Raw genomic sequence first — 57,671 nt, 5'->3', positions numbered from 1 at the left:
AAACAGTGTAATGGCAGCAGAGCCTAAAACGGTGTATAACCAACTGCTGGAAAAACCGTGGCCAAACAGACGCAGCAACAAGGTCAACGCGATGAAGGACAAACTATAAAGAGACAGGATCGCGATGGGCAGATACGCCTTGCCTGCCGCCCAAATTGAACTTCGGTTTGCCTTCGCCAGCGCAGGCAAAAGCACAACGCAAAATATTTCCACAAAGAAGATAAAGAATATCTGTTTCAGTAACCCAAGGTGGGCGGCGTATAGCCCAAGATCGGATTCAGTCAAGAACCCTTTCAACAGTAAAATATCACCCTCAAAGAGTACCGCTACCAATATCTGTCCTAGCATCATGCTGCCACCATACTTTAGCGACAGACCATAAAAACTTCGATTGAACTCAGGCCGACGCAAACCGGCGCGTAAAAGCGCCATCAGGGAAAAAGTGAACGTTCCAAAACTGAAAACCACGGCTACCCAAAAAACGTTCGGCTGCGATTGAAGCAACACAACAATCATCGTAATAACCATAAAAATGGTGCTTACCAAGCGTGCAACACCAATACTCAGAAAACGGCTCTGACCTCTTAAAAAAGACTCAGAAATCGCCTGAAAGTTATTGCCAACAGCCAATAAAATAGCAATAGACCAGACAGCCTCATCAATCCCAAGCCAACTTTCTATCCACTCAGAACAGGCAAACAGAGCGGAGCCGATCAGCAAGACAAACAGCATATTACCCGCAAACACCGTCCACATACGTTCATTGCGTTGATCAGGTTCTGCCGTAGAAAGGTATTTGTACATCACCGAATGCTGCCCCATGGCCATCGGTAAAAACAGCAATGCGCTCAAACTCATAATGAAAGCCAGGTTGCCGTAGAAGGCTGGTCCCAGTTCACGCGCAATCACAACCGTAACAGAAAACCGCAAGGCGTATGACGTTAGGTTAAAGCCCAGCACAATCGATAACTGCGACAATAGCTTCCGTAACATCAACAGAATACTGCCTCTCTTATCAGGCATTTCTTCAGAGGTAGACACCGTATTCATACGTCTGAATTATCCCAATACTCTTTTCAGATAAGTAAGACCTTTTTCAATCAAGTTCGTCGACAAAACGTCGTCTATCGCCTGTACAAACTGATCAATTTGCGCTTTCGAAATGGTCAACGACGGGGACACCATAATCAGATTGTGATTGTGCAAAGGCGTATAAACGAGAATGTTGTGTTTCTCATATAACTCGGTAATAACACCACCCGTAGTGACCTTTGAAATAACTTCATCGGGAATCGGTAAAGGGAATTTTTTGGCGATACTGGACGCTAAATTCTTTAATTCAATATTCACCAGTAGGCCCGCACCACGAACATCCGCTAAGATACCCGCGTGTTTTGTTTTTAACGCCAGGAGTTCGGCAAGCAGATAAGCGCCTAATTGTTCAGACTTTTCAACCAAACGTTCGTCGCGAATAATATTGATAGATTCGATAGCTGTCACAATTTCTTCACCGAAACCATTATAGGTTGTCGAGTGCAGGGTCGCGTGTTTCAACTTACCATAGGCCTTCTGAAACAAACGATCTTGGCTGACAAAGCCACCAAAGGATGCTTTACCTGCGCCAAAGGCTTTTGAAAACGATACTATGTCTGGCACGACATTTTGGTGTTCAAACGCAAACATCTTTCCGGTGCGACCAAAACCACAGAAAACTTCATCCAAGATCAGTACTATATCGTGCTTACGGCACACCGCCTGTATTTTATCGAAATAGCCTTCAGGTGGTTTCACCAAACCTTCACTTCGAATTGCTTCAACAATAAAGGTACCGACACGGGTTTTTCCGAATGTTTTTTTGTGGCTCTGTACAACCTGCTCGAAAGCATCGGCATTGCCGTAGGGCACTTCGATACAATCGCTCATTTGCTTAAAATGCTTATTCCCTTCACGCTCACTGCCTGAAACAGACAGGGTCGCGTGAGACTTTCCGTGAAATGAAATGTCGGTATAGACAACAATGGGGCGATCCATTCCGACATACTTTTGGGCCAGCTTTAAGGCGCCTTCGTTTGCTTCGGCTCCGCTATTGCAAAAAAACACCTTATTCAAGCCCGCTGGCATCAGTTTAGACAGGTTGTGTGCCAAGCCAGCTTGATACGGTGATGGAATAAACTTCCATATTTCAAGTTGTTGCTGCTCTGCCCATTGTTTTCTCGCGGCCAGAATCCTGGGATGGTTGTGACCAACGTTCAGCACTGCCAGACCCGCCGTCATATCCAATACTTGCGAGCCGTCACTCATGTCAATAATCAGACCCTGTGCTTTGACAGGCTTCCTGTCGGCAAGCCCCAACAAATGGTACATTCTGCCGAGTTGGGGATTGATATACTCTTTAAACAGGGACAGTCCTTCAGCCATGGACATTTCATGCAATTCGTCGAGGCTATAGAATGTCGATACTTCGGGTTTTCTGAGCACATGATTCATGATGTAGCCTCCAATTAAAAAAATATTTTCGCCAGTTTCAGCGCGCCTTGGTTCCATCGCGCATTATTTCGGCTTCCGCCTTCCTGGCTTAATTGATGCTGGTTTTGTACATACCAAAGGTAACTGCGAACTAACGTTTCTGTATTTGAATATTTCGCTTTAAAGCCAAGCGCTTTTTTCGCTTTATCCGTCGATACGTAATAGTCCAGATGTACCTTTCGATAGAGTCGCTTGTACAACGGAGTAAGATTGAGTCGGCTTAAAAAATCCAGAATTAGCATGGCCGGCCGAGCTGGAATGCAACGAATTTTCTTTCCGAAACCAGCTTCCGTTAATACAGCCTGGTAACTTTCTTTCATAGAACCAAACTCTTCCGCGCCAATGTTAAACGTATCATTGACGGTGTCATCGGGCTTAATCAGACACAGATAAATGGCCAGGCAAAGGTCTTCCACATCGAGAAACTGATAACGGTTGTGTCCACTACCCAAGATTGGGAAATGTCTACCCTCTTGTGCCCAATCAAAAAGCATCGCAAAAGTTCCCAGTCGATTGGGGCCCAGGAAAGTTCTTGGGCGCAGTATTGGTACAATGAGGCCATGTTCACGATATTCCTGACACAAACGCTCGGCTTGTGCCTTCGCCTGATTGTAAGGATCGTGGAATGGCTGAATTTCATCGTCCTCCGTCATCGGCATCTTGTCCGGTATACCGTACACAGCGGTGGAAGAAACATAGACGACACGTTCTACACCTTGTGCCAAACTTTGTTGTAAAACTTTCCGGGTTCCTTCCACAACAATGCTGAATATTTTTTCGCGTGAGTAGGCGGGCGACGCTGACGCGGTATGAACAACAATGTCTACACCCTGAAGAGCTCGCCGAAGATCGTCAGAATCCGTTATGTCTCCTCGATAGAAACTTACCTCTGTGGCTATCGCCTCGTTTGCCGGAAACAGATCTAAGCCAAACAATTCAAACTCACTTTTACCTGCCAAGTAATGCACCAGATTTTCACCCAGAACGCCACAACACCCCGTAATCAATACGCGCTTCATTTTTTGCTTCCTCAATTTGCGAATATCAACAGCCCAGTCACAATCAAACTCCAGACACCGACATTCACGATGATGACCTTGTCCTTACTGACGGTATCGGTCGGGTCGCCACCAGAGTCCTGCGTATACACAAGGTGCATATAGCGAAACATTCCGTAGATCACAAAGGGCAAGGTGAATATGTAAGGATCACGCAATACCACGAAGAGTGAATAGGAAATAATGGTGAGTGTGGCTGAGATGATGATGAGATAGTCCAACAACTTTTCGTTATATTTTTCTAACACCGGACGCAATGTCGTATTGGTGGAATCGGAATAGAGAAGCTCGTGCCTGCGTTTACCCAACGCAAGGAAAAGCGCAATAAAGAAAGTAACGAGTATTAACCAGCTGGCGGACTCCCATGAGGTTGAAACAGATCCTGCTATTACGCGCAATACAAATCCGATGGCGACGATGAAAACATCCAACAACACTTCGTGTTTTAAAATAGAGGAGTAAGCGACATTCATCAGAAAGTACGCCAGTACGATTAACCTGGCCGTAGGAGGCACGAATACACTCACGCCAATCCCCAACACTGTGAGAAACGCAGCAATAGTCCACGCCTGTTTTTTTGTGACCTTACCGCTGGCAATAGGTCGCATTCGCTTTACAGGGTGATTGCGATCTTTCTCGACATCAAAAATGTCGTTAACAACATAGATAGATGACGCACAGATACAAAAAAGAAACGCGGTTAACAAGGTACTCTGCCACGCAGGCCCCAGAAACAACTGTTCCGAAAACAATAAGGGTAGAAATACAAAACCGTTTTTAATCCAATGCTTGAGACGCATCAGTTTAACAGCTTGGATGAACCACGAAATATTCAAGTTCAGCATGTCCATTCCCTATAAAAGTTCTTCTCCTCAACAAGGAGAAGACTATAAATTCAACGAAAAAGAATGGTATGGGATTGAATCAGCGAATGTACCTACCAGATCTGGGAGGTATTGCTGCTTTTAATATTAATTGTGTATTCACTCACAGTTTAAAGAAAACAAGTTTCGATTTTGCATCAATATGAAACAAAGTTTTTCCCTTCGCTATTTTTTAGTGCATAGAAAATTTTAAAGGCTCGTTAATACAACTGCAAAATTCAACCTTAATGAAATTCAACCCAACCTACCCTTCCATGTCACAAAATTATCACATTGTTTTTTTGTTTCCGCGTAGAGGAACGGTACCTGCTCTACTTTTTTAAAGCCGGAAAGGTCACAGTTTAAAAATTTAAAAGTCACTTAATTGCTATTTTTTGAAGCCTGTCTAAAAAACGCTATACGGCTCGGCAACGGAGTCTGATTAAATAGACCTCGTTAAAATTTGAATAACATCTAAAAAAATGGAGAGACACTGTGACGACCGTATTAACGCTAATGGGTCAGTTACAATCGGCAAACTCGGAAGCCGAAGTAAAAAATTGTCTGTTGCAACTGGCGGAACATATAAAATTCGAGTTTTTTTTACTGGGTGTATTGTGGCCAATATCGGCAACTAATACAGACTACTTCGAACTGGACAATTACCCCGAAGCGTGGAAAAGACACTACAAAACAAACGGTTACCTAGGTCGCGACCCCGTCTTTCAGTACGCTGTATCTAATTACTTGCCTGTCGGTTGGCACCAATTACTGACGTGTAAAACTCAAAAGCCAACGAATCGAGATGTTCTAATTGACGCCAAACGATTTGGGTTAAACTCGGGTTTCACCGTTCCGATTCACGGCGCTTTTGGTCAGGTGGGCGTTATGAATTTCGCCACAGCGACTTTGGAAAATGCTGACATACAGGTCATGACACCAGCCGTTGAAAAGGTGCAACTTTTAATTCCGACGTTGCAACAAACCATAAAACGCATCCGCATCAATCAGCTTTCCAAAGCGGCTTCACTGCTGACTAAACGAGAAATAGAGTGTCTGTTATGGGCAACTGAGGGCAAAAGTGCTTGGGAAATCTCCAAGATCATTGGCTGTTCAGAACACACTGCAATATTTCATTTGAAAAACGCATCAGGGAAACTGGGTGCCTCTAATCGCTATCAGGCAATTTCAAAAGCGATCTTGTCTGGCGTCGTCAGGCCTGCATTCGGTTAACTGAATTCGCAATTAAACATAAGACACTTCTAGGCGTATCTCGCAGTCAATGGTTATTCCATTGACCAGAGACAGAACTACGCTAGAGAGCTTGAATGTCGCGCCCGAAGGGAGCTCATGAAAAAAACTGCTACGGCGTTGCTCTTCTTGAAAAGATCTCGATATTCTCGACTAAGAGCGCCATGTACCAGCGCTTCCCATTCGCTCTGGAACCATATGAAGTTCCGACTCTAGTAATCCCAGCTCCAATTTAACTCCACACCGTTGCGATCGAACTCACCACCGGCACCCTGTGTGTAGAGTTCCAGATTGGTATTGGGTGTCACTTTAAACTGCAGACTACCACGAAACTCCTGCTCACTGCCCACATCCTGTTCCACTTCCAAATACAGATAGTCGTTGATGTACTTACCGGCACTGACATTGAGCTGCAAATTTCCTTCCTCGTTAGTTTCGGTATCGACCACCAACGAATCCAATGCAAAGCTTTCCCGCGTGGCACCAATCGGGTCGAAACCGGTATCGCCGGTGCGCAGCTTATTGACCACACTAGCCAATTGAAACGCTTGCAGCACGTCCAGATCGGACACAATTTTTCCGAACAACAGCTGCGCCAATAATTCATCCTGATCGAGATTCGTGTCCGAACTCAATTGAAGGCTCAGAGCGTCCTGATTCCCGGTAATCCGTAATTGAATCGGCACCATTTGCAGTTGGTTGTTTAAACTCATCCGGGCCACATGCTCTCCCTGAATATCGAGCACCAATTGGTTGTTCTGTATCTGCACCGAGCCACTTTGCAGAGCAAACACCCGGCCCAGGCCGGTATAGGAGCCCCTGACCAGATTAAAGCGCCCGGAGAGTCCGGGGGCATAGAGGTTATCGGTTAACGCCAACTCTCCGGTCAGTTCGGCACTGATACCTTGGCCATAAAGGTTAGCGCGGTTATTCACCAATAAAGTTACGTCCCAATTACCATCTGGCCAATAAAACGGTTTGGCAATCAATTGGTTAATATCGTTCACGTCACTACTGACGATATTGAGCTGGGGAGCACCGTCCCACAAGAAAGTATCTGACTGCATATTCAAGGGTGCGATGCTCAAGTCGCCACGCAATAACAGGTTGTGATAAGGACCGGTTACGTCAAGTCGCCCTGTAACTGCGGCGTCCATTTTGGCCTGGTTCAACAGGTGAGCCGAGGTAAAGTCGATCGCCATATCTATCGTATGCGCTAAAATCCGGTCAGCATCGCCCAGGAACTGCACCCCACCGTTCAAGGCCACCTGTCCCTGACGCCCATCCTGACCCTGCCCCTGAATGGTCCATTGAGTTTGCGCACCGGCAATGCTCATCTGAATATCTTTAAGCAGGGATCCATATGCGGCATGCTCAAATCGTCCGTTGGTCCAGCTCAGCTCGCCATTCCAGGCAGGCTCACGCAGTGAACCGGATAATTCAAACTGCCCGGAAACATCGCCTGCAATACTGATATCAGGTTGATCGGTGAAGAAGGGGTCCAAAACCGACATAGGCGAATTCAACGCCACGCTGATCGACAGGGGTTGCCCACGCCATTGCGAGGGCCATAAATTCAGTGCCAGCATCGGGCTGCTGATGTTGGTTTTCAAACGCACCTGTTCATCCGACAGCATCGTTCCGTTAATCCGATACTGCCCTTGTTCGGTACGTAAATTGCCCAGCAATGACACCGGCCAGTTGGCAGCGCGCCAATCCAGAGATCCGGTTAAATTCGGCTGAAGCAAATTCCCCTGAGCGGTCAGCTGAAATGCCGCCTGACCTAGACCAACTTCCGGATTCGCGATCCAGTAGCTGGTGTCAGATAAAAAACCTTCCAGCAACAACTCACCTTGCAAACCGGCACCGCTGCCAGCCACCGTTAAGGACAGACCACGCGGTATTTCAAACAGAGTTTTATCTATCTGCCAATACGAGCGACTGCCCGCAACATCAAGATGGGCATTAAACCGGTGAGGCGACTCCAGCGCGATTTGCCCGGTGGTATCCAATTCAACCTGAAATTCAGGATCACTCAAACTGCCCTGTATGGAAGCCTGTGCGTTCACCAGTCCCTCTAACGTTTCCGGCACCGAGGGGACAAAGCGGCGCAATTGCTCATAGCTCAGCCACTGCATGGCCAGATCACCGGAGATCGACTGCGCATCGCTCTGCAGTTGCGCTGTGAACTCACTGACGCCCCATTGCGCGTCCACAGTATGCTGCAGATTCTGCCGCAAGCGTCCGTTTCCAACCCAATGCACCCGATAATCGTCCTCATAAAGCTCGCCAGTGCTGGTCAGATCACCGTCAATCAGCCAATCCAGCGTTCGATTATCGACTTGCACGTTGCCAACCAATGATCCCTGCCAGCCATTCAACCAGGCAAAAGCCGGTGCTTCCTGCACCGCCAATTGCACCCAGGGAACCAGGTGGCTGGCATTTGGTGTGTCGGTCTCTATCGCCAAGGCAAACTGATTTAGCGACCAGTCATACAAACCTTCAAGCGTCCAGGCACCATTCGCCCATTGACCGTTGGCCGAGCGAATATCCACGTAACGGGTATCGAGATAGCCGAGATCTGCCTCGGCGTCAAAAGCCTGCTGATCCAGTGTACCAGTCAGCCAGACCTGGCCGGATAAATTCGGTTCTGTGATCTTGCCACGCAGAGACATCTGCGCTCCGGCACTGACATCGAAACTATCAGGCAATGCTCGTTGTTTTCCAGTGAACTCGCGAGACAACAGCGGCAATTGACGCATGTGCAAATCGGACAGGCGGACCTGCCCATCCAAGCCCAGGACATATGGCTGCAAAGAACCTTGGTATTGCCACTGCGCACCCAACCACTTAGCATCCAAACGGTCTACAGTCCATTGTTCGCTCGAATCCGGTGTTATCACAACCCCCAACGATAAGGGTTCTGCGAACCAAGTCCCTGTCAGCTGACTGTCGGTTTTAATAGCGGGGCGATTCCAGCGACCGGTGATGTCGGTTCGGCCTGTCCAAAGTCCGTCCATCGACGCCAGAATATCCGGCCAAAACGATAACCATGGCGGCAAGGTAGATAAGGGCCAATCCTGATGTTCAACGCGCAGATTCAACGATTGTTCCGCCCAGGTCACGTCGCCGTTCACCCTGGCCTGACTGCTGCCCAGCTGTAAATTGGTGTCGTTCAAACGGATATGTCGGCTGTCTAATTCGGCGATATTGAGCTGCCCGTTCAACGGCCATTGTTGCCACAACCCCTGTATGGCCAGCTCACCTGAGCTCGACCATTCGGTTCCGGTACCTTCCAAATGCAGGTTGCCATAACCCGAACCTTCAAAAGCAACCGGGAAGCTCACCCCTAAACGTCCGAGAATATCGGTACGCCATTCTGAAATGGCCAGATCAGCCTGCCATTGCTGAGGGTTCAGCCGTAAACTCCCCTCCGCTTGCAAAATCGGGCTGTAAACCACCATATCGGAAATCGACAGCGACCCCTCATACCATTCGACGTCGGCTTTAACACGCACATCATCGGTACGCCACACCCCAGCCCCTAGGGTTTGTAAGCGGATACGCGGTTCAGACACCAAGCCCTGTACCTGCCCGCTCAACGTTGCTTTTCCCTGAAAATCGCGGAGCACGCCAGGAATACGTGCGCGGAAAAACGGATCGGTGTGCACTTCACCGCTCACGGCGAAATCCAGTTCGTCCGTTATCCAATCAACCTGCCCGATCAATTCAAAACGGTTATTGGCTAATGTCAGCAACCCTTCGGTTACGCGCAACGAAGCACGGTCTGCCACACTGACCATATCTAGCCCAAAGGCGTTGTCTTGCCAGACCCCGGCGGCCGAGACATTACCGTCCAGCCGCGGTTTACGCCAGCCACCGAACCATTGCGCCTGCAGACTGGCCCGCCCCTGAAGTTCAGCGAAGCCCAGCAGTTCGGCAAAGGGGTCCAGCACCCAATCATCAATAGTTATGGACAATTGTGATGACTGCGCCTGAATCCAGCCATCCAGACTCGCCGGTTGGTCATTCATGGTGAGTCTTAGTGGTGAAAAATTCAGTGCAACTGCGTCAATGTCATAAATAAACTGACCCTTTGCCTGAAGCATATGGTTTTGCCAAGGCATTGCCCATTGATCCACATCGACAGAGAGATAGCCCGGCCGACTGTAATCGATACGTACATCCCAATTGGCCTCTGCCGGTTGTGGTAGTTGCCACCGCAACCAAGCGGCCCAGTCGGTATCTGGCTCCGTGAAGAGACTGCCCTGCAACCGCAATTGGTCAATGGCCTCGGCTGATAACTGCAGCGCATAACGGTTTTGCGTTGCCTGTTCGGTCAAGCCAACCAGCAAGCGGGCAGGTAACGCACCCCAATTGATGTCTAATTGTGCATCCAACTCACTGCGAAAAGTAGGGTAACGAGGACGCTCGATGTTAACCCGGTCAACGCGCAATCGCTCTACCCGCAACGACGGAATACGTGGCCATAACGCGTACAGCATGGCTACTGCATTACCCGAGCCCGCTTCTGGTTCACCCAAGTCGACGGTAATGGCATCGGCAGTCACCGACGATAGCCACCAGCGATTCTGCAAGGCATAGGTCCATTCCCAACGAACATCCAGCCCCTGCACTTCGACAGAATCAACGCCGGTCGGCGGGCTAAGCGCCAGTCGTCCGATTTGCCATCGCCCTAACGAGGGGGACCGTATGCCCGACACCTCAATCGTCTGCCCAGACCAAACACGCAGTAAGGCCACTCCTTGCTGCAGCAGGTTAATACGACCACCTTCGGTACCCAGTAATATGGACAACGCGATCACCACGACTATCAACAACATCAGGGCGATGCGGAGAACGGAACGCCAGGTTCGTTTGGCAACGCTGCGAATATGGACTGCCATTAAAAGGCCTGCCCTAAACTAACGTAAATAAGAAACTTGCCATCGTCAGGTCTTTTGTCCAGAGGCACTGCGACATCCAAACGGATCGGTGCAAATCGCGTATAGTAGCGTACCCCCAGCCCTATTCCGCTGTACCAGCCGGGCTGCTGTACATCGGATAATTCAGAACCGACTTTGCCAATATCCCAGAAACCCACAACCCCCCAACTGTCGTTCAAGCGTGCACGCAACTCATTTACGGCTAACCAACGTTGAGTACCGCCGATAGGGTCACCGTTTTCATCGACCTGCAACGACTTAATCGATTGGTAAGCGTACCCCCGGAGTGATGTACTGCCACCGGCGCTGTACAATTCCAGATTGGGGATGTCGGTAGAGGAAGAGCCAAGCGTATCGCCATACCAGATAGCGCCCCAACGCAAGCGGGTTGCAAGGGTAATATCATTGTCCGACGTCCAAAAGTTTTGGAAACCGACGGTGGTTTTAATAAAGGGCGTAAAGTTGTCATTAATGTCGAACACGGGTTCTACTTGGAAACGCGCGCGTATGCCGCTGTCCGGATTGAAGGGGTTAAGCACGGTATCGTAACGATACTGTAGTGGCACTCGAATTTGCTGATAGGTATCCCAGCCATCTTCCCCTTGCTCATCGATCTGACTGTAGCCAACACCATACTCAAAGTAATCCTTTTGCGATGCTTTTCGTTCCAAGCTGGCCGTACTGGTGTATTGATAGGATTCCGAATCCAGATTGAACCGCGTCGCGCTGTTGGTCCAACTCAACCTGTTCCGGCGGTCAAAGAAACTGGGCACAACGATTTTGGCTGATGCCGATTGCTGCACCGATTGCACGGAGGCCTGTAGCGACAAACTCTGCGCCCGGCCGAACAAGTCGCGGTGCAACCAGCCGACACTGGCACCGAAACCCAACTCGCTCTCCCAACCGGTACTGGCGGAGATGGTCCGTTTCTGGCGTTTTTCCACAGCAAAGGTTACCGCCACCTGCCCGGTATCATCTCGTTGCACTTCGGGCCGGACCTGTCGAAACAGGCCTGTATCGAACAGGCTGATGACTGCGTTATCGATCATCGAGCGTTTGTAACAATTGCCTTTGCTGATCCCGGTAACGCGGCGCAGAAAATCTTCGTTGATTCCATCGATTCCGGTGAAGCTCACTGACGCAAAACTCGCGGGTTCTAAAACCTGGGTCAGCAACACCACGGTCGCCGTTTCATTGGCTTCATCTAACTTCACTTCATGATTGACTGAGGCACGGTAGTAACAGGCGCGGTCTTCGATGTATTTTTTCAATCGATTTTGCTGAGCCAGAACCAATACAGCGCTGAGTGGATCGCCAACTTTGATACTTTGCCATTCCTCATCAAACGGCTGGAAATTACCCCGGATGCTGATGTCCGCTATTCGATAGCGGCTGCCCAAGCGGATCTGGTATTTGGGTTTATTCTTTTCGTCATCGTAAGCACTTTCAACAACTGCCTTATAGTAACCCCGACTTTTCAACAGTTGCGTGAGCCGATCGGTTTCAGCCCGCAGTTGACGGTCCCGACTGGGTTGAATACCTGTTTGATTTACAGCGGCACGGTAATCCTTGATAGCCCGCACCAGTTCGCCCTGCAATTCGTATTTATAGGGTTTCACCGCAATATCCCAACGACTGGCATTGCGCAATTCATCGGCCTGCCCAAAACCGGCGACCAACAATAACAACCACGCTGATAAAAAAACTCGTTTCATAAAAAAAGACGTTGTCACAAATGACCTGTACTGTACCTGAACACGCGGATAGTCATGCTACACGGCCCTTTGATTTTGTATATGTTTTTCAAGCGAATGACCCTGATTCTTATGCACCTTTAGCAACCATCTATGCCAATTGTTCATTTCACGTGCGAACGCTGCGTCGGTATGATTCCGAAAAATTAACAGTAAAAAGTCAGGAAAATTATGAAGCGTGATAAAAAACGGGTTGAAGGCGAACAATGGAGCGAAGACCAACTGCGAATGTACCTCGATTTTAACACATACGATGGTACAGACAGGGACTTTCATTGCCTTTACCGCGCCTATACGCGGATGAACGAAGCCACCTTTGCGCAATTTGTCGCCCTGCTTCAGGCAGAAGGCCGCAACATTCACGCGACCAACTTAGAGGGTAAAACCTTAGCGGATATTCTGCGTCAACATGAGCAAGCCGAAGACTATTTGGCGGTGTTGACCGCTTGAGCCATACCCTAGGGCAGCTCTGATTAATTCAAATCACCTCAGTCCTATCAGATCGAAGGATGAGTGAGGCGTGTGTTGCAGGGAATGGCGAGTCCTTTTCAAAATACACAACAAAGCTCAGTCATCGATCTGAAGGACCCGGAGGGCGGGGCTGAAATGGCAAATTTCGTTGTTAAGTCCTTTGCCAAGATAATGAATATTGCCTGCAGAACTTGCCTCGAATTTTGCGCATTTCTTCACCCGCTGAGGTAGATAGCAATTATTCAGAGGTGCCCTAGTGTCCTGAGTCAGAAGTTCGCAAGAATTCAGCGTGCCATTCAAGCTTTATAGCTAGGCGTGTCTCGCAGTCAATGGTTATTCCATTGACAAGGGACAGAACGACGATAGAGAGCTTGAATGTCGCGCCCGAAGGGAGCTCATGGAAAACACTATTACGGCGTTGCTCTTCTTGAAAAGATCTCGATATTCTCTACAAAGAGCGACTTGTACTAGCGCTTCCCATGAGCTCTGAAACGATACGAACTTCTGACTCAGGACACTTGTGTTAAAAAAACACGAAAAAGCGGACCGAAGGTCCACTTAGGCCTGTTTCAACTGGGCGGTTGTGTGAAGACTGCGCTCCACCATTCCGGCGACAATATTACTGAAATCCGTCTGGCTCCGCTGCGCTCCCAAAGCCGCACACATTTTTGATCCATCCATCACTACCGGTCGTTGCCACAGATAACGCATTTTAAACACCTCACGCAGCATCGGATTAAAGGGTGCAATCAGTCGGAATACCCACCAGGGAAACGCGCTGGTTTTTACCGTCCATCCATTTGCCGCAAAGGCCTCCTGCCAATCACTCGTGCGCAAAGCAAACCCGGGGTCGTGCCAGACATCAAAGTCAGACTGCGCGTTTTCCACCAGTTTTACCGCATTGGCGCATAAATCAGGCAAGTAAGTCCAATAGTGTACATGCTGATCATCGTGCGGCATGGACAATTTGTACTGACCGTTTTTACCCTTCAGCATATAGTCGAGCCAGCTCATTTGCATTTGCTCACCGAGAAAATCACCGGCCCGAACCAGAGTAACCTTTGCTCCTTGTTGGCTGGCACGGAGCAGTCGCGCCTCCATCTGAATACGAATCTCCCCTTTATCGGTGGGTGCTTGCATGCGGTGCCTCTCGGAAATGGGTTGGTCGGTGGGCGTGAAATTGTAAACATTGCCCGGGAACAAAATGCGTGCACCCTGCTCTTGCGCAACCTGAACGACGGGTTCGAGCATCTGCAGGGCTTCTTCGTGCCAACGATGGTACTGCGGATTCGCGGCGTAAACGATCACGTCGGCGCCTTTCGCGGCCCGCGCAACACTGGCCTTATCCCGTGCGCTGCCGATATGAATCTGATCCGCGGTCAACCATGCCGGTGCCTTGCTGGCATTACGCAGCAGGGCGTTTACCTGCCAACCCTGCGCACGCAACGCGTGTGCCATCTGAAGCCCAAAGTTGCCGCCAATACCGATAACCAATGCTGTTTTCATGTCTGTGCCCTCTTGTCTTGTTTCGTCAGTGAGTTCATTCTACGATTCAATAACAAATAAAGAAGACACATAAAATGCAAATGGATATTCATATATGAATAACTTCGATTGGCAATGGTGGCAGTACTTTCTGACTATCGCGGAGCAGGGCAGCCTCAGCAAAGCGGCGAACTCACTCGAGGTCTCACAACCGACTTTGAGCCGACAATTACTGGCCATGGAAAACGAATTGGGCCAGACGCTGTTTGACCGAAGCACGCAAGGGTTGCGTTTGACCGCCTTTGGTAGCGAGTTGCTGGAGGAATGCGAACGAATGCAACAATCGGCAGAGCGTTTGCAGCGCTTAGCCGAAGGCCAGGCACAAACCTTGTCGGGCCGTGTCCGGCTCAGCGTTAACGAGGTTATTGCCCTTTACTACCTGCCCTCTATCCTGCCGGAATTTATGGACCGCTATCCGCAACTCTCGGTTGAACTTGAGGTAAGCAACAAAGCCTCCAGCCTGGATAAGCGGGATGCCGATGTCGCCATTCGCATGTTCCCACCCACACAATTAGACCTGATTACCCGGCATCTGTTCGACATTCCGTTGGGGTTCTACGCTAGCCAAGACTACCTTGACCGGCACGGAGTCCCGCAAAGCACGGAAGATATGTTCAGCCACCGGCTGCTCGGCTACGACCGCGATAAGCAGTTTGAAAATGGAGGGCAAGCTCTGGGATGGAATATCCGCAACGAGGAATTCATGTTCCGCACCGATTTTATGCCCATGCATTTGGCCACGGCAGTGTCGGGTGGCGGCATTGTCGGCACTCATAAGGCCTTGTGTGAACGCCACGGTCTAATACCAATAGACGTTGGCATTACCTTACCGGCATTACCTATCTTTTTGGTCTGTCACCGTGATGTTCAACACAACAAACGCATCCGCGTGATGATGGATTTTCTGGCGGAACGACTGGAGCATTCGTTAATCGCCCTATAGGATCCAACAGATCCTTGCTTTGCATTCGTCAACGAATACCATGCTGACGAAGCGTCGATCTCACATAAAAAACGACTGCATCAGCCTCCATCTCAGTCAGCTGTCTCTGAGCAGGCATTGGACCAAATGACCAATGGTGCTGCGGGACACCTTCCTGAATGGCTTTCTTAAACTGCCGGTCGCTGTGGTGACGCGGAACGTACAGATTCCAAATGAGTGGCGGTCCTGAGTCTGTACCCTCGAGCTGCGTTCCATGGCACGCAGCGCAGTACGTCAAAAAGACACTGCGCCCCAGTGTGAGCAGCTCATTATCTCGAGTGTTATCGCGTTGCGAGGCAACGGTTTCGCAACCAGATAACACCAAGCTAGTGATCACCCAACCCAGCCACCTCATTGCTCAATCCTCAACAGCCAGATAGGTCACCATACCGGACACCTGATGTTCAATCATGTGACAGTGCAGCAACCATCGCCCAACCGATTCGGCCACAAAGCGTATGGTTTTGGTTTCTCCTGGTGCAACTAATATCGTGTCCTGCCAAATTAAATCATCAGTAAAATCATTCAGCGCCAAAAAATGATGACCGTGCAAATGCATGGCGTGAGCCCAACGGGTGTCATTTACCAGCTCAATCTCAACGCCATCGCCGGGTTTCAGGGTCTCCAATGGCTGCTCCGGCATATTAGCGACTCCGTTAAATGTCCAGGCCTGACGGTTTTGAATAAGTTCGTCAACAGACATTTTTTTACCCTGATAGACAGCCGCTTGGAGGCGCCCCATGGCACCGCCCTCCATATTCAAGCGTACTTTTTTTGTGACCTTAAAATCTCTCTGCGGTAATGGGTTGGAAGGCAGAGGAGACACCTCTGGCAAAGTCGGAATGTTCTCGCGACCTGTTATCTTCCAGTTGGCGGCCAGATAGGGTTGCTTACCGCTGCGTTCAAAAATGGGGAGAAGACCTTGCATATCTGCGGGGATATCCACGACCAGATCATATCGTTCAGCGGGCGCCAGAGTTAAAACCCCTTTGAGCGACACCGGGTTCCGTAATGGTTGCCCATCTTTAGCGATCAACATAACGTTGACATCGGGAAACTCAAAATTAAGGATACGGCTGTTGGCAGTATTTAAAACTCGCAATCGTATTCGCTGGCCAGCAATAACCTCAAACTCCGGCAGGTTCTGCCGATTCACGGTTAGGAAATTGCCCATTCGGCCTGCGTGGGCCCATGCGTGAACGTCCTCAAATGAAGCCGTATCAATCTGTCTATCCCGGCCCAACAACCAATCATCTGCGACAAACAAGAGGTCTTGATCAACGGGGTAAGGTTTGGCTTCGGCAACCACCACAGGCGTATACAACCCAAGGGCGAGTTGTCTGTAAGTGTTGTGATGCGCGTGAGCCCAATAGGTCCCTGCATCGTTGGGCGTCAACCTGTATACAAAAGACTCGCCGGGTTCGACAGGCTCTTGCGTCAACCCGGTTACGCCATCCATCGCGTTGTCGACGCGCATACCATGCCAATGAACGCTGGTGCTTTCTTCGAGTTTATTATGCAAGGTAATGGCAACGGGTTGATATTGCTGCAAACGGATGACGTTTTGCGAATAGCCCCAGATTTTTGTTTTGTCACCATCTGGCAACCAAAGCTGCTGCTGCGGTTCTGCATTCAGAACTAACTTATCTACCTGCACTGCTGCCCACGACTGGGTCAGCGGGTGTCCAAAAAAAGCAGCAGCTCCTGTGGCTTTTATTAAAGTGCGTCTGTTTATATTCATATTCTCGTTTTACCTTGGTAATCAATATCGTGTCCGTCCAGAAGCACCGCAACACTATGTTTGGCGGTATACCCCTGACCATGAATCTTCACTTTACTTCGATGCCTGACTATTTTGTGTATCCAGAATAGCCTGCTTTAACTCGCCTTTGGTCAGTAACTCGGGCAGCAGAATGCCATTGCTGGCATTCGCTCCCAGAACTAAATTAAACGGTATGGCAGAGCGCTGATAGGTTGCCAACAGGGCTTCAATTTTCGAATCTGGCTTGGTCCAGTCCGCTTGCATTAACACGACGTTATGGCGTTGATAAAATTCAAACATCTCATCGGTTTCCAATACAGACAGTTCGTTGTATTTACAGGTTAAGCACCATTGTGCGGTGACGTCGATTAAAACCGTGCGCTTCATGTCGAGATGTTCAACCACACGGGCCTGGTCGTAAACCTGCCACAGATCACCGGGCGTAGATCTCAATGAAGGGCGGCTGGTCCCGAATACCACCATGCCAAGTAACACGGCTGTGACCAGAAATGAGATACCCCATGATTGTCGCTGTTTACCCGCAAACTGAAGCAAAGCAAGCCAGCCGAGTAAAAGCGAAGACGCAATCACAACACCGACGATTTGAATATGCTGGCCGATCAACAACAGTAACCATATCATCGTAACGGCCAGTGCTGCCGCCAACACTTTTTTCACGGTATTCATCCAACGACCCGGTTTTGGTAACGCACGAATAGCTTGCGGGAAAGTAAAAAGCACAAGATACGGGCTGGCCAATCCCAGCCCCATTGCAGTGAACACTAACAACAGGGTCCCCGGGCTCTGTGTAAACGCAAATGCAATGGCGGTCCCCAGGAAAGGGGCTGAACAGGGCGTCGCCATCAATGTTGCCGTCCCCCCCTGCAAAAAGCTTTTGACGTAACCATGACGGTCATGACCGATTTTGAAAAGCTTACCCTGCCAGATTTGAGGCAACTGAATCTCGAAATACCCTAGAAGGTTGGCTAGAAATATCAGCATGATTAACAACAGGACCAACAAGAACCACGGGCTCTGAAACTGAATACCCCAACCGACATAGGCTCCGGTCATCTGCAGGCCAATCAGGACCAGCGCGATAATCCAAAAGAATGTCAAAATCCCCATACCTGTCACAAACGCATGTGCTCGAACCTGTTCCGGTCGGTCGCCTTGCCAATGTATCCAGCTCATGAGCTTTACGGACAATACCGGCAACACACAGGGCATGGCATTGAGAATGAAACCACCAATAAAGGCAAACAACACGATGATCCACAACGTCTCTGTTTCCGATGTCGTTGTCGTTACCTGTGACACCGGGCGCGCGCTCGACAGAATCTGGGTTTGAGAACTGAATGCTTGCAAAGAGTCTTTGTAGGTAAAAACCAACATGTCGGTTTCATCGGGCATCGGTTTGTCCGCAGGCCGATTCCACCAAGCTCGAACAATCCCACCTTCTTGCTTGATGATCGGCGCGGACCATTCGTATACATACAGATTTTCGACAAAGAGTTGGGGGTTAACACCGGGCTGCAACATGCTGAACTCAAGGTAGAGACCCTGGTCGTCGCGTGACGCCACGGCGTTTGGAAGTTCTGTCTGTCGCGGAACCTGACTTAAATACTCATTGATTAAAGGTGTAACCGACCAGTCGATAATATCATCAGCGGCACCTTTGAATTCCAGATAAAGGTCCATCGACAATGGCAAACAGATATTATCGCATGCGTATACGGACACACGGGCTGACAGCGTGTCGTTTTTGTTGGGTTTGATTTTTTCCACGGTAAAAGGCAGTACAACATAACTATCGTAGCCGTAGGACTGAAACCCTAACAAGGTGTAGGTATCCGGTGCGGGAAGTTGCCAGGTCACATCATCAGCCAGCCAGTCGTCTGACGGAATTAGTTTTGGTGCAGCACCAGCTGCGCCTGGTACTCGCCAGTAGGTTTTCCAACCTTTCTCAAGCTTCAACTCCAACGCGAGAGGAATACGGTCTAAACTGTCGATAGACTGTACCGTACTTATCAGGCGCGCCGTGACCGGTCCATCTGACTGCCAGGGACCTACCGCTGCGTATCCAATCTGCAGGAGCATGAAATACCCAATGAACAGGAATCTGCGAAACACCGTTTAATCCTCCAATCATTCAAAGCAATACACCAAATGGCGCAGAAGAATAATCAGACGGCAATCGGAGGTGGCGTGTTCAAGACCATATAACCGGAGTTTAAAGAAGGATGAATGCTTGGGTAACGTTGCTGCATAACGGTGTGAACGGGCAACACCTCTGTCGAGAATATCACTGCCAGAAACGCCCCACTGGCACAGTGAAATACAGAAGACGGGCAATCCGTGTTTGTGCTGCACCTAAGGGTGTTGTGTTCTGCCGAAGCACTTGTGTGCTCTTGGCTCATAGACATAGAATCGTCATTACAATCATGACCCACAATGGGCACTACCAGCGCAGGCGCCGATACCCCAATGACCAAAATCAATAAGATGTGGATGATGGATCGCATGTTTGTAACCAGTCGTGTTTCATACAAATGGTAGCGTATGCCTCCTTTCGGGTAAAAACTATTTTGGCCGTTTTAAGTGTTAAGGCAACTCTGATTAATTCAAATCACCTCAGTCCTTCCAGATCGAAGAATGAGCGAGGCGTGTGTTGCAGGGAATGGCGAGTCCTTTTCAAAACACACAACAATGCTCAGTCGTCGATCTGAAAGACCCGGAGGGCGGGGCTGAAATGGCAAATTTCGTTGTTAAGTCCTTTGCCAAGATAATGAATATTGCCTGCAGAACTTGCCTAGAACTTTGCGCATTTCTTCACCCGCTGAGGTAGATAGCAATTATTCAGAGTTGCCTTAAATTGGTAAAGATCAACCACACCAACGCTTCAGCATTCGACTCAACCATAGCCGTAGTTAAAAAATGAAAATAAGGCAGTTCCAGGAACTGCCCCATGACTCGCATTGATCGTCGTCGACGTTCAACAGTGAAGACCAACACCGAATTGGTCACGCTTCTATTCTAAGGTTTTCAACATTTGTGTCATTTCCGCTTCGCTGATCTCCCCTTTAGCGTATCGCTGCCGAACAATCTGAACTGCGTCGTCTGAGATCACGGAGGGCGGCTTGACCCGCCGAAACCCATTTATTGCCCAGACAGTGATTGCAGTCAGTGTCAGCCAAAACAACCCCATTACGAAGAACATACCCACCCCAAAACCAGAATGCATGGCGTACACCCCGTGGCTCATCGATCCCCAGTCCGCGAAAGTAAAAGAACCGATCAACAGAGACAGAAACAGCCATAGTCTTTTCATCGCACACCTCTCGTATTAATGACAGGGACCGTTCAGTGTTTCAAAGCTGGCTAATTGCTCTTCACTCAAGCTGTCGGTAAATTGTTGATATAAATCGTGATGGTCTGACATCAATTGAAAGTTTTGAGTCATCAACGACATCATCTGCTGATGCGAGACTTGCTCATCTTCGCTCTGCAACTGAGACTGCATGATGCCCTGCATAACAACATGAGAGGCTTCCAATTGCGATAAAATCGCTACCTGTTCGTTATTCAGATTCAATGTCAATGTCTGTTGATTCAGATCAAACATTGGGTGATTGAAATCCACTCCGTGCATCGCGCTACTACCAAACATCATACCGTGACCTGACTGACCACTGTGCATCATGCTCGATTCAAACATGCCACTATGCATCGTCTGGTGCATAGGATAATGGCCGTCCAAACCTGACGTTGTCAGGTTATGTGCCATGGTGAACGATCCAATCGCAGCGGATGCAATTAACACACCCCAAGTCAGCATAATAATAGGTTTCATAGCTAAGTCCTCTTATTGGTTTCCATGCTGGTAGTGTATCCCCAGCTAGATTGACAGATCTTTGCTGGAACATTAACGATTGTTCATCTTCAAGCAGAGCGTAATTGTTTATACTCAAAGCCTGCGTCATACATTGGAGTTCCTGTGAAAATACTTGTCGTTGAAGATGACCCTACACTGGCAGCGTTCATCTGTAAGGGAATGCAGGAAGCCGGCTATACCGTGGATCAGGTACAAGATGGCAAAGAAGCGTTGATGATCAGCGCGACAGAAAACTACGACCTGCTCATTCTTGACCGGATGTTGCCCAATGTTGACGGTTTAACAATTTTGCGCACCTTACGCGCGTCGAATAATGTCACGCCAGTGTTAGTTCTCAGTGCCTTGTCGGAAGTCGACCAGCGAGTGGAAGGTCTCACAGCTGGAGCCGATGATTACCTGACCAAACCCTTCTCTTTTAAAGAACTGCTGGCCCGAACTCAGGCGCTGTTGAGACGTCCAAAGTTTTCGCAGAATGCGTCAACAATCCTGGAATGCGCGCAAGTCAAGATTGATCTTAGTAAACAAAAAGTCTGGGTAGATGGAGAGGAGATTAGTTTTCAACCCCGCGAGTTTCGGTTGTTGGAGTATTTAATGCGTCATGAAGGGCAACTCGTCTCTCGCACCATGCTCCTGGAAAGCGTTTGGGATTATCATTTTGATCCTCAAACAAATATCGTGGATGTACACATTAGCCGGCTTCGGCAAAAACTGGATAAAGGGCGTTCAGTCAGTTTAATCAAAACCATCAGAGGGGCGGGCTATGTCTTTGAAGCTCAGATTTCAACTGCTTAAGAGTTCCAGTTTCCGATTTGCACTGCTAACAGGGTTCACAATATGGCTTGCCACGGCAGTCGTGTTGCTGGCGGTGTACTTTAAGCTTGAAAACACTATCTGGCACAATATTGATCGTGAACTGGATCATCAAACGAACTCACTGCTAGCCCGCGCCGCCGAAAATCCAAATATTGACGCAGACGAATTAGTCGCTGCATTCAATTTAATGGCCAATACCAACGCAACAGCACATTCCAGCACAATGATGGCGATGCACAATACGCCTGAAATGCTTGCTATGCATTCGACCATGGGTATCGCAACGCCACCTAGCCATTTCATGAACGAAGGCCAGACCCTCACAGGCGACAGCGGAAATCTTCAGTTTTCGAGGCAGGTTACTTTACCTAATGGTCAAATCATTACCCTGTCGCAAAACATCGAATATCTGGCGGATCTGCAAACCAGCCTGTGGCAGAGTTTGGCGTTTGGACTGAGTATCACATTACTCATAGCACTGATCGCGGCAATCGTGTTAACGCAACACAGTTTGCGCCGAATTCATCAGATTAACCATTCATGTCAAACCATTATCGCCGGTAGTTTTTCGCACCGTATCCCTTACGCAAACAGCGAAGGTCGATACGATGATTATGATCAAATGGCATTTAATATTAATCGTATGCTTGATGAGATTAACCAACTGTTGACCAAAGTACGTCAAGTATCGGACAACATAGCACACGATCTGAAATCACCATTGGCCAGGTTGCGCGCCCAATTGGAGTCTGCCTATGCTGAAACGCCTTCACAGGCGATTGATAGTGGTATTCAGGAAGTAGACAGACTGCTCGACATGATCAAAAGCCTGCTCGGTATTGGCCATATTGAGAATCGTAACAAAAAAACCTTTGAACAGGTCGATATGCGGGCACTATTGCAAGATATTAAGGAAATGTACCTGCCCGTTTTCGAAGACAAACACATCCGCTTTCAATGTCACTCGACAAACGCAACACTGTTCGCGGATAGACACTTGATCATTCAGGCTCTGGCCAATTTGCTCGACAATGCCTTGAAATTTACCCCAAGCGGAGGAACTGTCCGTTTGCATTCCACATTCGATAAAGAGGTCGGCTTAACTCTGGTTATTCATGACAGCGGTAACGGCATACCCGAAAAGTCGTTAAAGAAAGTTTTTGAGCGCTTCCACCGTGAGGACAATGCTCGTGATGCCTCGGGCTTTGGTCTTGGACTCAGCTTAGTAGAAGCTATTGTTAAGCTTCACGGAGGCAAGATTACATTACACAATGATCAAGGTCTGGTAGCCACAATTTTATTTCCGGTCGAACGAATTACTGCCACTTGATCACCGTTTACTGGGTACCGCAGGTGCTTTATTGCAGCAATGATCTGTTTTGGAACGAGCGTTGATTCGAGCATTTTCGTCGACAAAACGATACCAGCGTGCGCGGATTTGATTCAGGAGTGACGATTCGGACAGTAAGTTAAGGCGCTTTAACCCAACTTCGATTTGAGACCAATGCAACTCCGCAGCACAATACTTCACTCGAAGAGAAGCGTGGCTTTTGCGAAAGCAATCAATCGGCAAACTGTGTAGAAATTCAGAAAGCTGAACGACTTGTTCTGGGCTCAAGCCTTGTTTCAGTCGCACGTGCCGGGTTACGGTGAAAGCGTCACGATTCATAAAAAGGTGCCTTGTGATTCATCGATGACGGTCACGCTCAACGCCATGATAAGCGACGCCTTTGGTTACACAATTGAACCACGAATGATGACGAATTTGGTCGCAGGAGCAATGCATTGAAGTGTAAATGCACAGGCAATTAACAGGTATTTTTGCGTAAAATACGCGCACCGCCACCCGCTATGAGTATTAAAGTGAAAACGACATTAACGACCCTCTGCCTACTTCTACCTACACTGAGTCTGGCGGACAGCATCCTGTCACTAGACTGGTCCGCCAATGACGATACCCTGATCGCATTGACGGCGAGTGACATCATCGTAAAAACCGGGGATCAGGTAACGCACATCTCTGGACCGAACTCGTCAATGAACGATGGTTCGCTTTACGCTAACAACACTCGTTTCTTGGTTGCCACGGCCGATGGCACTTTTACTGCAGATCGTACACTTAAGAGCTGGCAATCATTTAACGAGGGTTTAGAATCCACCAGCATTGATTTTGTGTTCACCAATGTTGAGCTGCAGAATGTCCTGTACGCAGCGACCCAAGACACCATTTACAAATACACACCTGAAGATACAAGCTGGGTAAATATGGACATCGGTCCCGGTGGTAAGATCACCGACTATTTGCACAGCAATATGCCAGACAGTATGGAAACCGGCTGGATATTCGCGGCAACAACATCCGGTGTTGCGTTCACCGCCGACTGTTTCTGTTTTTGGCGAGATGTTCCCAAGTTTGATTACGCAGTAACAGCACTAACTTACCAGCCTGAAAACCCGTCCTGGTATTATGCTGCAACGGATCAGGGACTCATGGAAACCAAAGACGGGGCTCGTACCTGGCAGAAGCTCACCGATTTACCCGTATCTGACACCAGCGCGTTAGTCACCGCAGGAAACGACATTCTGTATCTCGGCACGCAATCAGGTAACGTTTGGCAGTTGGATCGACAGAGCAATAACTGGAAGAAGGTTTACTGATGACGCAATTGCCATTCAAATTGTTTCTTTTAGTGTCGCTTACAGGCTCCAATGTCGTGGCGAGTGCCGAAGAGACAGCAGGCGCCGATCTATACCAAACCTACTGTGCGGCATGTCATGGCGTAAATGGGGAAGGCGATACTCGCTGGCCGGGGTTAAACGAAACCGGCGATATGACAGCGCCACCGCACAATGACAAAGGACATACCTGGCGACACTCGACGGAGGAGCTGATTGGAATGACCTTAAATGGGCATCGGGATCCGTACAATCAATCCGATGCGCTGACAATGCCAGCGTTTAACGGGATATTAAGTCGCGAGCAGGTTGCTGACATTCTTAACCATGTAAAACAGTGGTGGACCCCCAAGCAACTGGACGCACAAAGCCGAAAAGACGACTAAACCTATTCGGCATGTCATAGCTGAACGACCTGTTAGCTTTTTAACACCAGTTTGCGCACGACTCGCGCTTTAGACTTAAAGGTCTCAAGATCGATCATCGAAGTGAGTACGTGGTCTTTCTTAACTAAATGATGGTAGAGCGCGGCCAAGCCGTGCGATGCCACGAGCACAATAGCGAGCAGTGTCGCCAGTTCATGGAGACGACGGATTCGATCGTAAAGGACACTATCTGCCGCGAACTGAGAAATATCGAAAACACCAAATACCAACGTTGGCATATCGGAATAGTACGCGGTGATTAAACCCGTGACCGGGATAAATACCGCCAGTGAATAAAGCGTTAATTGAACCCCGGTCGCCATCCATTTCTTTACTGACGACAATGCCACGGATGGACGCGGATCCTGGCGAATAAAACGTTTCACCAGTAAAAAAATTGCGGCCAATAAAACCACTGACCCGATACTGGAATGATATCCTAGCCCGGATATCCGGTAGCTGTCGGTCAACTGAAAATTAAACTGCTGCCCCGCCATTAGCAACAGGATGCAGCCTATCGCCATGGTCCAATGCAATATCCGGTAATGGGCTGTATAACCTTTCTGGTTTTTTATTTGATATTTCGATTTCAATGACATAAGACGACTACCGGTTACGGAACACCGCCATTATCAGCGACTGACTTCTGACTGAATTGACGGTGATCAGATTCCGGTGTCAGTTTTATGTCGGGATATTTGCTCGCGAACCATATCGTTGTTAACAACGTTCGCATTTCTTAACCGAATAGGAACCTTTGTTTATTTTCCTGCTTATACGGTTTAACGGAAGGTAGATGCAAGCAGCAAAACAACCGCAATTTTCGGTTGGGAGCCTCTTAAAAATAAGCCTGGTATGCTAGGGCAACGCTGATTCATTCAGTTCCAGATCGAAGGATGAGCGAGACGTGTTTTGCAAGGAATAGCGAGTTTTTTGCAAAACACACAACATTGCTCAGTCATCGATCTGAAGGACCCGGAGGGCGGGTCTGAAATGGCAAATTTCGTTGTTAAGTCCTTTGCCAAGATAATGAATATTGCCTGCAGAACTTGCCTCGAATTTTGCGCATTTCTTCACCCGCTGAAGTAGATAGCAATTATTCAGAGGTGCCCTAGATTGGATACCGACTCCTGCTTCGCATTAGCGGTAAAGGTTCACCAGCCTTTTATCGGCTGGCGACCTCTACAGGCTATTAATGTGAGCTCACAATGGAATCGGCTTATGTTGGCTTCTTAATCATGACAATACCCATCCAGATAAACCACAAGATCCCCGTCACACCAAACAGCTCTCGCAACAGCGATTCGGCCGAAAAAAGCGTTGCGACCCCAATCGCACCTTTTACCAACGTGAACACCGCTAATGATCTGGAGTGCAACTTATGGCGCCAGCTGACAAGACCTAACAGTAAAAACCAAACACCACCAATAAACTCAATGCCGCCACCAAGACTTTCTGTCAAGAGGATTCGGGTATAGTAAATTACGTCAGCAGCCTCTGGATTAGAGACACTGTAGAGCGCCAGTAGCTCATGCGAACTAACACCGATCATGCCAGTACTGAGCAACACCACTACCCAGAAATATCCAAACAGGCTGGCCATTGCCATAGCCGTCGGCGATTCCTGGCAATAAAGCCGGCCAATCACATAAACGCAAAAACACAGTAAGCAAGCAAAGACAACGTAACCCAAAACATAGGTAAAGTTATAAAGCGTCTTGTTTTCTATGAGGTAAGCAATCTTCGCGGCCGTTCCACCCTCGGGAGGACTCAACATCGCTCCGTAGATAACGAATAGAGAAATGTAGCAGAGGGCCATGCCGAGAAAGGCTGCGCCAGCCATCTGTTTCAACGGGATTTGACCCTTGTTCGTGTCATTGATCAATGTGTCCATGTGTTTTCCTGAGGTTTCATCATTAGGTGATAGAGCCATTTTCCGGTGTTTCAGCTCTGTCTTCGTCCTTTCCGAGTGAGAAGGACAGCCTTTTTTACGTTTCGGACCCGTCATCGGCAAAATTGGGAGGGGTTCATTGAGCGAAGAGGCTCAAAAACCACTGATACTGGCTAACACCACTCCTAGATCAGCAGCAAGATGACAACTACACGCCGCGACTGTTCAGAATAGGCAAGGATCTCTGTAGTTGAGTGAGTCGTTTTTTGAAGGGAAGAAGCATCACGTCTTAGGATAACCGGCTACCGGAACAGTTAAGAATGCCATTAGGACACAAAACCCACTTGGATGAGTCGAGGCATCGAGGATGCGCTCAACTCAAACGTGGCTTGGTTTGCTTATCGCGATGTCGCTTACCAGCGATAACCTAAGGAAACACCGGTCGACATTGCATTAAGCTCCACCGAATCGCCGTACAGCTCAACATTTGCAGTCGCGTAGCGAAGATCAACGCCCGCGGTGATATGGTCAGTCACTAAGAAGTCGACGCCACCATTCAACCAAAGCCCGATGTCCATGCCCTCGTCACTTGTTCTTCCCGAACCGTTATCGTTTTCCTGTGTGGCATAGGCCAAGTTAACGCCGCCACCGATATAGGGTTTAAAACGGGATTGTGCATCAAAATACTTTCTCAGCCCCAGGTGCGCCTCAGCGGTGTAGGTGCCTTTCACCTGGCTGGTCGTATTGTCTTCGCTGCCCGATCCGAACAGATCAACGGCAGCACGAATGCCATGAGATCCGGTATGAAAATCGGCCAATATACCTATTGATCCATGTCCATCTTGTGCACTCCACGCACTGGAATCGATCGTTTTTCCGCCGAAGAACAGCTTGGCATTGACGATTGAATCATTTGCTTCTGCAAGTGTTAGCGAGCTGGCGGATAAACTGACAGTAAGCGCAATCGTCAGCGTAAAAGGTTGTTTCATTTTAAAGACCTCAAGTTAAGTTAACGGGAATTCGCCCTAGGAGGGGAATAATGCCGGTGAACCCTGTGAGCTGGGCTCACATTATCTGGTGATTTTAAATATAAAATTTAGGCGGCTATCTAAGGCTGATTACTATCGGTAACGTTTCAGATAGCGGCCCGACCTAAGAACGCCGTAGCTCTGGGAAGCCTTATATTGCTTACAAAATGCTCAATTCTTTCGCTCGACGTACCGCGGAGCGACGTGAGTTAACCTGTAATTTGCTGTAGAGGTTTTTGGTGTGCGTTCGAAAGGTATTGATCGAGATGAATAACTGCGCAGAAATCTCTGGGCCAGAGAGATCACTCGCCAATAGTTTTAAAACGTCTAACTCACGCTCTGACAATGGTTCTTGCAACGCTGGCACGGGCACAGATTGAGTGGATACCGACGCATGGTGCTCAAGTATTTGATCCAGCCATGCAGACCGTTGTGCCGTAGGCAGTGATTCTTCGATCCACTCAATAAAGCTCGCTTCAGGTATGTAATTTCTGGCCTCAGCCCAAATATTGTCGATAATCCGCGCCGCATCTTCAGTTGTACAGATCGCGTGACATAAACTGGCGTTTAACCGGTTAAGAGCTGCAATCTGCTGCATCATTTGTCTTTCTTCAACACTCTGGGGCGCTGAATCTTCGTCGGTGAGATAATCAGTGAGCTCAGAGTGATAACCAGCAAACGGTTTTAACTGGCGTTGATTGAGGGTAGTTTGGTTGATCCTAGTGTCCATCTTCCTTTCCAGAGTTTTCATCACTTGTCGATAGTGCTATTTTCTGGCGTTTAGGCCGGTGTCTTCGTCCTTTCCGAGTGAGAAGGACAGGCTTTTCAGCGATTTCAAAGGAATTCAGGATGTTTATAAACGGGGTTGGCGTTGGAATTGGCCTGTTATTTCTATCATTGCTCTATTTAAACCGAAGTGATCATAAACCCACTCGGCTCGTAGGCGGTGTCATTGCCTTATTCTGCTGGTTATTATCAGGCTCCGTTATGCTGGATGAGGGAGGCATCTTCACGCGGCTGTATATTGCCTCAGTCCCCGTTGTCTTTTTCTTACTGCTACCGATAATTTATCGGTATCAGCAAGTGATGACCGCCTATGGGTCTGAGTCTCGGCTAAACAATAGCTCGACTCATTGGATACCTGTAATTCTGGCCAGCCTACTGAGCTTGTCGATCGGGTTGATGCCGAATGACGACTTCGATGCCATGTTTATAACCGGTTCGGATCAGCTATCCGTGTGGGCAAACCTGAACTCAATCGGCTTTTTTGTGCTGTTTGTAGGTTGGACGGCACTGAGCTTCCTGTATCTCAGTAAAATAGTGATGAATACCAAGACGTATCACCAACGTCTTCAAACAGAGTTTGCTAACCATGAGGGTAAACGGTTGGATTGGCTTGTCGGCTTTGCCTGCCTGTTGGTGGCCACCTGGATATACGCCCTGATCGTATTAGGGATGCCTTCCGACAACTCGACAGTACTGATCAGCGAAACCGCACTGTCCATTTTGGTCCTCATTCTGATGTGGATGTTTTCCATACAGGCTTTAAACCGAGAGCCTGCTTTCTCAGATTCAGAGCCGGAACCGGAAGACACGTCTGAGCAGAAGTATTCAAACTCATCCATTGATGATGAGCGCCTAAAACGCATCGCCGACAAAGTTGAACGAAAAGTGGTGGAAGAAAAAACCTATTTAAACCCGGACTTGGATGCGTCTATGCTTGCTTCAGAGTTGGGCATTTCCGTCCATTATTTGTCTCAAGTATTAAGCCAGGAAATGCAAACTAATTTTTACAGCTATATTAATGATGCACGTATTGAGGCGGCGAAAGAGGAGCTTAAGAACAGTAAACGTACTGTGTTAGAGATCGCTATGGCTGTCGGGTTCAATACCCGGTCATCGTTTTATAATGCGTTTAAGCAAAGAACGAACATGACGCCGAGTAAATATAAGGCGACCGCTACGTCGACGGAGTCTATATCCTAGCCCACAATCACCTTTTCGCGAGCCATCGTTTCATTTCACTTTTGTGACGTCAATCTGGCAACGTCTCGTGTCGACATCCCTGCTGAGCACCCGATACCAACATCGTGATTCACCGAACTATATTTCGTCATCAGTCGTCTCAAATTATTAGGTCCCAAGAGGGAGCATTGGTGTACTACACTATTAATTACTGGCAATACCCTGACACGCCCCTGTGAGAAAACTGAAATCGTTGCAATCACCCACTATTCATGGCTATGGGCTCTTGTGAGCGACCAATATGATTCGATGGCGGTTAAGCAATATTCGTTGCTCTGGAAACGCATCGCAATAGTCTTCCACAATCTCAGCATTCGTTTTTGACAGCTCATTCAACAGCAACTGTTGGCGTAAGAAAGCTATCACCTCGTGCCGACTCTCAAGCTGGTCATGACTAAAAAAACTTTTACTGTAAGCGCGTGCAAAGCCCGCATTCAAACAATCATCTATTATCGTTTCTGATTGCGCTTGCATGAACACTCTAGGCTTATCTGAACACAACCGAGTTTTTATGCCGCTTAAATCCCGCTCGCCGTTCATCAACAGTATAAACTGGCCCTTGGGTTTCAACAGGCGAAAAGCTTCTGCCTCAACTGCAGGGGTATAGCGGCTGATGACTATGTCAGCACATTGCCTATCGAGGCTGGTGCGGTGCACATTCTCCTGACGAAACTGCAGGTTCTGACGCGGCGATTGGTCACAACGCTGACAAGCCGTATGAAAGGTCCACCCGGGTTCAATACCAATTACCCGCTGATTAAACGCTGCCATTTTGGCGGTAAACAAACCATCACCACAACCAAGATCAACGACCGTTTTCTCTGGGGAAGATTTCGAACGCAGCATCTTTTCAAAAAAATGGTCTGCGTTATCCAAGTCAATATCGGATGTGACATCGGTGTACGAGAGTTTGGCATTCCGAGACGTGTGGCCAATAGAGAATAAATCCATAACATGACTCCTCTTACCTACTAATGCAGTTGAATGTGCTGGTAAAAAGACCCCGACAAGCGCCGGGGCGAAAGGGTTACTTTAATGCTGACCTTCAATTTAAAGTTGAAAGTCAGCTAAACCCAGGAACATGTAACAACGTTACACGGTGACGGAAAAACTAAGGGTTAAAGGTGTGGCTTTGCCATGCCGTATCGTAGGCAGGACCATTAATCACGGTCACAAAGAAGTTAACCACATCGCCCGCGTTCAGGTTGGAAATGTCGTACTGGTGGTGACCATCGACCACTGCCATTCTGACGTTCTGTTGAGCGCCACCATTCACGTTGTAATGGATATCCGCAATACCACCGTCCTGCACAACCACCCGCACCGTATTTGCATTCAGATTCGACGCGCATACTGTTTCACAGGTTGGAGTCTGGGGCTCTTCAGCTGTGGTGAAGCTAGTAGTAGCGCTGGCGTTTGAAATATTGTCAGAGGTATCCACGGCGACAACAGAAACCGAATAGGTTGTTGAGGCACTCAAGCCCGTAACATTCAATGCATTGGTAGTCGCAATGAAGTCCCCGAACCCGGCGATACTGACTTCGTAATGATCCAGCGCGACATTGTCGGTTGATGCATTCCAGTTCAGCTGTGCCGAGTTATGCGTTAGGCCACTGACTACGGGTGTACCCGGTTGAGTCGGCGCTTCTGTGTCCGGCGGAACAACAACGTTCGAACCAAAGATATGCTGCGCCCAAGCGGTGTCGTACGCCGGTCCATCGATGACGGTAAAGAAGTAGTCGATGGTGTCGTCTTTTTGCAGATTGGCGATAACATATTCGTGTTCATTGCCGACCGGGGTCATGCGAACATTCTGTTGCGCCCCATTGTTAACCTTAAAGTGTAGATCCACCATGACACCCACTTTCGATGTCACCACCAGCGAACTGCCCTGTTCTGCAACACAGAAGTCTGTGCAGGAAACGACTGGCGCTTTGGTGGTAAACGATGCGCTGGAAACCGCTGAGGATTGCTGCGCTGTGTCAATGGCAACCACATCTACACGGTAACTGGTGTTCGCATCAAGTCCCGTCAGAACCTGTTCGGTTCCGTTCACGGACAAAGCCGTCACCAGCGTATTGCCCTTCAACACATTCACCACATAGTGGCTAACACCAAAGTCATCTGTTGAAGCGACCCACGTTACCGTAGCGCCCGTTTGGGTGATGCCAGAGACGCTGACGTTAGCCGGTGCTGTCGGCGGCTGATCCTCACCTGAGGAATCGTCGGTAGTGAAGCTACCAACGCGCACAACGGACTGATTATTCGCGCCATCACGGGCAACAATAGCTACGTTGTAACTCCGCAGAGGTGTTAATCCGGACACGCTGACCAAGGGTACTTGCGTCGTGGTATTAATAGTCACATCACCAGAAACGGTCACATCATAGGCGATAACACCTACGTTATCAGTGGAGGCTGCCCAGGACAAAGACGCGCTCGATGAGGTCACACTGTTGACTGCAATAACACCCGGCTGTGAAGGTGGAACTGTATCCGCGACGCAGGTATCCGGTTGCTGACCAGATTTTTTCAGACCAAACTGATTACCGCCGACGCAGATCGCCATTCCGTCAGAGAAAGTGACCAGGCGTTGCTGACTGCTGTAGTTATACGCTACGTATGTCAGTACGCCGTTTTTATCAAACACCATCGCTGCTGGAGAGTCCGCTGTGATGGATCCGTTGCCAGACTTCAGGTGGCCTAATCCAGCGAAACTATGAATCCAATGGTAGGTATGTGCCACGGTTTCACCGGCTTCAACATCGTAGTTGAAATTCATGGTGTTGAAATCAGCAATCGCGGCTTCCGGTTCGGTCATCGCCCAAATATTCCACCAGACATCACGCCATTGATCCTGCGCCAAACCAGAAGGTTTACCATTGCCGGATTCTTTCAGACCTAGTTTCACATAGTCCTTAAGGTAATCCGCATGCTGGCCAATGTGCATTACCAGAGGATTCAGTGGCAATCCCTGGATGCCGAGAATGTGTGCGTACGCACCGCTGAACCAGGTTGAAAACACATGACCATTGCCCCAGATGATTGACGTGGTCATCTTGTCGTATTCTGGAGAAAAGTTGTCGTAAGGCGCTGACTTACCCAAATAACGATCGATGTTATTCCAGTATTCCCAGTAGGCTGCGGTTGACGACGCGTGCAGATACATACCGTGTTCAGTCAACGCTTCGTTACCGGTGATCATGCCGTACAACACAATCGCACCGTAGGCATTCGCCGCTTCCGACGTCGACTCGTTGTTATTACCCAAGGTAAAGTTAGCGTGACCGGAAGCCCAACTAAAACCATAGGCTGGGTCAAAATTTCGTGCATAAGGGAACATGGGGTCATTGCGGTCCGCCGCATAATCGCGAATCAACATTTCAACCATGCCACCCCAGGCATTGGGTGCACACCAGCTTTTGTCGGTTCGGCAAACCTCGGCAGCAGCACGAACAAAATAGCCGTAATGGAAGTGGTGGTCGTTCAGTTGTTGCTGGGCGCCAAAACTTTCGTCATAACCGAGCAAGGTGTTCCACTCGCTGTCGTAAGAAAAATATTTGGTTTTATCGGCAACGCCATTGGTTTGCGCCGTAAACCAATCTTCCAATTCCGCCTTCAGCCAATTGGTCAGTGTCTGGTGTTGCGCCGTTAAACCATGGCTGTATGCCAGTGCCGCTAATTCGGCGACTTTGCCGTAATTTTTTCCGGCCCAATAGGTATCACCTTTGTCATTCCAACTGCCTGGCCCCTGAGCAATGAACTCGTCAATCAATTGCGTCAGTTTAGCAACATCGTAGCTATCAGGTTGTGCTGGCAACGTCGGTAACACGCCAACAAACGGCAGTTCATAACTGAAGCTGCTCATAGGAGCAAACTTGGTGTAACCGCGTGCGCTGCGAATCTGATCCTGCGCATTCACCGGTGTTACCGCATTTTTCCACGCCATCGGCAATAGACCGGCCATGGTTTGTACGGGTTGGCCATTCTGTAAATACTGTTGCGTAATGGTAACGGCTTGCGTTGAATCCGAAACGTTATAGGAAATGTTGACTTCATCAATGCGATTCAGCGCATATTGCGCGTACCGGTCAATCATGCCGGAATCGGGTAACGCATCACCGGTTGGCAACAAGGCGATGGTGACCTGACCAGAACTGTTCTGTACTCGGGTGCTTTGCGATTCAACGTCAATGAACTGAGTATCGCCTTGACCGACAACCAGGAAAGTGCCCCGATTACCGGCAACGTCAGTCCATAAACCTAGCTGATTACCGGACTGATGATAGACATTTTTTTCCGGTCCGTTTTGCGCCTTGCTCTTGAGTACCAACTCACCACGCAAAACATCCACATAAACGTAAGGTGAGCCATGCACAAAGGTCGCCCGCATAATTGCGGTACCGTTCTGCTGCCACTCGACGGTCATGGAACCGTCTGAATAGTCATACAGCTTGGCGTCCATATTGCTGTATTGGCTGTTGGCAATGGCCAGACCATCGAAGACTTCATCGAAGGGTCCCGGTACTTCATAAATATCGGCATTGCCGTTTTTATAGGCCAGACCACCGGGAATGCTCAGCATACGGAAACCGCGATTGCTGACACGCGCAGTGATGGGATCTGGTGTGATGTAACCCGCTTTGCTGACATCACCAATAGGCATGTCACCAAAGAATGAAACCGATCCCCACCAACGGTGAGTACCGGTATGTTTGTTGGCCGCAGGACCCGTCAGGTGTGGATACAATGGCGTCGGCTCGCCAATAGCGCCATTCACTTCGTCACAACCAGCAATGGCAGGTTCAACAACGCCGGCGTTATGCACCCATGTGCCATGATCTATCGAGCAGGTATAGCCCTCGGGATTGGCTTGGTCGGCAATACTGCCAGCACCGACGGGAATGGTAGCCGCATGAGCGGCGGTTAAGGTGGCACCTAATACAACGGCACTGAACAGACTGTGACGTGCAAAATAAATAGGTGCTTTCTGAGTATTGTTGTTTTTGTTTGTCATCGATTTTCCTCGATCTCTTTGACTGAAAGCGCTTACATTCTAACCGCAGAACCGGCACCAAAAACAAGCGCTTTTTTGCTCAAATCTCGACCGACGCACACTTTTGTAACAATTTAATGGAAACCGATTGGTCCTATAAAGAAAGCCAAAACCACAATATAACCCTTTAAAATCAATGGTTTGCACCATTACGCATTACTGCACAACTGTGCAATGGTATCGAAAACATACTCAACGATATGAAAAACTAGTCTATGTAACCGCTTACATGATGTTCGATCCAGTGATAGTTTGAAAAAGGCTCATTTTTGGCGCAAAAAAATTAAAAAGCCAAAAGCGGCACCTTTACGCTGACAGGCACCTGGTCTGGTCGGCGCTCACGCAAACAGCATGCTTCAGAGGCAACGATGAATAACAAAAACGCAAAAAAATCGGCGCGCACAAAAGGCGCGCAGATCAGCGGACTGACGGTATTGGCTGCGGCGATAACGCTGCAAGCCGCGTCTGCTGCAGATTGGCCAACCGAACAGATTGGCCAGGGCGCTGTCAGCCTGGAACGGGTCGGCAGTCAAATATTCAACTGGGTCCAGGGCGATCGTGCAGATCGCTCACCACCCCAGAACCCCTATGTGACCAGTGATTTTAACAGCCCGATTCCCAGCAACGATTGGGCATCCAGCTTAATCGTAGATCAATACTCCAAGGCACTGCACGCGCATCCGTTAAGTTTTAAAGCCAGCGCTCAAGGTTTTGAGGTGTCCATGCCACCAGAAGTGATTGGTCCGGTTGATGCCATGGGCGAAACGAGTGTCCGACGCAATCACAACGGCAATGTCGATCTGGTTGTGAACGGTACTCGTTTAACCGCAAATGACGCCCGCTTACGCAGCACCGGCGATTGGACCTATGACATTGTCATGGCCGACAGCGATGCCGAAATGGACATCACCATCGGTCATGGTTTGCCATTTGCCTACTTCACATTTTCCGGTACCGATGCCGTTATTAATCTGGCGCGCAATGCCAGCGTTAAAGAGGTCGTTTACCAACAAGGTTCTGCAGCACTGATACGCGTACTCGACCCGGTCGACAACGAGTTTAACTACTACGGTGTATTTTATCCGAACGTTGCGAACTTCACGCACAGCAGCAATCAATTGAGCATCGATTTTCCAACCGATACAGGTTACATGTCGGTTGCCGGTTTGCCTGACGGCAGTACCGAAACCTGGAACCAGTTTCACGCAGTGGCCTACAACTTTGTGACCGACACCCGAGTTGATTGGCAATACGATGAAAACAATGCGGAAGTGATCACGCAATACCGTGTGACCACAGACAACAAACCCGAAAGCACCAACACAGGCAGTGTGCTGGCGTTGTTGCCACACCAATGGCGACACAGTACCACTGATGCCAACGCGTCAAGTTACGATTCGGTGCGGGGTGAAATGAAAACCATCGTCGGGAACGGCTTCACCACAGTCATGCCATTCCACGGTATTTTGCCGCAACTGCCTATGCCGGAAACAGCTGAATCGGTAGGCATGCTGACCAAACACTTAACCGATTATTACGGCTACGGCTATAGCTTGGAGCCGCAGTTTATTCAGCCAGGTGTCGACGGTGGCAATACCGGATACGATACCTACTGGATGGGTAAAAACCTGAATCGATTATCGGGTTTGGTTGCAATTTCGGATGCCCTTGATGACAACAACCCGGAATTGTTGGACATCACAACAACCATGTATGACGCATTGAAAGCCCAATTAGAATTCTGGTTCGATGGCAACAAAAATCGGGAAGACAATTACTTTTACTACGATCAAAACTGGGGCACGCTCATCGGTTATCCGTCAAGTTACGATACCGATACCGACCTCAACGACCACCACTTCCATTACGGCTATTGGATTAACGCTGCCGCGCAAATTGCGATGCGCGACGCCCAATGGGCGGAAGACAGCAACTGGGGTGGCATGGTCAAAGAACTGATTAGCGACATTGCCACAGCTGATCGCGACAGCAATCGTTACCCGTTCCTACGCAATTTTGACGTATACGAAGGCCATTCATGGGCCTCTGGCACTGTGCCATACGTTGAAGATGGCTACTACCCGGAAGGCAACAATAACGAAGCCAGTTCAGAGGGTATCAATGCCTGGGCCGGGCTCATTTTGTGGGGCGAAGCCACCGGTGATAAAACGATCCGCGATCTCGGCATTTACCTGTACAGTCACGAGGTGGAGGCCGCCAACACATATTGGTTTAACCTGTATGGCGATGTAGGTCACCCAGATTACCCAAATGAAGAAATTTCCAGGGTCTGGGGGGGCGGTTATGACCACACAACCTGGTGGACAGAAGATCCTATTCAAACGCACGGCATCAACATGCTACCCATTACCGGTGCGTCACTTTACCTCGGCAAAGATCCTGAGTTTGTGCAGCGCAACTACGATGCAATTTGGACCGAGTACGCCAACTGGGACGGTGACAACGGACTGTTTAACAAAGAACAGGTTAAGGTGCGCTGGCAGGATATCGTTAACGAATATCTGGCGTTTGCCGATGTCGATGCGGCTATTGCCAACTGGAAAGACAAAAACATTTCTGATGATCCGATCAATGGCGTCGACCCGGCGCTGGGCATCGAATTTGGCGAATCCCGTGCGCACACCTACCAGCACTTGCAGATGCTGAAACAATTTGGCCAGCCAGACTTTTCCATTCGCCCGATCGATCACACTCTGGGAGCGGTGTTCAACAACAATGGCGTAAAAACCTACGTCGGCTACAACCCCACTGACAGCGTCAAGACACTGAAATTCAGCGACGCAATGGGCTTGGTCGATGTACCGCCGAAAAGCTTCGCGCAAGGCTCGGGTGAACCTGTGATCATTGTTCGAACTGACTCAGATAACGATGGAATATACGACAGTGTTGACCAATGCGAGAACACGCCCGAAGGCGAAACTGTGAACGAGGTAGGCTGCCCGGATACCGACCGCGACACCGTCTTCGACAACCATGATTTGTGCCCTGCCACACCCACCGGAGCTGAGGTTAACACGGTAGGTTGCCCAGATTCTGACAACGACGGTGTGTTTGATAACGTGGACCAATGTCCGAATACCGAACAGCTCAATCCGCCTGTGCCAGTCACATCGACGGGGTGCGCTGACCGTGACCAGGATTCTGTGCCGGATACCGATGATTTATGTCCAAATACGCCGCCCGGACAAGCAGTAGATGCCGACGGTTGTGCGGTTTATGACGATGATAATGACGGTGTGATCAACAGCCAAGATCTGTGTCCGAACACGCCTGCCGGTAACCCCGTCAATGCGCAAGGCTGTACCGATACCGACCAAGATGGTGTGGCGGACACCGCCGATCTTTGCCCTGCATCGGTCGCGGGAAGCACAGTGAACGAACAGGGTTGCGGTGATGACGATAATGATGGCGTCGCTAACAATCTTGATGCCTGCCCAAACACCACTCCTGGTACCGTGGTGACCGCAAACGGATGTCCAGTGCTGCCGTATGGACTTGAATCGAATGACAATGGGAACGCCGTACTGTATCTGAACAGCAGTGACTGGGCGGATGCCCACTACCGCATTAACAACGGTGCTCAGCAAAACGTACGCATGGTGCAAACGGGTAGCCGCAATGAACGTGCGCTCAGTGGCCTGCAGGATGGCGATACCGTCAGTGTTTATTTCACTTACCTGGATGATGATTGTGCCTGCGTAAAAGATACAGCAACCGCGAATTTCACCTACCAGTCCGGCCCCGTCTTAGACGATGACAATGATGGTGTGGCAAATTCGAAAGATCTGTGTCCGAATACGCCCGTCGGAGCCACAGTCGACACAAACGGATGTGAAATCATTGTAATTGGCGATGATGACGGTGACGGCGTAAATAATGACAACGACCTGTGTCCAAACACGACACCCGGGGCGGTTGTCGATGCCAATGGATGTGAAGTCATCGGTACTACCTGGGGCGTTACCGATTTATCGGACGACCAGGTGACGGTGTACCTCACCACAACCGATTGGGCAGACATTCATTTCCTGGTGAACAACGGCGCACAGCAGAATGTTCGCATGATTCAAACGGGTAGCCGCAACGAATGGACGATTAACGGTCTCGTGAATGGCGATACGATCCGCTTCTGGTTTACCTATCTGGACCCAGACTGTGGCTGTGTCAAAGACAGCGTGCAAGTTGAAACTATCGTTGGCGGCGATCCGTTGCCGGATTCCGATAACGACGGCGTGGACGACACTCAAGACCAATGTCCGAACACGCCAGCAGGCGATACAGTGGACAACGTCGGCTGCACCGTGGAACCGCCTCAGGACAGCGACAACGACGGCGTTATCGACAATGAAGACCTGTGCCCGAATACACCGGCGGGAACCACGGTCGACGCTAACGGATGTGCAGTGAGCACGGAAGATCCGTTCGGAGCTGTTATTGAGAATTCTTCGCAAGTATTGATCTATGCCAACACGAGCGCGTGGGCTGACGTGCACTATTGGCGCAATGGGGGCGCGCAACAAAATGTGCGTATGATCCAAACCGGAACCCGAAACGAATATAGGATTACAGGATTGGCGAGTGGCGATACGGTGGTTTACAACATCACCTATTGGGACAACGCATGCAACTGTGCGAAAGACTCGACCACCTTAACCGTATTGATGCCGTAAGCAGGCTATTCAACAAACCTTAAAGCGCCTCCGGGCGCTTTTTTTTACTGGCTGCGAATACCGACGTACTGTTGAATAATCTGCTCCAAAGGGCTCGGCTGCCCGGCCCGGCCCTGTTTAAGTTTTTCCAGTGCCCGCTGGAGTTTGCCGACCAAGACGGGGTCAGCTTGCGCATTCATGGCAAAATAAAGTTCAACCTCACTGAGAATATAAACGGCTTCAAAATCCTGAGGGTTCATGTCTATTTGCTTCATGATGTACCAGGCAGAGTCCAAACTGAAACCAAAGACATCGATACGTCCACTGAGCAGTTTTTTCAGGTTTTGCTCCGCAGTGGAAGCATAATCAAACGACTCTACGGGAACGCCCTGCGACATCAACAGCTGTGCCGGTGCCGATTCCGGCTGAATGCCGATGCGCAACTCGTACAGATCATCCATTGACTCAATCACAATGTGTGAGTCCTTACTGGCGATTAATCCAATCTTCATGGTCGTGATAGGGCCGATCCACTGGAACAACGGTTCTCGGTCTTTCGTTCGAGCCAGACTGAACGCCAAAGTATTGGGGTCGTTCAGCAACGTCTTATATAAGCGCGCCCAGGGGAACAGATCTATGGTTTCGGTTCCCTTGCCGACCCCCGCTTCCGCAAGCACTTGCCTGAGTATATCGGTTGATATCCCTTGCGTATTGCCGTCCTGAGCAAAGCTATAGGGCGGTAACTCGGTGGTCATCAGGTTTAAAGATTCCGCTGCCACCGTCAGCGGCAACGACGCGACCAGCCACACAACCCTGAACACAACGCGCTGAAATATCTGCATCGCCCTGCCCTCGATTTTCCTTCCATCAGGAACCGAGTTTAGTCCAATACCAACCATTTGCTTATTCACATTTGCTGCTGTGCGCTCAGCTGAACTTTAAACTAGTCGCTGCGCCAAAGTATGGCTTTCGGTGGTGCGGTGGAATCATTCAACAAAATGTCTGGCGTCACCATCTGATGTTGCGGGGCGGCATCGCCAACCTGCTTTATGCGCTGCACTAACGTTTTCGCCAACCATCGGCCGATGTCAAACACCGGTTGGCGCATGGTGGCCAATATGGGTTTACCCATCCGCTCCTGACCGACACCATCGAACCCGATTATCGATAACTCTTCGGGCACAGACACATGGCTATCGTAAGCCGCTTGCGCCAGCCCGACAGCAACATGATCCGAACAGCAAACAACCGCTGTGACCGCCCGTTGATTTAACAACGCACGACCGCTGCTATACCCAGCTTCGACACTGTTATTCATCGCGGTGACAATCCAGTTGGGTTGCACAGTAATACCCGCCTCCTGCATCGCGCGGAGGTACCCGGCTTCGCGCTCTTTAATAAATGGCTCGGTACTGGGAAAGGTAAAAAAGCCCACGCGCTCATGCCCGAGTGACAGCATTCGTTCCGTTGCCCGCCGACAGCCACGTTCGTTATCGACATCAATCCAATCAATGCAATCCGGCCCCTTGCCAAACAAAACTTTGGGCGTTTTTGACGGCGTTAATGCCATCTGTGCTTCGCGGGTCAGCCCCATTATGATTTTTCCGTCACAGGCTGCCGTATGTTCATGATGGTCGGTCACTAACATCGCCAGCTTATGTTGACTGAGCACATCGGTGATTCCGGAAAATAACTGACTGAAATATAGATGGTTGCCGCGCAAACCGGCGGACATCTGCAACTTCACAATACCCGTAGACTGTAAAACCAAAGCACGGGCAGCCTGATTTTGCCGATATCCCAACTTCGCAATGGCTGCTTCGATTTTGGCACGGGACTCTGGACGTACTTTTTCTGGCGTATTCAAGGTTCTGGACACGGTCATAGCTGACACTTGCGCCAACTTGGCGACGTCATAAATGGTCGGCATTACTACACTCCGATGAAAGCGCTTTCATTATTGTTTTTTGACGAATATAGCAAAGACTCTCCTACGGCGACACTCCCTAAATTGGTAGGCTACAAAGAGCATTGAGTTTTTGGCGACGAATCGCGTTACCCTATTGGTGACAACACAAACGGAGAGCACCATGAACGGAAGCCAATTCGAAACACTACTAACACTGGTCCATCGCAAGCACCGTTTTGACGCCACCAACAGCTGGGCACAAGGCTCACCGACCTACTTCAACGCGTTAAAACAGGAAGTAACCGAAGTTGAAGAGGAACTCGGCATGCAGCGGCGGCCACATCTCGAGGAAGAACTGGGTGATGTCCTGTGGAATTATCTAAACCTGTTACTATGCCTCGACGACGAACACCAAATTTCAGCTGACAATGTACTCGCACGCACCATTCAAAAATTTGAAGAACGGGTGAGTGGAATCGAACGTGGTGAAGCCTGGGTCGACATCAAAGCGAAACAAAAGCAGCGGTTGCAGATGGAAGAGAACACCTGAATTGGGGTAATACACTGCGCTCATCATCCGTCAACCTCTGCCGTTGAAAAAGGAAAAAACCCCGGCACTCGGCACCTGAGATTCCCCATATTTATCACCCTAATTGCACGTAAATCTGAGTTTGGGTTACAAGACTTGTTCAGGGTTTTGGGTAAAGCAAAGCGGGCTCAGCCGCCCTCTTAGCGAGCGCATTAGATTTCGTTTCAGTAGCACCTTGTTGGCAATGCACAGACGATTGTTGCCGAAGAATAGAACTGAAGTGGCGTGGGACTGAAAATTACTGGACAGTGTCCGCTAACGCGACCTTTTCTGACGGATTAGCTGACCGCTGATTCGCAATTAAAGTTTGATAAGACTGGTGTTCAAGATGTTCATTGCCTAGCCCAAATCGGAGTGCCAACGCTTCAAGTTCTTGTTTATAAATAGCAAACTTGGACACATTGTGCGTCATGATTGCAAATTCAGAAAAATACCCAAGCCCTTCGATATAATCTAATGTCACGTGGTAGGGTCCAATGAAGTAAATACTACGTATCTTTTCTACCACCAGAACGACCTCATACCCTAACGTTTTCAACATACTTTTAGCGGTTTTTGCGTTGGCAATATCGGTCGCCTCGCAACGTTCGGGCTCGGGTCCTTTTGCTATCCAGAGTTTAAACCCAGAAGGTTCCGTTTCACGGATACTCAAACTTTTATGTTCCCGTTTGAGCGAATGACTCGGTGTATCAAAATACCAATCGGTATCGATGTTTTCCCAGATCAACACCTCATGTGGGATCGTACTGAGTGTCTGCAGGAATTTAGCTTTTGATGACAGCCGATATTTTAATTCGACTTCAAATTGACCGTTAAAATGCGTCCCCTTCACTGCAGCCATTCCCGCTCCCCTCTCAAAACATCGATTTAAGACAGACAGATCCAATCGTTGACTCAGGAGAAGCTGGCTGGCCATTTCCAAAACGCCATACCGCCGGTAACGAGTCATTATGAGAACTGGATCACAAAATCATCAATATACACATTAGACGGTAACGTTGTTGCAAATACACCTGTCAGATATGTCAGCTTTTCTAACGATGAGACGACAACCTTTCAGCCCGGAGTGATAAAAACGGTTCAACAAACCACTTAACTCCGTGCAAATCACTATTAACAAAGAGAAACGCCATCTTGGTTTCATCAAACACAGGATATGCACAAGAGTTCAGCGCAGACTGGGAAGGAACAAATTTCAATTGAGAGGAGTGAAGATTAAACTAGGGCAATTCTGATGAATTCAAATCACCTCAATCCTCTCAGATCGAAGGATGAACGAGGCATGTGTTACAGCGAATGGCGAGTCCTCTTCAAAACACACCACAATGCTCAGTCATCGATCTGAAGGACCGTGAGAGCGAGGCTGAATTGGCAAATTTCGTTGTTATGGATTTCCTTTGCCAAGATAATGAATAATGTCTGCAGAACTTGCCTCGAATTTTGCGCATTTCTTAACCCGCTGAGGTAGATGATAATTGTTCAGAGGTGCCCTAGTGTCCTGAGTCGGAAGTTCGTGCAGTTTCGGAGCGAATGGGAAGTGCTAGTACAAGGCGCTCTTCGTAGGGAATATCGAGATCTTTTCAAGAAGAGCATGGACTGAGTGTCTTTATTAAAAAAGTTACAACGCCACACTGGTATCAAATTTTTTACAACTCCACACCACCTGCGAGCTGAAGCGCTTTACGTAAGGCAACGCCATGAGCGTTGCCTTGCTCCATTCCTCATACCAGGACAGATCTGGACCTTGAACAATTAACACGTAGTCAGTTTCGCCAGAGACGTGATACGCCTGTTTAATTTCAGCTATATTTGCGACATGATGATCGAATGCCTGGTATATCTCGACACTTTCCTGGCCAAAAGAAACGTTGACCACCAGTTTCACCCCGACATCAGAACTGTCGATAATCGACACATCCTGTGCAATAACGCCCTGTTCATGCAACTGTTTGATCCGGCGGCGAACCGCCGATGCGGAAAGACCAATACGATCCCCCAATGCATTGCAGCTTTCCTGATTGTTTCGTTGAATCGCATTCAGGATGGCAATGTCAAAAGAATCCAGTTTGACGTTTTTCATCATTTTCTGTCACTTCCCTGGCGAAAACGCACGCAGATACGCCGTTAAAAGCCGAAATTCGTTTCTGATTGCATGCTAGCCTTTGCGCTCAAAAAAACGCAAGGAGAGACGTTATGCGATCACCATTATCAATTTTATTTTTTGCCGCTACCACGGCACTGCTCACCAGTTGTTTAAGCGAAAGCCGCGACGCGCAATTGGATGCCGTACTCAATGAACTGATTGAATCGAACATCCCCGGTGCCATTCTCGTGCTCGACACACCGGGTGCCAATTATGAAAAAGCCGTTGGCGTAGAGCAACTGCAAACCGAACGTTCAATGAACGTTAACGCGACACTGCGACTGGGCAGTGTCACCAAAACCTACATGGCCGCTTTGGCACTTACGTTGGTCAAAGACGGGACATTGTCCTTAAATGCGCCGGTGTCTGATTACCTGTCTGACGATATTATGGCCAAGCTACCCGCCAACCAGGACCCGACATTGCGCCAATTGATGAACCATACGACGGGTATTCCGGACTACTACACCGAACGTTTCTATCTGGAGGATTGGACGCGCACAGACCCGATTACTCCGGACCTCGTGCTTTACGCCATTCGCGGACTGGAAGCCACCCAGACCAACAGCCAGAACTTCTATTACTCCAACACCAACTACCATTTATTGGCACTGGCCATTGAGGCTGCCACCGGCGAGAAACTGCACGACCTGCTCAAAACACGCATATTTGACGTTACCATACTAACCCAAACCTATTACGACGAAGCGTTTCCGCCAGGCGACACCATTCACGGCTACGGCTCACCGCTGGACGCAAATGAAGACAATTACAACTTCCAGGAAAACACCGGACCGGACGGTGGTATGTATGCCAGTGCCAAGGAGACGGCTCACTGGATACGGCAGCTATTTGCAGATGACGGTCAGTGGTTGGATATCGGTAACCGCATGCGAGCCGAATTGATCACCGAAAAGGAACGCAAGTATCAGGGCATGGGCGTTGAAGTATTGGAATCCAAAACCGGGGCTCGGATCTATGGGCACACCGGCAGTGTAGACGGATACCTGACAGCTGCGTTTTACATACCGGCAAAAAACACGACCCTGGTTTTTCACATAAACCGCAGTGACGATGAGGCATTTACCCAAGCCTTGTCAAAGATCCTGAAAATCATTCTGTCGGACAACCGTTAAGAAAACAGGCTGGCCGCCTCGTGCGGCCTACGATTTTTACTTACATATGGCTCTCGAACAGCACAGTTAATCCAAAAAAGCGGTGAGGACAAATCTGAGTGTTAACAATAACGCCACCCAACTCGATATCTGGCAATATGCGAGGTGAACCGCATTATTTGTAAAAGAGTTACATGGCAAATGAAAATACCAACTCCAAATAAACTTACCTGTTTAGCGCCTGGCAATTAGAACGAATTGTCAAAATAAAAAACGCAGGAGAAGTTCGTTAAGCTGACTGCAACATCTAATAACTTGATCATGAACGACAATAATTTAGAGGAATGCATTGAATACACTTTACCCCCTGAGCTTGTAGATAAATTGGCGTAGCTGCTGATCAGCATTGCCTGCAATAGTTAATAATTAGCATGGAAATGGGGGACATCTCGAAGCATCATCACGTGAAATCGCTAATTTCTCTAAGACGGAAGCCGATATGAACGACTTCCGTCAATTGCCAACCAAAGTTGCCATCAAGACTGCGTTGAATGCACACGTAGATGACCATTTCAGCAATAACAACATAGTAAAACAAATGCATCCTACCGACATAATGGATACTCAACCAGACAACTGTCCAGAGTGACTTCCCAACGTGCTCAACTGTCAGTCTAAAAGAGCCAGTTTCTTTGGCAATATTACCAACCCACAGATATCCAAGCACAAATCACACCTTGACCTGGCATTCATGCTTACCTGACTGAAAGATGAACGCGCGAACGCAACATCCAGTTGAACCCCTAGCGCCTATATGGGCGCACTCATATAGGGCCATCCCTTGCTATATACGCCTCGCTCATGATTCGATCCTACAGGGCTGGGGGGTTTTCACTTACCAAAGAGGTCATAGGTATATCTTGTAAGAAATCCAGTTTCTTTTTTTGGTTTTCACAGGTGTCATAGAATTTAAACACTCGACTTCTAAACTACGCATATCAGATTTAGCCATAGTTACTTGCCGCGGATGGAAATCAGAGGTACTGACCACCCATTCGTCGTTTAAAAAACAAGCTGAATGTGAAATGAATCCGTCATGCAGCGCATTTGCCAACTTCGTCTATCGACATACAAAAAAGGAAATACAGTGAAAAAGACCACATTCCCTGCCGTATTCGCATGTTCCAGCATTGTACTTTTTCCCAGTTTCACTTCTTCGGAAGATACTTTCCATTGGGGGTATTCTGGTCATGAGGGTCTGCAACAATGGGTAAACAACCGCTCTATGATTCACCAATAGCCAAACCCTTCAAAAAAACCGCAGTCTACCTTGTATTGTGAAATTGAAGGACGGTAAGTCGCAGCACTCAAAATACCTGCGCAGAGTTCAAAGCACTCGGCGCGTAGCCTAGTTAAAAGCCAAAGCGCTAAAGTTACGATGCAATACCGTTCTTTAAATGCACAGGGATGTGCTTTTAGAAACAGCCCGATTGCCCCGAAGATATCAAAGAAGTAATCCATTTAAACACCCACAGGTAGGGCATGTATCGCCACGCACTACGAATAGGTAAAACACCTTGTACTGACGCAACTTTTGCATAAAAACTACAGACCTAAATCTAGAGCACCGCTGAATTACTGCCATCTACCTCAGTGGGTGAAGAAATGCGCATATGTCGAAGTAAGTTTTGCAGGCAATATTCGTTATATTTGCAAAGGACTCGCCATTCCCTTCAGTACACGCCTCACTCTTTGCCGCTGTTATGGGCATTGACCTTGGTAACAACTAAAACTTCATGCCACATTTTTGTAATGGTTTGTAAAGACCTCAATTCAGTCGCAGTAAAAGATAGACACCCTAAAAATCAACGGCTTAGATCAAAAGCTATTCAAATAGATAAGTTTTAATTCCGCCTTTTGCTACGCATACCGTGCTCATGTAGCAAATAGAAAGTTTTTTAAAATCTCGATTTAAAAGGTAGATAGACTAAACTTTTATGGCTCGGCAATGACTTATTCGAGGAAAGTAGTAATGCAATATTCAATAGCAAAAAAAATTGCCCTAGGTTTACTGTTGGTAGCAAGCACCTTCACTTTTGCGGATCAAATTAAGGTAGCCAACAACGACTGGGTGCCTTATAACACGTCTGATGGTAAAGGATTAGTCGATCAAATTGTTAAGGAGGCGTTTGCGCTTGTTGGCCACGATGTCACTTATGTTGTGTTTCCTTGGAAGCGAGCTTATGAGTCGGTAAAGGCAGGTGAAACCGATATAACCTATCCCTGGAGCTATACCGACGAGCGTAACAATGAGATCATTTTCAATAGCACGGCGCTGATCGTTAACCGATCCATATTTTGGTATAAAAAAGGGACAAACTTCTCGTGGACCGACTACGGCGACTTATCAAAATACAGTATTGGTGGAATGATTGGCTATAGCGACACAGACCTACTGGAAGGAAATGGGGTAACCATACAGCTAGTTAAAGATGAACTCACCAACTTGAAAAAACTACTGGCAGGACGCATTGACGCTTTTGCGATGAATGAAGTGGTAGGCACTCAAATTATTAAGCAAAACTTAAGCTCCGAAGAGCAAGCCCAACTGGTCACGTTTCAAGACAAGCCGCTGGTAGAAACCAACATGCACGCGGTTTTTTCAAACAACGACAGAGGCAAAAAACTAGCAGCAGACTTTGAAAAAGGCCTTAAAATGCTAGTTGACAGTGGACGTTATGAAGAGATTCTTTTCTCGGGTAACTGATACCTAAATCATTGCGTAACCATAGGTGCCATGGATTAGGCCCTATGTCACGCATAGATACTAAACTCACTTGAAATTATAAAATAATATTTACTATTTTATGGCATCAAAGCGGCTTACAAGCTGTTGAGACCACTCAAACAAAGCCATCTTAACCAAACTTCATTTTGCGGTCGTATTTTTAAAGTAACCATTCACCCGCGCGAGGAAACCTCCAGAAAAATACCATCACTCGTTAGCGTGATGCACATTGATACACAAATGCCCCATGATTCATGATAAACCACAACCGAAACAAGAATTGATGAAAATCACTCAACAGAACAGCGATTTCCACTCGGTCAAGGCGCGCACACATAACACCTTCCTTTACTTCTATTTAAACTGTACTAACTTATTGAATTACATACATTGACACCAAAGGTAAAAAAATGAAGAAGATCTTACTGATGCTTTCTATAACGACTTCACTACTTCTATCCACATCCGTCACGAGAGCCGAAACAGTCTACCTAACTTCACTTGCATGGCAGCCATATGCAGGTGCGGAGCTTGCAAGCCAAGGCGCATCAGTCGCGGTTGCAAAAGCGGCATTTGAAGCCATGGGTCATAAACTGGTTGTAGAATTCTTCCCATGGTCACGCGCAGTTTCATTGGCGACGAATGATGAGAAGTACCAAGGATATTTCCCAGAATACTTTTATGAATCTGATGAATTTCTTTTTTCAAACCCAATGGGTGTTGGTCCCCTTGGGTTTGTTGAAAATTCATCTAAACCAATTTCTTGGAGCAGCATGGATGACCTAAAGAACTACAGCATAGGCGTTGTTCAAGACTATGTGAACACCGAAGAGCTCGACGCTATGATTGCAAATGGTTCTATCAAATCACAGTCTGTCGTGTCTGATGCGCAAAATGTCCTGAAGGTTTCTGCTGGGCGCATTGACATGGCTGTAATCGACAGCAACGTTTTAGATTACCTATTGAAGAATGATCCAAAACTCAGCCCCGCCGTGGGGAAAGTAAAGATGAACGACAAGCTTCTCGTTGACAAAGAACTATTTGTTGCTTTCAAGAACACACCGAATGGCAACAGATGGAAGGATGTATTTAACGAAGGACTGACAAAAATCGATATCGACGCAATTATGGCTCAGCATATGTGAGGCACTAGGACATATATGAACGCCCTCAGGGTCCTTCTGATTGTAGATTTGAGCATTATTGTGCTTCATTAAAAATGACTCGAACAAATTGCCCCCACGAAGTTTAGGTACGACAAACTACGTGGGGCTTAGCAACTTATAGAAGCCGATCAATTCGTTTCAATCAAGCCTTCACTCCAAGCGACCCGTCACTTCGAACACTCAGAGAGAGTCTCTTTTTATCCAGCCTTTTATATCCTCTGCATTATCGAATTTCACCACGCGCGACCTCCTTTCATTAACGGGTGAGCCTTTTAAACCTTAAGAAACCTGCATCGGTCCATCAATCGTAGAAAAAAGTGAAGTATGTATCGCGCATAGATAATTCCGTATTACTGGACATAAGTGCGGTGCATAATTTTAGGCGGTTGCACTGACACATTGACAAAAACGTAAGATAGTTTTTTAAGATAGCGCTACAATTCAAACTCATAAATGAAAGTAACGCAGCAGTGATGTGCGACCTGACTTTGGACCATTTTCAGGACAGGGTGAGTTACCAGGCATGGGCAAAGAAGCTAGGCATCAGCCACGGAAGATCCATGCTACCACCAACGATCAGAGCCAGTTCTACTTCGTTTAGGCTTGCAAGGAAGCGATAGAAAAAACGCCCTCGCTGTCTGAAGGCGTTTCATTGTCCGGGACTTATCCGAATAACGGCGATCTACCTCAGCGGGTCCTGCAGATCGATGACTGAGGTGATTTGAATTAATCTGAGTTGCTAGTGTTCTGAGTCGGAAGTTCGTATAGTATCAGAACGAATGGGAGGCGCTAGTATAAGGCGCTATTTGTAGAGAATATCGAGATCTTTTCAAGCAGAGCAACGCCGTAATAGTGTTTTCCATTAGCGCCCTTCGGGCGCGACATTCAGGCTCTCTAGTTTCGTTCTGTCTCTTGTGAATGGAATAACCATTGACCGCGAGACACGCCCAGCTAAAGAACTTGAATGGCGCGCTGAACTCATTCGAACTTCTAACTCAGGAGACTAGAATTAGAACTGTCACTCAGAACAGAGCATAATGCTCTTTACTGTATGTACTCGCTAATAATTTCGTCGTATCTTCCACTTTCTTTCAACTGTGCTAGCGCATCGTTAAACTCATCCCGGATAGTTTCACTCAAAAAACCAACTTTATAGAGACTGGGTGAAAATATCTTGTGAATAGTTACATCGAGGCTGGTATCCACTTTTTCATTCAGCGATCGAAAGTATTTAAAGATATTTATGTCCATCACAACTGTATCGACTCGGTTTGAAAACAACATCAGAATTTGTGCATCTTGTTGAGATTTTTCCTGGTAATCAGGATTCTTGAGAGCCATTGATGCGTAGTCAGAACCCAAATACTTGGTTGCATCTTGAAAGGCAAGTATTGACATATCCTTCATATCGGATGACGAATTTATGGTTAGGTTGTTTTTAGCTAATGTGATTGCAACATTTTGATAGGTAATGTGGGAGTCTGAATAAAAGATATCGCTCAAACCAGAGTTTTCATTCACTGTTAGGGCGAGGGAAACTGATTTTTCTTTGAGAGATAGAGGAACGCGAGCAAACGGCAGGTAGACTGGTTCTACGGTATGCCCTTTTAATGCCAGCGCCTCGCGTACAATTTCCATCTCCATACCTGTATTGCCATTTTGAATAACATACGGTGGCAAGGCAAGCCCAACGGCCATCTTGAAGTTATCTGCGTATAATTGAGAGGAAAAAAAAGAAATAAAAAAGAAGAGGTTTAGCATGCGAAAAATACGAATCATTACCTGTACTCCACGGCAGTGCATCAGTACGGAATTGTGACTAATGCGAGAATAAATTTTAGTCTAAAGGTCCCGTTTTACAAAAAATAGGGGCTATTTTTTTTCAAAAACCATATTACCAAATTGACGCACATGCCAATAATGTACGCTACTTCGAGACGAATTTCTCGTAGGAATATTTGGAAAGAGTTCGTCGCGTCTTTGTCGATTCTACTAAAACTTTTTTCGCCTCTTCAATATTGTCAAAATTCTTAATTATTTAATTTTGGTCGAGGCATACGCGCGATTTAAGAAAGTACAAATAATAGTTTTCAATACAGGTTTCTGAAGGTAAAAGCGAATCAAAAAACTAGTGTCTTGAGTCTGAAGTTCGCATGTATTCAGCCCCACCCTTCGGCTCCTTCAGTTTGACGACTGAACATCGTTGTGTATTTTAAAAAATGCCTCACCATTCCCTGCAACACACGCCTTGCTCATCCTTCGATCTGATAGGACTGAGGTGATTTGAATTATTCAGAGTTGCCCTAAGTAGCACTGCGATGAGAGAACCAAATTCACTGCTGCACCTGAATTACCTGGCTTGCGACTTTATAATGAATCTACCAAGCGTAAACCTGCATTCTGATTAGGTAATGCAAAGACAATGGTAATTAACTTCAGGCAATATCATAAAATCCATTAATTTGACTCACCAATTTCAAAGAGGACTTAGCTTTTATAGCTGTAGGCAAACAAAACGAAAGCCAGATTAAAAATCAACGGATCAATCAAATAAAATTCATCCAAATTTAAAAGAAACAATATGCTCATCACAGCTAAGCCGACTAGCATCGTTACCAGCCAATAATGCTTAATAATTTTTTTAACAAAAAGTTCAGCATAAAGTATCGCCAACCCAAAACCCAGAACGGTCGAAATCAAAACAGGAAAAAAATCTTTCCAAACCGGGTCCAGATCCCCAAGGTATACCGACACGTAAAAGTACGTTACGGGCACAACAAGAATTCCTAGCCCTAAGTGCAGCAATCTAAATTTCATTAACGGATTTCCTCTTGAATTATATATCCATAAAACCGAACTTCACGTTGCTCCCAGTTACACGCACTTTGTGTGAGCGAACTTGATACCACAGAACTTAATCTTCGCGCAGCCGCTGCAATGCTTCATCCAACGTTTTAACCGGTATCACGGTGATCCCGTCTATGGGTTTGCGGGGTTTATTGGCAATGGGCACGATGGCTTTCTTGAAACCATGCTTCGCCGCTTCAACGATGCGTTCCTGTCCATTTGGCACTGGGCGTACCTCACCGTTTAATCCGATTTCCCCAAAGACAACCCAGTCCATTGGTAACGGGCGGTCGCGCAAGCTCGATAAAATAGCAAGGACGCTGGCAAGGTCGGCGGCGGTTTCATTCACTCGTACTCCCCCGACCACATTAATAAAGACGTCTTGGTCGCCGGTAAACACGCCACCGTGTCGGTTAAGAATAGCGAGCATCATATTCAAGCGATTAGTATCCAAACCGACGGCAACCCGTCGAGGGTGTCCCATGGTGGTGCCGTCCACCAGCGCTTGAAATTCGATTAGCATCGGACGGGTGCCTTCCCAAACCACGGTAACAATTGAGCCAGAAGAAGCTTCGTCTGAGCGATTCAGGAAAATCGAACTGGGGTTTTTCACTTCTTTCAGCCCGGTGTCGAGCATGGCAAAAACACCCAGTTCGTTCACGGCACCGAAGCGGTTTTTTATCGCGCGCAGAGTACGGAAGCGCGAATCCCCGGAACTTTCCAGCATCACAGAGGCATCAATCATGTGCTCCAGCACTTTCGGACCGGCCAGGGAGCCGTCTTTGGTCACATGCCCGACCAGAATCAGAACCGTACCGGTTTGCTTGGCAAAGCGCGTTAACCAGGCGGCGGATTCTCGCACTTGCGAGACGCTGCCCGGCGCACTGTCTATCTCAGGTGCGTGCATCACTTGAATGGAGTCTATAACCAAAATTTTAGGCGCCAGCTCCCGTGCGATCTCGGTAATGCTTTCGACACTCGTTTCGGAAAGAATTTTCAGGTCGTCACGAGGCAGATTCAGGCGCTTGGCCCGCAACGCAACCTGCTGAACCGATTCTTCGCCGGTTACGTACAACACCGGCGTTTGTTTGGCCAGATGGCAAAGCGTTTGCAGTAATAAGGTACTTTTACCGGCACCCGGGTGGCCGCCTATCAACACCGCACTGCCCTGCACAAGTCCACCCCCTAGTACACGGTCAAACTCGCCTATACCCGTAGCAAGCCGAGCCTGTTCGTCCAGATTTACATCACTGAGCGATTGCACTTGGGAATGCGCACCGGCGTAGCCTTTAAAACGGGAATCTTCGGTAAAGTTAGGGCGCCCTGCCGGTGTTTTGGCCTCTTTGAATTCTTTGAGCGTGTTCCAAGCTTTGCATTCTGCGCACTGGCCCTGCCATTTGCTGAATTCGGCGCCGCAGTCGGTACATACAAACTGAATCTTAGGTTTGGCCACTGTTCATCTATCCAGTAAAAAAGTGCTGCCTTTATAGCGAACTGACACGCGGGGTTCAAGGCTTAAGTACCAGGTGATGGTGAAAAAGGCGCATTCAACCAATTAAAGCTACACTCTAGTGGTTAGCAAAAGTACACCTTGCAGCCCAAAGTAGCTGTGAAACCTATTTAAACTCACTCATATAATGACGGAATTATGCTGCGTTTCCTGCTCATTGCGCTTTTATTGTTACCTATGATGTCCGTTGCCGAACTGCGTCTGAACCCTGATCAGGACAACCTGTTCGACGCCGATATCGAGCAGCTCGCTCTGGTAAACGGCGAGCTGGAACAATTAACCACCTTTGAACAGTTGACCGATCGTCAATGGACACCGTTACAGCCCAATAATGGCAATCTCGGGATAGTACACGGAACACGTTGGTTGAAGATTGATGTCTACAACCCGACTGACACTCAAAACTGGCTGTTGCAGCTCAACAACCGGGGACTGAATTTCGTCGAGGGTTGGGTGAGCACCTCGCAAGGGTTGCAAAACTTCCGCATTGGCGCATTACTGCCTTTGAAAGAAGGGCGTGACATCGCCATGCCAAGGCTTAACGCAAAAGTGACCATACCGACATACAGTCACGCACAAATTTTCCTAAGGCTTACTCACAATGGCTTTGCCGACCTAAATGGCAAACTCACCACGATGGAGCGTGCGTTGGAAACCAGGCTCCACGAATCCGCGACCGAAATAACTTTCTATGGCGTATTGATGACACTGTTTCTGTATCACCTGGTGTTATTGGTGGGTACGCGGAATACCAGTTATGTCGGTTACTGCCTGTTCGTCCTCAGCACCGTCTGTTTTTTTAGCTTCACCGAAGGTTATTTATGGTTTCTTTTGCCAAATCAACCGAACGCAGTGTATGCCATTGGTCAGGGCAGTATTGGCCTGGTGTCTGCTTCAGCCGCGCTCTTTTCGCTGCTTTACCTTAATCTGCGGCAATTCCCTATTGCGCGCTACGGTCTATACCTGACCATGGTACTGGGTATTCTAATTTTTCTGTTCCGCCTTGTTTATTGGAACTATCCGGTTTTAGTATTTGGCGGATTACTCGCCGCCGCCGTTTTTCTGGTCATACCGATCATTTCATTAATCCGCTACATCAAATTTCACGACAAACTAGCCCTGGTTTATTTTTATTCCTGGACACTGTGGAGTGCCTTGGCTTTTATTGTCGTCCTGACCTTATTCAATGTATTGCCCATTGATCTGTCAGCCTTCTGGCCGATCCTCAAAGCAGCATTTGCGATTCAGAGCTTCGTTCTGGCCTGGTCGTTAGGGTTTCGTATCCGCAGTCTACAGCAACAGCGTACTCGGGCTTTGGCCGAAAGCGATGCTAAAACCGACTTACTTACCCGTGTATCGCATGAAATCCGTACACCAATGAACGGCATTATTGGAACCAGTCAACTACTGGAATCGCACCTGACCACCGCCGAAGCACATAAGCTGAATGACACCATTTTTCACAGTGGCCTATCTTTATTGACCATAATTAATGACCTGCTTGACCTTTCCCGATTGGAAAACAGCAGCGTAAAGATCACGCCAGAACCAACACCGATTAAAATCTTAATACATCAGGTCGAATTGACGTTGCAGGCGCAACTGAAGCAGAAGTCATTAACGCTGATCACAGACATTTCAGAACGAACGCCTGACACGCTGTTAATCGACGGTCCTCGCCTGCGACAGGTGCTATTCAATATTGTCGGTAACGCGATTAAGTATACCGCGCAAGGCAGCATAGAGATCGCAGTTGATTTTGAACCAGGGAAAATGTCGGTCATTGTCAAAGACACGGGCCGTGGCATTCCGAGTGAAAAACTGGAATCCATTTTCGCGCCCTTTGTGCAGGTGCAGGATACCGCAAGGGAAATGCGTACCGGCACCGGTTTAGGTTTGCATATTGCCCGTAGCCTGATTGAGCTGATGGGTGGAAAAATTAGTCTGAACTCACAGGAGAATGTCGGAACTGAAGTGAAAATCTGCCTTCCGGCATCGGCAACGGAAATGAATCAACCCGCCAGAATGTCGGTTTATGCAACCGATCATTCATTAAAGGTGTTGGTCGTTGACGATAACGACGTCAACCTGACGGTTATTGCCGGGCTGTTTAAAAAACTTGGCCACCAATGTCAGTCAGCCAAAAATGGCATGGAGGCGGTAAACATTTACTTTGAAAATCACGAAGACATTGATTGCATTTTTATGGATTGTGAAATGCCAGTCATGGACGGCTATGCGGCTTCACTGAAAATTCGTGAAATTGAGTTAGCCAAACATTTGCCTGCCAAACCGATTATCGCGGTGACTGCACATGCGTATGCTGGTCACCAGGAAAAAATAGAAGCTGCGGGCATGGATGACCAGATCAGCAAACCGATTACCCGGGAAAGCATAGCCATGGCGTTGAATCAGCTTTATCATCAACAACCTATTGCATCATCATGACTGAATTGGAGTGAATCGTGAGCAACCCTAAAATGAATTGGCCACAGCTTTTAACCACGGAACGCCATGGTCACGAAGCGCTCGGGCTGGATGATCTGGGGCGCAACCATTTCCACAAAGATCATGATCGCATCGTGTTCTCTGGTGCGTTCCGCAAATTGGGTGGAAAAACTCAGGTTCACCCGCTGGCCAAATACGACCACATTCACAACCGGCTGATCCATTCCATGGAAGTGGGCAGTGTCGGTCGCAGCCTGGGTATTCGCGTTGCCGAAGAAATAAAAGAACAGTTGCCATCAGGAATTCAACCCGACGATCTCGGTATTATTGTGCAGGCTGCTTGCCTGGCTCATGACATTGGAAACCCACCGTTCGGCCATGCCGGAGAATACGCTATACAGGACTGGTTTAAACGCAACGATACACAAATGTATCTTTCTGGCTTGACGGATTCTGAAAAACGCGACCTACAAAAATTCGAAGGCAATGCGCAAGGCTTTCGCACATTGTCACAGGTTGAATACCACCTCTACAACGGTGGTTTGCGGTTAACCTTTCCTACGTTGGGGGCGTCGCTTAAATATCCATGGACGGCAGATAAAGCGGGCGAAAAGGGAAAATTCAGCTGTTTTCAGAGTGAACTGCGCATTCTACAGGCGCTGGCGAATAAGCTCGGCCTGATCCAAAAACCAGATGGTCGCTTTGCGCGGCACCCATTGAGTTATTTGATGGAAGCCGCAGACGACATCTGTTACGCACTAATCGATCTGGAAGACGCCGTTGAACTCAGCATTCTGGAATTCGAGCAGGTCGAGGAAATCTTCCTCGATATTCAGGGCACTAAAGTCCTGGCGTTGGATAACAGCGGCAATGTTTCACCAGCGCGTCAATTGTCAGCACTGCGCAGTAAAACCATTGGCTGCATCATAGATGCCGTGGTGGATACCTTTGTTGCCCATATGGATGACATTCTAAGTGGCGAATTCAACGGCGACTTGATATCTGCGTGTCCAGACGGCGTGCGCAATGGCATTGCACGTGCAAAAGCACTGGCAGTCAATAAAGTTTTTATGGATGTACAGAAAACAGAAACTGAAATCGGCGCCTACACCGTGCTCTCTACGCTATTAGAAACGTTTATTGAAGCCGGTTTTGAATTCCATCAAAAACGCGATAAAAAACAACTGACCTACCGTACCAAACGGGTTTTCGACTTGATGGCCGGTGAAGCCCCAAGCGAACACATGAGTCAGTACGAAATATACCAGCGCATGGTCGATAACATCGCCGGTATGACAGACAACTACGCGCTGTATCTCGCCCGGCAAATTTCCAGCCCCGGTTAGTTACCGGTCTGACGACTTGCTGTTTAATTTGTTTCTCGAAGCATGAGTCTTCTGGAAAATTTTTCTTTCCAGGGTGGGTATCCCACTTGACTCTTGAAATGGCTTGTAAATTTTCACTTCGAGAAGAGCCTTAACGTGGTTTAAACGTGCATTCCTTGTTATGAAGAATCCGG

Annotated in this window: 43 protein-coding genes (1 of these 43 cut by a window edge); 15 read left to right on the top strand and 28 right to left on the bottom strand. The window is 48.2% G+C overall.

Annotated features, from left to right (window positions below; all coding sequences use genetic code 11):
* The 4 genes in view from IYN85_RS18710 to IYN85_RS18695 are tightly spaced (at most 14 nt apart) and all read right to left on the bottom strand, a layout consistent with a single transcriptional unit that may run on beyond the window.
* Positions 1 to 1,050, bottom strand: partial view of a lipopolysaccharide biosynthesis protein gene (locus IYN85_RS18710; protein ID WP_196160455.1) — the 5' portion only. 243 nt of this gene lie to the left of the window's left edge; only the first 1,050 of its 1,293 coding nucleotides appear in the window; the start codon lies at positions 1,048 to 1,050; its stop codon lies off the left edge, out of view.
* A gap of 9 nt (positions 1,051 to 1,059) precedes the next feature.
* Positions 1,060 to 2,487, bottom strand: coding sequence for an aspartate aminotransferase family protein (locus tag IYN85_RS18705; RefSeq protein WP_196160454.1), 1,428 nt, complete (start codon positions 2,485 to 2,487; stop codon positions 1,060 to 1,062).
* Positions 2,488 to 2,501: 14 nt separating this feature from the next.
* Positions 2,502 to 3,545, bottom strand: a complete 1,044-nt coding sequence (locus IYN85_RS18700) for an NAD(P)-dependent oxidoreductase (RefSeq protein ID WP_196160453.1) — start codon at positions 3,543 to 3,545, stop codon at positions 2,502 to 2,504.
* Between the two features lie 11 nt (positions 3,546 to 3,556).
* Complete coding sequence (locus IYN85_RS18695; protein WP_196160452.1) at positions 3,557 to 4,429, bottom strand: decaprenyl-phosphate phosphoribosyltransferase; 873 nt, start codon at positions 4,427 to 4,429, stop codon at positions 3,557 to 3,559.
* A 513-nt stretch (positions 4,430 to 4,942) separates the two neighbouring features.
* Between IYN85_RS18695 and IYN85_RS18690 the strand changes: the two genes are divergently transcribed.
* Entirely contained in the window at positions 4,943 to 5,680 is a 738-nt protein-coding gene (locus tag IYN85_RS18690; RefSeq protein ID WP_196160451.1) for a LuxR family transcriptional regulator, read from the top strand.
* A gap of 230 nt (positions 5,681 to 5,910) precedes the next feature.
* Here IYN85_RS18690 and IYN85_RS26495 read toward each other — a convergent pair whose 3' ends face one another.
* Together IYN85_RS26495 and IYN85_RS18680 are read right to left on the bottom strand one after the other, a co-directional pair.
* Complete coding sequence (locus tag IYN85_RS26495) at positions 5,911 to 7,002, bottom strand: translocation/assembly module TamB domain-containing protein (RefSeq protein ID WP_370592230.1); 1,092 nt, start codon at positions 7,000 to 7,002, stop codon at positions 5,911 to 5,913.
* A gap of 3,602 nt (positions 7,003 to 10,604) precedes the next feature.
* Positions 10,605 to 12,359: an autotransporter assembly complex family protein gene (locus IYN85_RS18680; protein ID WP_196160449.1), complete on the bottom strand. Its 1,755-nt coding sequence runs from the start codon at positions 12,357 to 12,359 to the stop codon at positions 10,605 to 10,607.
* 210 nt (positions 12,360 to 12,569) lie between these two features.
* On the opposite strand from IYN85_RS18680, the gene IYN85_RS18675 reads away from it, so the two are divergent.
* Entirely contained in the window at positions 12,570 to 12,848 is a 279-nt protein-coding gene (locus tag IYN85_RS18675) for a PA4642 family protein (protein WP_196160448.1), read from the top strand.
* A gap of 579 nt (positions 12,849 to 13,427) precedes the next feature.
* On the opposite strand, the gene IYN85_RS18670 is transcribed toward IYN85_RS18675, so the two are convergent.
* Complete coding sequence (locus IYN85_RS18670) at positions 13,428 to 14,375, bottom strand: NAD(P)H-binding protein (RefSeq protein WP_196160447.1); 948 nt, start codon at positions 14,373 to 14,375, stop codon at positions 13,428 to 13,430.
* 94 nt (positions 14,376 to 14,469) lie between these two features.
* On the opposite strand from IYN85_RS18670, the gene IYN85_RS18665 reads away from it, so the two are divergent.
* Positions 14,470 to 15,357: a LysR family transcriptional regulator gene (locus tag IYN85_RS18665; RefSeq protein WP_196160446.1), complete on the top strand. Its 888-nt coding sequence runs from the start codon at positions 14,470 to 14,472 to the stop codon at positions 15,355 to 15,357.
* A 28-nt stretch (positions 15,358 to 15,385) separates the two neighbouring features.
* On the opposite strand, the gene IYN85_RS18660 is transcribed toward IYN85_RS18665, so the two are convergent.
* The 6 genes from IYN85_RS18660 to IYN85_RS18635 form a co-directional block, all read right to left on the bottom strand.
* Positions 15,386 to 15,751 (bottom strand): cytochrome c, encoded by a 366-nt coding sequence (locus IYN85_RS18660; protein ID WP_196160445.1) that lies wholly within the window; start codon positions 15,749 to 15,751, stop codon positions 15,386 to 15,388.
* 3 nt (positions 15,752 to 15,754) lie between these two features.
* Entirely contained in the window at positions 15,755 to 17,137 is a 1,383-nt protein-coding gene (locus IYN85_RS18655) for a multicopper oxidase family protein (RefSeq protein WP_196160444.1), read from the bottom strand.
* Positions 17,138 to 17,230: 93 nt separating this feature from the next.
* Entirely contained in the window at positions 17,231 to 19,291 is a 2,061-nt protein-coding gene (locus IYN85_RS18650; RefSeq protein WP_196160443.1) for a protein-disulfide reductase DsbD domain-containing protein, read from the bottom strand.
* 53 nt (positions 19,292 to 19,344) lie between these two features.
* A complete protein-coding gene (locus IYN85_RS18645) occupies positions 19,345 to 19,683 on the bottom strand; it encodes a hypothetical protein (RefSeq protein WP_196160442.1) in 339 nt (112 codons plus the stop codon).
* 506 nt (positions 19,684 to 20,189) lie between these two features.
* Positions 20,190 to 20,489 (bottom strand): SHOCT domain-containing protein, encoded by a 300-nt coding sequence (locus IYN85_RS18640; protein ID WP_196160441.1) that lies wholly within the window; start codon positions 20,487 to 20,489, stop codon positions 20,190 to 20,192.
* 15 nt (positions 20,490 to 20,504) lie between these two features.
* A complete protein-coding gene (locus IYN85_RS18635; protein ID WP_196160440.1) occupies positions 20,505 to 21,011 on the bottom strand; it encodes a hypothetical protein in 507 nt (168 codons plus the stop codon).
* 144 nt (positions 21,012 to 21,155) lie between these two features.
* Between IYN85_RS18635 and IYN85_RS18630 the strand changes: the two genes are divergently transcribed.
* Positions 21,156 to 21,845 (top strand): response regulator transcription factor, encoded by a 690-nt coding sequence (locus tag IYN85_RS18630; RefSeq protein ID WP_196160439.1) that lies wholly within the window; start codon positions 21,156 to 21,158, stop codon positions 21,843 to 21,845.
* Positions 21,814 to 23,196, top strand: coding sequence for a HAMP domain-containing sensor histidine kinase (locus IYN85_RS18625; RefSeq protein WP_196160438.1), 1,383 nt, complete (start codon positions 21,814 to 21,816; stop codon positions 23,194 to 23,196). Before IYN85_RS18630 ends, IYN85_RS18625 begins: the two co-directional genes overlap by 32 nt.
* Here the strand turns inward: IYN85_RS18625 and IYN85_RS18620 are convergent, their stop codons facing one another.
* Complete coding sequence (locus tag IYN85_RS18620; RefSeq protein WP_196160437.1) at positions 23,197 to 23,535, bottom strand: hypothetical protein; 339 nt, start codon at positions 23,533 to 23,535, stop codon at positions 23,197 to 23,199. It abuts the gene before it with no gap.
* 194 nt (positions 23,536 to 23,729) lie between these two features.
* On the opposite strand from IYN85_RS18620, the gene IYN85_RS18615 reads away from it, so the two are divergent.
* Both IYN85_RS18615 and IYN85_RS18610 read left to right on the top strand, forming a co-directional pair.
* Positions 23,730 to 24,524 carry a hypothetical protein gene (locus IYN85_RS18615; RefSeq protein WP_196160436.1) on the top strand — a complete coding sequence of 265 codons (795 nt, stop codon included), beginning with the start codon at positions 23,730 to 23,732 and terminating at the stop codon, positions 24,522 to 24,524.
* Complete coding sequence (locus IYN85_RS18610; protein ID WP_196160435.1) at positions 24,524 to 24,928, top strand: cytochrome c; 405 nt, start codon at positions 24,524 to 24,526, stop codon at positions 24,926 to 24,928. Before IYN85_RS18615 ends, IYN85_RS18610 begins: the two co-directional genes overlap by 1 nt.
* Before the next feature lie 32 nt (positions 24,929 to 24,960).
* Here IYN85_RS18610 and IYN85_RS18605 read toward each other — a convergent pair whose 3' ends face one another.
* The 4 genes from IYN85_RS18605 to IYN85_RS18590 form a co-directional block, all read right to left on the bottom strand.
* Positions 24,961 to 25,566 (bottom strand): cytochrome b, encoded by a 606-nt coding sequence (locus tag IYN85_RS18605; RefSeq protein ID WP_196160434.1) that lies wholly within the window; start codon positions 25,564 to 25,566, stop codon positions 24,961 to 24,963.
* A 620-nt stretch (positions 25,567 to 26,186) separates the two neighbouring features.
* Positions 26,187 to 26,861: a DUF4386 family protein gene (locus IYN85_RS18600; RefSeq protein ID WP_196160433.1), complete on the bottom strand. Its 675-nt coding sequence runs from the start codon at positions 26,859 to 26,861 to the stop codon at positions 26,187 to 26,189.
* Positions 26,862 to 27,271: 410 nt separating this feature from the next.
* Positions 27,272 to 27,847: an OmpW family outer membrane protein gene (locus IYN85_RS18595; protein WP_196160432.1), complete on the bottom strand. Its 576-nt coding sequence runs from the start codon at positions 27,845 to 27,847 to the stop codon at positions 27,272 to 27,274.
* A gap of 199 nt (positions 27,848 to 28,046) precedes the next feature.
* Positions 28,047 to 28,616 carry a LuxR C-terminal-related transcriptional regulator gene (locus IYN85_RS18590; RefSeq protein WP_230390841.1) on the bottom strand — a complete coding sequence of 190 codons (570 nt, stop codon included), beginning with the start codon at positions 28,614 to 28,616 and terminating at the stop codon, positions 28,047 to 28,049.
* A gap of 119 nt (positions 28,617 to 28,735) precedes the next feature.
* Here IYN85_RS18590 and IYN85_RS18585 point away from each other — a divergent pair, with 119 nt between their 5' ends.
* Entirely contained in the window at positions 28,736 to 29,872 is a 1,137-nt protein-coding gene (locus tag IYN85_RS18585; protein WP_196160430.1) for an AraC family transcriptional regulator, read from the top strand.
* A 255-nt stretch (positions 29,873 to 30,127) separates the two neighbouring features.
* Here the strand turns inward: IYN85_RS18585 and IYN85_RS18580 are convergent, their stop codons facing one another.
* Positions 30,128 to 30,862 (bottom strand): bifunctional 2-polyprenyl-6-hydroxyphenol methylase/3-demethylubiquinol 3-O-methyltransferase UbiG, encoded by a 735-nt coding sequence (locus IYN85_RS18580; RefSeq protein WP_196160429.1) that lies wholly within the window; start codon positions 30,860 to 30,862, stop codon positions 30,128 to 30,130.
* 160 nt (positions 30,863 to 31,022) lie between these two features.
* Complete coding sequence (locus IYN85_RS18575; protein ID WP_196160428.1) at positions 31,023 to 34,928, bottom strand: glycosyl hydrolase; 3,906 nt, start codon at positions 34,926 to 34,928, stop codon at positions 31,023 to 31,025.
* Positions 34,929 to 35,335: 407 nt separating this feature from the next.
* Between IYN85_RS18575 and IYN85_RS18570 the strand changes: the two genes are divergently transcribed.
* The gene (locus IYN85_RS18570) at positions 35,336 to 39,658 is read left to right on the top strand and encodes a glycosyl hydrolase (RefSeq protein WP_196160427.1); all 4,323 of its coding nucleotides are present in this window, start codon (positions 35,336 to 35,338) and stop codon (positions 39,656 to 39,658) included.
* Between the two features lie 44 nt (positions 39,659 to 39,702).
* Here IYN85_RS18570 and IYN85_RS18565 read toward each other — a convergent pair whose 3' ends face one another.
* The gene (locus IYN85_RS18565; protein ID WP_196160426.1) at positions 39,703 to 40,479 is read right to left on the bottom strand and encodes an ABC transporter substrate-binding protein; all 777 of its coding nucleotides are present in this window, start codon (positions 40,477 to 40,479) and stop codon (positions 39,703 to 39,705) included.
* Positions 40,480 to 40,580: 101 nt separating this feature from the next.
* Positions 40,581 to 41,567, bottom strand: coding sequence for a LacI family DNA-binding transcriptional regulator (locus tag IYN85_RS18560; protein ID WP_196160425.1), 987 nt, complete (start codon positions 41,565 to 41,567; stop codon positions 40,581 to 40,583).
* A 160-nt stretch (positions 41,568 to 41,727) separates the two neighbouring features.
* Between IYN85_RS18560 and IYN85_RS18555 the strand changes: the two genes are divergently transcribed.
* Entirely contained in the window at positions 41,728 to 42,096 is a 369-nt protein-coding gene (locus IYN85_RS18555) for a MazG nucleotide pyrophosphohydrolase domain-containing protein (protein WP_196160424.1), read from the top strand.
* A gap of 277 nt (positions 42,097 to 42,373) precedes the next feature.
* Here the strand turns inward: IYN85_RS18555 and cyaB are convergent, their stop codons facing one another.
* The gene (gene cyaB, locus IYN85_RS18550) at positions 42,374 to 42,976 is read right to left on the bottom strand and encodes a class IV adenylate cyclase (RefSeq protein WP_230390840.1); all 603 of its coding nucleotides are present in this window, start codon (positions 42,974 to 42,976) and stop codon (positions 42,374 to 42,376) included.
* Between the two features lie 777 nt (positions 42,977 to 43,753).
* Positions 43,754 to 44,218 (bottom strand): Lrp/AsnC family transcriptional regulator, encoded by a 465-nt coding sequence (locus IYN85_RS18545; RefSeq protein WP_196160423.1) that lies wholly within the window; start codon positions 44,216 to 44,218, stop codon positions 43,754 to 43,756.
* A 110-nt stretch (positions 44,219 to 44,328) separates the two neighbouring features.
* On the opposite strand from IYN85_RS18545, the gene IYN85_RS18540 reads away from it, so the two are divergent.
* A complete protein-coding gene (locus IYN85_RS18540) occupies positions 44,329 to 45,414 on the top strand; it encodes a serine hydrolase (protein ID WP_196160422.1) in 1,086 nt (361 codons plus the stop codon).
* Positions 45,415 to 45,853: 439 nt separating this feature from the next.
* On the opposite strand, the gene IYN85_RS18535 is transcribed toward IYN85_RS18540, so the two are convergent.
* A complete protein-coding gene (locus IYN85_RS18535) occupies positions 45,854 to 46,120 on the bottom strand; it encodes a hypothetical protein (protein WP_196160421.1) in 267 nt (88 codons plus the stop codon).
* A 1,305-nt stretch (positions 46,121 to 47,425) separates the two neighbouring features.
* Here IYN85_RS18535 and IYN85_RS18530 point away from each other — a divergent pair.
* Positions 47,426 to 48,160 (top strand): ABC transporter substrate-binding protein, encoded by a 735-nt coding sequence (locus IYN85_RS18530; RefSeq protein ID WP_196160420.1) that lies wholly within the window; start codon positions 47,426 to 47,428, stop codon positions 48,158 to 48,160.
* Between the two features lie 431 nt (positions 48,161 to 48,591).
* On the top strand, positions 48,592 to 49,326 hold the full coding sequence (locus IYN85_RS18525; protein ID WP_230390839.1) for an ABC transporter substrate-binding protein: 735 nt from the start codon (positions 48,592 to 48,594) through the stop codon (positions 49,324 to 49,326).
* Positions 49,327 to 50,391: 1,065 nt separating this feature from the next.
* Here the strand turns inward: IYN85_RS18525 and IYN85_RS18520 are convergent.
* The 3 genes from IYN85_RS18520 to radA form a co-directional block, all read right to left on the bottom strand.
* Positions 50,392 to 51,126: an ABC transporter substrate-binding protein gene (locus IYN85_RS18520; RefSeq protein ID WP_230390838.1), complete on the bottom strand. Its 735-nt coding sequence runs from the start codon at positions 51,124 to 51,126 to the stop codon at positions 50,392 to 50,394.
* Positions 51,127 to 51,834: 708 nt separating this feature from the next.
* Positions 51,835 to 52,164: a hypothetical protein gene (locus IYN85_RS18515; protein ID WP_196160419.1), complete on the bottom strand. Its 330-nt coding sequence runs from the start codon at positions 52,162 to 52,164 to the stop codon at positions 51,835 to 51,837.
* A 97-nt stretch (positions 52,165 to 52,261) separates the two neighbouring features.
* On the bottom strand, positions 52,262 to 53,647 hold the full coding sequence (gene radA, locus IYN85_RS18510; RefSeq protein ID WP_196160418.1) for a DNA repair protein RadA: 1,386 nt from the start codon (positions 53,645 to 53,647) through the stop codon (positions 52,262 to 52,264).
* Between the two features lie 195 nt (positions 53,648 to 53,842).
* Here radA and IYN85_RS18505 point away from each other — a divergent pair, with 195 nt between their 5' ends.
* Both IYN85_RS18505 and IYN85_RS18500 read left to right on the top strand, forming a co-directional pair.
* Positions 53,843 to 56,152: a hybrid sensor histidine kinase/response regulator gene (locus IYN85_RS18505; RefSeq protein ID WP_196160417.1), complete on the top strand. Its 2,310-nt coding sequence runs from the start codon at positions 53,843 to 53,845 to the stop codon at positions 56,150 to 56,152.
* Between the two features lie 17 nt (positions 56,153 to 56,169).
* Positions 56,170 to 57,498 (top strand): deoxyguanosinetriphosphate triphosphohydrolase, encoded by a 1,329-nt coding sequence (locus IYN85_RS18500; protein WP_370592229.1) that lies wholly within the window; start codon positions 56,170 to 56,172, stop codon positions 57,496 to 57,498.
* The last annotated feature ends 173 nt before the right edge of the window (positions 57,499 to 57,671 follow it).

It is taken from the genome of Reinekea sp. G2M2-21, assembly GCF_015687175.1.
Taxonomy (GTDB): Bacteria; Pseudomonadota; Gammaproteobacteria; order Pseudomonadales; family Natronospirillaceae; genus Reinekea.
This window is presented reverse-complemented; position numbering and strand designations above follow the sequence as displayed.

Coding starts and splice junctions, on each gene's coding strand:
- IYN85_RS18705 (WP_196160454.1), bottom strand. CDS start 2,487: ATGAATCATGTGCTCAGAAAACCCGAAGTATCGACATTCTATAGCCTC.
- IYN85_RS18700 (WP_196160453.1), bottom strand. CDS start 3,545: ATGAAGCGCGTATTGATTACGGGGTGTTGTGGCGTTCTGGGTGAAAAT.
- IYN85_RS18695 (WP_196160452.1), bottom strand. CDS start 4,429: ATGCTGAACTTGAATATTTCGTGGTTCATCCAAGCTGTTAAACTGATG.
- IYN85_RS18680 (WP_196160449.1), bottom strand. CDS start 12,359: ATGAAACGAGTTTTTTTATCAGCGTGGTTGTTATTGTTGGTCGCCGGT.
- IYN85_RS18675 (WP_196160448.1), top strand. CDS start 12,570: ATGAAGCGTGATAAAAAACGGGTTGAAGGCGAACAATGGAGCGAAGAC.
- IYN85_RS18670 (WP_196160447.1), bottom strand. CDS start 14,375: ATGAAAACAGCATTGGTTATCGGTATTGGCGGCAACTTTGGGCTTCAG.
- IYN85_RS18665 (WP_196160446.1), top strand. CDS start 14,470: ATGAATAACTTCGATTGGCAATGGTGGCAGTACTTTCTGACTATCGCG.
- IYN85_RS18660 (WP_196160445.1), bottom strand. CDS start 15,751: ATGAGGTGGCTGGGTTGGGTGATCACTAGCTTGGTGTTATCTGGTTGC.
- IYN85_RS18655 (WP_196160444.1), bottom strand. CDS start 17,137: ATGAATATAAACAGACGCACTTTAATAAAAGCCACAGGAGCTGCTGCT.
- IYN85_RS18645 (WP_196160442.1), bottom strand. CDS start 19,683: ATGCGATCCATCATCCACATCTTATTGATTTTGGTCATTGGGGTATCG.
- IYN85_RS18640 (WP_196160441.1), bottom strand. CDS start 20,489: ATGAAAAGACTATGGCTGTTTCTGTCTCTGTTGATCGGTTCTTTTACT.
- IYN85_RS18635 (WP_196160440.1), bottom strand. CDS start 21,011: ATGAAACCTATTATTATGCTGACTTGGGGTGTGTTAATTGCATCCGCT.
- IYN85_RS18625 (WP_196160438.1), top strand. CDS start 21,814: ATGTCTTTGAAGCTCAGATTTCAACTGCTTAAGAGTTCCAGTTTCCGA.
- IYN85_RS18620 (WP_196160437.1), bottom strand. CDS start 23,535: ATGAATCGTGACGCTTTCACCGTAACCCGGCACGTGCGACTGAAACAA.
- IYN85_RS18610 (WP_196160435.1), top strand. CDS start 24,524: ATGACGCAATTGCCATTCAAATTGTTTCTTTTAGTGTCGCTTACAGGC.
- IYN85_RS18605 (WP_196160434.1), bottom strand. CDS start 25,566: ATGTCATTGAAATCGAAATATCAAATAAAAAACCAGAAAGGTTATACA.
- IYN85_RS18600 (WP_196160433.1), bottom strand. CDS start 26,861: ATGGACACATTGATCAATGACACGAACAAGGGTCAAATCCCGTTGAAA.
- IYN85_RS18595 (WP_196160432.1), bottom strand. CDS start 27,847: ATGAAACAACCTTTTACGCTGACGATTGCGCTTACTGTCAGTTTATCC.
- IYN85_RS18590 (WP_230390841.1), bottom strand. CDS start 28,616: ATGGACACTAGGATCAACCAAACTACCCTCAATCAACGCCAGTTAAAA.
- IYN85_RS18585 (WP_196160430.1), top strand. CDS start 28,736: ATGTTTATAAACGGGGTTGGCGTTGGAATTGGCCTGTTATTTCTATCA.
- IYN85_RS18580 (WP_196160429.1), bottom strand. CDS start 30,862: ATGGATTTATTCTCTATTGGCCACACGTCTCGGAATGCCAAACTCTCG.
- IYN85_RS18575 (WP_196160428.1), bottom strand. CDS start 34,928: ATGACAAACAAAAACAACAATACTCAGAAAGCACCTATTTATTTTGCA.
- IYN85_RS18570 (WP_196160427.1), top strand. CDS start 35,336: ATGAATAACAAAAACGCAAAAAAATCGGCGCGCACAAAAGGCGCGCAG.
- IYN85_RS18565 (WP_196160426.1), bottom strand. CDS start 40,479: ATGCAGATATTTCAGCGCGTTGTGTTCAGGGTTGTGTGGCTGGTCGCG.
- IYN85_RS18560 (WP_196160425.1), bottom strand. CDS start 41,567: ATGCCGACCATTTATGACGTCGCCAAGTTGGCGCAAGTGTCAGCTATG.
- IYN85_RS18555 (WP_196160424.1), top strand. CDS start 41,728: ATGAACGGAAGCCAATTCGAAACACTACTAACACTGGTCCATCGCAAG.
- cyaB (WP_230390840.1), bottom strand. CDS start 42,976: ATGGCTGCAGTGAAGGGGACGCATTTTAACGGTCAATTTGAAGTCGAA.
- IYN85_RS18545 (WP_196160423.1), bottom strand. CDS start 44,218: ATGATGAAAAACGTCAAACTGGATTCTTTTGACATTGCCATCCTGAAT.
- IYN85_RS18540 (WP_196160422.1), top strand. CDS start 44,329: ATGCGATCACCATTATCAATTTTATTTTTTGCCGCTACCACGGCACTG.
- IYN85_RS18530 (WP_196160420.1), top strand. CDS start 47,426: ATGCAATATTCAATAGCAAAAAAAATTGCCCTAGGTTTACTGTTGGTA.
- IYN85_RS18525 (WP_230390839.1), top strand. CDS start 48,592: ATGAAGAAGATCTTACTGATGCTTTCTATAACGACTTCACTACTTCTA.
- IYN85_RS18520 (WP_230390838.1), bottom strand. CDS start 51,126: ATGATTCGTATTTTTCGCATGCTAAACCTCTTCTTTTTTATTTCTTTT.
- IYN85_RS18515 (WP_196160419.1), bottom strand. CDS start 52,164: ATGAAATTTAGATTGCTGCACTTAGGGCTAGGAATTCTTGTTGTGCCC.
- IYN85_RS18505 (WP_196160417.1), top strand. CDS start 53,843: ATGCTGCGTTTCCTGCTCATTGCGCTTTTATTGTTACCTATGATGTCC.